The sequence below is a fragment of the Pseudoalteromonas sp. DY56-GL79 genome, assembly GCF_041414765.1.
In the GTDB taxonomy this organism is placed as follows: domain Bacteria; phylum Pseudomonadota; class Gammaproteobacteria; order Enterobacterales; family Alteromonadaceae; genus Pseudoalteromonas; species Pseudoalteromonas piscicida.
Genome location: NZ_JANHZS010000030.1, coordinates 1 through 57,671 on the forward strand (window position 1 = coordinate 1; position 57,671 = coordinate 57,671).

Sequence of the window (57,671 nt, forward strand, 5' to 3'; positions counted from 1 at the left end):
GAGCCCGGATATAAGCACGCAATCACACTAATAATGCTAAAAGTGGCTTGTACAATTGGAGGAGTCCATATAAGGCGCTTTACGCGGCGAGCTTGATAAAAAAGCTCGCGATGTAAAATCGCTCCTACAAATAAGGTAACATCTGTGTGGGAGCCGCTTTACGCGGCGAGCTTGATAAAAAATATCGCGATATAAAATCACTCCTACAAATCAGCTATACAAATTTTGCGGTACTTTAAGCACATTAATATGTACCGTGACTTCCTCACGGTCATGATATAGGTGCTTTGCTTGGATCTCATAATCCACATTGTACTTTTGCAGCTCTTCATGGATAAGCGTAAGACATTCATACACACTGTCGAAGCGTTTTTTCATCGGTAGCTTTAAGTTAAAGATCAGCTCTCGAGCAAACGCATTCACCACCCAGTCCACCATCAGATCAGCAACACGCGTTGGCTTTTCGACCATATCACACACTAGCCAATCAATATTGCGCTTTTCAGGGCGATATTTGAATCCATCTTCACGATAGTGCTTCACTTGTCCCGTTTCCATCAGGTCATCATTCATCGGGCCATTATCGATTGAGGCGACAAACATGCCACGGCGTACGAGTTGGTATGTCCAACCCCCAGGACAAGCACCTAAATCAACGGCTCGCATCCCCGCACGCACACGTGTTTCTTGCTGATCTTTAGGCACAAAGACATGGAATGCCTCGTCTAATTTTAGCGTCGAGCGGCTTGGTGCGTCCGACGGCATTCTCAGACGCGGGATCCCCATAAAAAATGGCGAATTGTTATCACTAAACGAATAACCGACATAAGCGGTGTTATTGGCAAGAAACAATACGTGTAATACAGGCTTAGTAGGTTTTAGCTCACGAGTCAGCTTGTTTTGCTTCTCGAGTGCCTTAGACAAAGGCGTTGAAAACTTTTTGCAGAATTTAGAAAGTTCCTTTCCTTCGTTAGTATCTGGCGTTTCAACGCGCAGCTCACCACACAAAGGAAAGCCTTCCACTGCCGCTTTTATCACGCTCACTCTGTCTTCAATCGGCATATGGGTATGCAAAGTACCAACAAACCACTGCCTTGCAAACACCAGTTTCTTAAAGTCGATTTTTTTCGCTAAGGTCTCAGCATCATTTGGCGAAAAACACTCAAATGTTACAAAAGCAGTATTCGGCTTAGCTTTTACGTAGCCAGCAATTCCATGCTTTGCAGCATAATGATTAATCTCGGCTGCGGCGTCACTTTCAAAACCACCGCGACAATAGATAACGATACTCGACATTAGATTCTCTAGATTAAAAGGAAGATTTAGCAGCTTGAACTATCAATAAAATCCAAGCAATTAAAAAACAGGTACCACCGATTGGGGTGATTGGCCCTAGCCATTTCATACCTGTTAAGGCAAGTAAGTACAAACTACCACTAAATAGCAATACACCAGCAATAAAGAAACCACCAGCAACTTGCACCTTAAGGCCCCATTTGATTAAAAACGCAGTGGCAATAATGGCAAGGCCGTGAGTCATTTGGTATTGCGCCGCCGTATTAAAAATACCAATGGCATAGTCGCTCAAACGTCCTTTGAGACCGTGAGCGGCAAACGCGCCCAGAGCCACAGACAATAAACAAAACACGCTGCCAACAATCAAGTAGAGCTTAGCCATGGCAGCGCTCCTTAATAAAATTTGCCGCTATTACGGCAGCATTCGCGCGGCTCTCTGATTCGCTTACACCACTCACTTTACGTGGCTTGAGTGAATGGTCGCCATCTTTGAGCCATTTCACCATGACTTGCTCTGGAAAGCACATGGCATCAACCTCTGTGCGGTTGCCAAAGGTATCACGTTCGCCTTGCAAAATGAGCAGCGGGCATTTCAACTCAGGAAAATGGTCCACTCTGAGCCTTTCCGGCTTACCAGGCGGATGGAATGGATAGCCAAACGCAAGTACTCCAGCCGCCTTTACAGTGGCCTCACAGGCCAGCATAGATGCCATACGCCCGCCCATTGACTTACCACCAATAAAGAGCGGTAGACTTGGCTCTACTGCGGCCAATACCTGCTGAAAATACGCGAGTAGCTTAGGGGCACGCTCTGGTGGGCGTTTTTTCCCTTCTTGTTTGGCTTGCTGCATATATTCAAAATCAAAGAGCCCAACTTGAATTCCCTTAGAGGCAAGTAATTTAGCCATTTCTTGCATAAAATCGCTATCGCTTCCTGCACCTGCACCATGGGCAAAAATAAACTGTGCAACTGGGTTCTCAGCATAGTGCCATTCAATATTTACTGCGCTCATAAACTATTTAACTCTTGTTCGTGTTCTACCATACCGAGCATCCATTCTTTGAATGAAACTATTTTACCCAGCTCTGACTGCGACTCTCTAAATACCAAATAATAGGCATTTTTACTTTCGAGGTGGTGACTAAACGGAATAACCAGTCGCCCAGCATCTATATCCGGTCTTGCCAGTACGCTATTGCCCAGCGCCACGCCTTGGCCGTGAATTGCCGCCTGTAACACCATAGAAGAATGACTGAAGATAGGCCCGGTATTTACCGCCACATTTCTGACCCCTGCGGTTTTCATCCATGCCTTCCAAGCGCGACGCGTGGTGTCATGGAGTAAAGTATGCTGGGCCAAATCGCTTGGCTGATTAAGCGGTTTGGGGCCCGTTAATAAAAATGGGCTACACAATGGCACAAAGTACTCGGTATGTAGCTTATGGGTTTGCACCCCATTCCAGTTACCGCGACCGTAGTAAATCGCGACATCAACGTCATCCGTTAGCGAGTTATCGTCGTGATCTTGGGCTTTGATCCGTACGTCAATTTCAGGGTGTAACTCATTAAAGTTACTCAGCCTTGGTACCAACCATTGAATTGCAAAGCTCGGCGTCAAACTCACCGTTAACGACCCTTTTGCGCCTCGCGCTAGGAGCTTTTCAGTCGCATCGATTAATTGTGAAAAAATATCTTTGATATCGAGGTAATAACCCTGCCCTTCCTCAGTTAACAGTAAGGAGCGATTTTTTCGCAAAAACAGTTTTAAACCTAGATGTTCTTCTAAGATTTTAATTTGATGACTAACCGCAGCTTGAGTGACGTACAACTCCTCTGCTGCTTTGGTAAAGCTCAGGTGTCGTGCCGCCGCCTCAAAGGCTTTTAATGCATTTAATGGTGGAACTCGTCGTGACATTCATTCATGCCTATAAAAAACCCGCTAACCGCGGGCAAGTAAAATCCCCAAACAACATCTAATTATGAGGTCGCTTGGGTATAGATTATAAATCAGCTGCGCTGGTGTCCAGTGGCGCAAAACTCTTAACTAGCTCATCTACCGCTTTCATCTGTTGTAGGTAGCCTTCAAGTTTAGCCAATGGCAATGCACAAGGACCATCACACTTAGCTTCATTTGGATTCGGATGCGCTTCAATAAAAAGTCCAGCTAATCCAAGTGCCATACCGCTACGAGCAAGCTCAGCAGCCTGAGCACGGCGGCCATCGGCAGAGTCGCTACGACCACCAGGACGCTGCAGCGCATGAGTCGCATCAAAAATAACAGGAGCCATACGCTTCATGTCATCCATGCCGAGCATATCCACGATCAGGTTGTTATAACCAAAGCTACTGCCGCGTTCACAGAGGATAACTTTGTCATTACCCGCTTCATTGATCTTCTTAATGATATGACGCATTTCATGCGGCGCTAAAAACTGTGGTTTTTTCACGTTGATCACCGCGCCAGTTTCTGCCATAGCGACAACTAAGTCAGTTTGACGAGCAAGAAACGCCGGTAATTGGATCACATCAGCAACTTCTGCTACGGGTTTTGCTTGGAATGGCTCATGTACATCGGTGATCACCGGTACACTAAAGGTCTTTTTGATTTCTTCAAAAATCTTTAAGCCTTCTTCCATGCCTGGACCACGGTAAGAGTTAATTGACGAGCGATTGGCTTTATCAAATGACGCTTTAAATACGTATGGGATCCCAAGTTTACTTGTAACCTCAACGTAATGCTCTGCGATTTGCATTGCTAAGTCACGAGACTCAAGCACATTCATTCCACCGAACAGTACAAACGGCTTATCGTTTGCAACTTCTCGTCCCGCAACGTTAATAATATCTGTATTCATTTTTTATCCTTTAGCTGCCTATTACACGAAGCAATTGTCCGCATAACCAAGCCATATAAGTACCAAGGGCATAACCAAGCACCGCCAGTAACACACCGACCGGAGCAAGCGCTGGGTGGAAAGCCGAGGCCACCACCGGCGCAGATGCCGCACCACCAATGTTTGCTTTACTGCCAACGGCAACATAAAACACAGGTGCTTTAATTAATTTAGCAACGATAAATAACAAACCAACATGCACGGCCATCCAAATAACACCAATAACGACGTATTTAGGCGCCTCAACAATTTTGGTGATATCCATGTGTAGACCAATGGTTGCTACTAAAATATATAAAAAGCTCGAGCCAATTTTTGACGCGCCAACCGCTTCATATTGACGTGCTTTGGTAAACGAAAGTGCCAGACCTATGGTCGTAACGAGGACTATGATCCAAAACAGTTTGCTGTGAAGAGAGAACTTCTTCAGCTCTGGGTAGTTACTACTAAAAAATGGCACCAGTAAGTCCGCAGCAAAATGCGCAAGCCCCGTTGCACCAAAAGCAAAACCAACCAAGATCATCAAATCTTTGAGCTCGGGTTTTCTTGCGTGCTCTGCTTCAAATGCTTGTACTTTGTCAATTAGGCGATTGATTGAAGAAGTATCCGCCCCTGTTCGCGCATCAATTTCTTTATTGCGCGCCGCCATATAGAGCAAGCACGCCATCCACAAGTTTGCGACAACAATATCAACCGTTACCATGATGGTGAAAATTTCTCCACCTGCGCCGTAAATCTCTTTCATCGCCACCATATTGGCACCACCACCAATCCAGCTTCCTGCAAGCGCGGCCATACCACGCCATACAGCTTCAGGGCCAGTAACACCAAGTAGCTCAGGCATAAAGGTAGCAGTAAGTAAAAGCGCAATTGGGCCACCAATCACCACACCCACCGTTCCCGTTAGGAACATGATAATTGCCTTTTTACCCAAAGCCGCTATCGATTTTAGGTCAATACTTAGTGTCAATAGCACCAAACAAGCGGGTAACAGATAATACTTTGCTACCGTGTAAACATCGTTATTGTTGCCATCTACGATACCAAAGGTATTTAACAGCGATGGTAAGAAATAACACATCAACAGCGCTGGCACGTACTTGTAAAACTTTGCCCAAACTCCGCTTTTTTGACTCGATGTGTAAAAAACAAATCCCAGAATAACGGCCAATAGGCCCATAATTACCGCGTTATTGGTAACGAGCGCAGCGCTTTGCTCCATAAATCCTCGCTGTTATTATTTTTTATATAACTATTTTTAATGCAAAATATTATTATGATCGGCCAACTCTTTGATCTGATGCTGGATCACTTCAATGGTTGGGTCGTCCGGACATTCATCAACAAAAAATTGTAAGTCGTCTTTTGCCATCTTCGGACAATTTAATTGGTTGAGTAGATAACCTCTATCACGACGTTCATAAGGATCATCGCCTAAGATATCCATCAATTGCTCGACGCAACTTAACGCGTGACCAAACTTTTCTGCCGCAATAAACGCCCACTTTTGCTGAGACAAATAAAGCTTTAACGACTCTTCGTTAAAAATAAGCTCCATCGGCTCTTGGTCTTTTTCTTGCTCTTTGTCTTGATTGTTTTCGTTTTCTGGAATTATGTACCAACTTTGGTGGCCTGAACTTGGCTCAATGACATAACCTTCTTCTTCGCTAAAAGCGACGTGTACGACAATCTCCCCTTGGCTTAGGGCGAGACTGGCCTCTAATTTCGCTCGTTCAAGCAGATGCACTAAGACAAGACCCAGTGCGGTATTGGTACCACTGCGCATAGAAAGTGCGTAACAAACGCTATTGAGCTTATATTCAGGCACCTTTTGACTGCTACCACTGAATAGCCACAAGGTATAAAAAGCGTCTAAGATTTCATCCAAACATTTATGATTGTTTGTATGCTTATGGCGAATTTCATCCACGGCAAATTCAAGCTCAGCTAACTGACACAAAGTTTCATTGGTGTCAGCTTGTGCATCCCAACTTTGCTCAGCCTTGATACAACGGATCAACGGCGGATAGGAAAATGCATCTGAATTGTCATCGAGAGATAAGTCATTCTCATCTAACCAGATATCATTCTTCATAGAATTCGGTTTCTCTTGAATTGCTTTCATTTAGAACGACTAGTTTACCACTTTTTGTCATATTCCCAAGGGGGGAAATTTAGTAATACCAATCTATCGTTCGCTGAAATAGTAAAAATGTTTACTTATTATGGAGATATAGAAGCGCTCGGTGATAAGCCAAGCGCCAATTGAAATGGTTAAGCAAAGAAGCCTTGTTTGCTTACAGCGAGATGCGCGATGGCCATTAGTACCAATGTTGCAGCGCCTAACGCCAAATATTTGGTCTTTTTAACACTTGCTTTTGCAATTACAAAACCCAGCGCAATATAACCAAACACCAATACGATTTTTTGTAGTAGCCAAGGTTGTTGTGCAGGATTGAGCCCTGCCGTTACCGCTAAAATAACCGCTGTAACTAACAACAAAGTGTCTACACTGTGGCTGGTAATAAACACGCCTTTGTTTGCTGCTAATTTACCAGAGCCCAAACGCGAAAACGCGCGAGTGTAAAAAAGCACTATGCTCAACACCACAAATAGTAAGTGCGTATGTTTTAACGCCATGTAATCCATATTATTCTCTAATCAGGGAAACGTTGTAGGATCAATTCTAACTCATTAATACAACGGTTGAATACATCTACGAGTTTGGGGTCAAAGTGTTTTCCCTTTTGCGCAGTAATCTCTTTTTGCGCTTCTTCTTGGCTCCATGCCTCTTTGTAGCAACGTTTATGGCGTAATGCATCATACACATCAGCTAGTGCTACGATGCGACCATAAAGGTGTATTTCATCGCCTTTTTTGCCTTTCGGATAACCGCTGCCATCCCATTTTTCATGGTGGTCTCGAGCGATTAGTGCGCCCGCACTGACAATCTCACGGCGAGAGTCTTTTAACAACTCAAAGCCTTTGTCTGTATGGGTTTGCATGACCTTCCACTCTTCGTCATCCAGCCTGCTAGGCTTATTTAAAATCGCGTCAGGAATACCAACTTTACCCACGTCGTGCAGTGGTGACGCCATTTTCACCAGCTCAGCTTCTTTATCAGAAAGGCCCATTTCTTTGGCAAGCGTATGACAAAGATATGCAACGCGCTTAACATGATTGCCGGTATTGGTTGAATGAAGCTCAAGCGCTTCACTTAAACGGATCACCAGTTCTTGCTGGGTATCTTCAATCTCGGCTTGTAGCTGTACATTTTCGTACGCCAATTGCATATTCTGGGCAAAAATATCAATTAAATGACGCTGAGTTTCGGTTAAAAACTCAGGAATACCAGACACAAATAGCATTGAGGCGTGATTATAGTCACTGGAGCAATAGGCAAATAGGTAATTGTCTTTATATACAATGTCTTTATCTTGTAGTGCTTTTAAGCAGGCGTCCATTTGATCGCTGCTAAGCACTTCAGAAATCGGCTTACCTTCGCTACTTTCAAACTCTCCACGCCCTGCAAATACAACCAGTTGATCGTTCGTTTGACCAGGCTCTTTACCCGCCGCAAGTGACGTTGCATACATGGCTTGGTCGACCGTGCCTATCAGCGAAGTAAGTTGCTGTAACACGCCCTCGATAAAACTCTCTATTGAGTGAGTAGCAAAAATATCACGGGAGGCTTTAATGATTTTCTCAAGCCCTTGTCTTGATTGATCGATGGCGAGAATGTCACGATATGAACGTAAACTCGACATGACCACAGTAAAGAGCTTTTGCGCGGTGAGTTCTGTTTTTGACTTATAGTCGTTGATATCGTAGTTCACGATAACTTGGCGTTCAGGCGCTTGGCCTGGCTGACCAGTTCTTAAAATGATACGGATATGGTTGTTTTTGGCGGTTTCACGAATGTATTTTGCGACCTGCAAACCAGCATCGTCAGTTTCCATGACAACATCCAGCAACACCACTGCAGCATCGGGATTTGCATCGACGATTTTCTTTGCTTCTTCACCCGAATAAGCGCTAATAAATTCCAGACGCTTTTTTTGAAACTCAAAGTCACTCAGTGCTAATTTTGTCACTGCATGCACTTCGGGCTCATCATCGACAATAATAACCTTCCAAGTGCCTACTTTTTCAGGTTCAACTACGTCAGCGGGTTCGTCTGAAAACAAAAAATCATCCATATTGCGGATCCTATTGAAGCGCCTAACTTTCGTGTGAGTTCATGACTTTACGGCAACATTGCCAACGTCACTCTATCACACCCTGCCATATCTTTTATTGTAAGTATATTAATATACGCCATTTCTGCAAAAAACTGTTGGATCTTATCTGCTTGCTCAAAACCATGTTCAAGTAGCAAATATCCTCCCGAGTTCAGATGTAGCTTAGCCGTCCTGATGATATGAAAAATATCCGCATAGCCATGGTCATCCGCGACCAGCGCGCTGAGCGGTTCAAATCTCACATCCCCTTGCGATAAGTGGTGATCGGCTTCATCAATATAAGGTGGATTACTTACAATCAAATCAAACTGTTGTTCTGAAACCGCGCTAAACCAATCACTTTGCAAAATCGACACGTTTTTAAAGCCCAACTGAGATTGATTAGACTTTGCAAGCGCCACGGCATCTGCTGAAGCATCTACTGCGGTGATTTGCCAAGCTGGATATTCACTCGCCAATGCCAGTGCTATCGCGCCAGTACCTGTGCCTAAGTCTAGCACCTGAGCGTCATTTGGCATGCTAAGAGTTAAAACATGCTCAATCAAAGTCTCAGTATCAGGCCTTGGAATAAGCGTGCTGTTGTTGACTTTTAAAGGCAGGCTCCAGAATTCTCTTTGACCTGTGATGTGTGCCACGGGTTCTCCTGTAACACGGCGTGCGATACATTCTTCGAATCGCTGCTGCTCTAATGTAGAAAGCTCAGCTTCGGGCCAAGTAAAGAGATAAGTGCGGTTTTTATCGATAACATGGAGTAATAACACTTCGCTATCGAGCTTTGCTGACTCGGAGTGTGGTAGCAGCTCAGAGGTTGCCCAAGCAACGGCTTGGGCAATGTTAAGTGTTGGCATTAATCGCTTTCGCTCATTGCTGCTAGTAGATCAGCCTGGTATTCAATAACCAGTGGATCGATAACAGCACCCAGCTCACCGGAGATCACTTCATTAAGGCGATAAAGTGTCAGGTTGATACGGTGATCGGTAATACGGCCCTGCGGGAAGTTGTAAGTACGAATACGCTCAGAGCGGTCACCGCTACCTACTAGATTACGACGTTCAGAGGCTTCTGCCGCTGCACGTTTTTCATCTTCTGCTTGCTGTAAACGCGCACTTAGTACAGACAACGCTTTCGCTCTGTTTTTATGTTGTGAACGTTCGTCCTGACATTCAACCACAACGCCTGTCGGCAAGTGAGTGATACGAATAGCGGAATCAGTTTTGTTTACGTGCTGACCACCGGCACCTGATGCACGGAAAGTATCCACTTTTAGATCAGATGGATTAATTTCGATTGCTTCTGCCTCTGGGATCTCTGCCATCACAGCAACCGTACACGCAGAGGTGTGAACACGGCCTTGAGATTCGGTTTCAGGCACACGCTGTACACGGTGAGCGCCAGATTCAAACTTAAGTTTGCCATAAACACCGTCGCCACTAATGTTAGCGATAACTTCTTTATAGCCACCGTGCTCGCCTTCGTTCGCGCTCACGATTTCAACACGCCACTTTTGCGTTTCTGCGTAGCGGCTATACATACGGAATAAATCGCCAGCGAAAATCGCGGCTTCATCACCACCGGTTCCTGCACGCACTTCCAGGAATACGTTGTTATTGTCTTTTGGATCTTTTGGTAACATCAATACTTGAAGGTCATCTTCAAGCGCAGCAATGGCAGCTTTTGCTTCTTTATACTCTTCCTGTGCCATTTCACGCATGTCTGGATCTGAGTCTTTTAGCATTTCTTCAGCAGTTGCGACGTCTTCCTGAGCCTGTTGGTAGGCTGTAAACGCTTTAACTACGTCTTCCAATTCTGAAAACTCTTTTGACAAGGCGCGAAAGCGGTTCTGATCGCTAATCACCTCAGGCGAGCTTAGCATCGCTTGAACTTCTTCATAGCGCTCTACTAAGGTTTCTAACTTACGATATACAGACTCTTTCATTTACACGTTATTCCTGCTCAATACCTAATGTTTGCTTGAGTTGCGCTAACTTATCTATATCGCCTTCTTTCGCAGCCTCTTGAATGGCGCGTGTTGGTGCGTGTGTTAGTCGATTACTCAGCTTATTTGCTAATTCAATAATAATTTTATCTGCTTCTTTGCCCGATTGTAGCTGATTTAGTGCTTTGTCCACGAGCTCATTTTTAATTTCTTGCGCGCTTTGGCGATACTGCCTAATCACATCCACTGAATGCAGCGAACGTTGCCACTCGGAAAACTCTTGCGTGCGAACATCAATGATCTGCTGCGCTTCAATGGCCGCTTGTTCACGACTGGCCAAGTTTTCATTGACTATCGCCTGCAGGTCATCAACTGAATAAAGATAAGCAGCATCCAACTCTGACACTTGGCTTTCGATATCGCGAGGCACCGCGATATCGATAAATAACATTGGTTTATGGCGACGTTTTTTAAGCGCTTGCTCGACCACTCCCTTACCGATAATTGGTAAGGTGCTCGCAGTTGAACTAATAACAATGTCTGCACTTGGTAGCGCATCTGGCAACTGTGCCAGTGAAATAACACTGCCGCCAACTTCTTTCGCTAGGTTTTGTGCGCGCTCAATTGTGCGGTTCGCGACTGTGATTGACTTTGGATTATGCTGCGATAAGTGTTTAGCAACTAATTCAATTGTTTCACCGGCACCAATTAACAAGACCTGAGTTTTATCCAATTGACCGTAAATATGCTTTGCCAAATTAACAGCAGCATATGCCACTGAAACAGCACTTGCACCAATATCGGTCTCAGTGCGTACTTGCTTCGCCACCGAAAAAGTCTTTTGGAATAAGCGCTCAAATGTTGGCTGAATTGCATGGTGCTGTTTGGCTGTACTAAAAGCTTGTTTAATTTGCCCAAGAATTTGTGGCTCACCTAAAACCAATGAGTCAAGACCGCAGGCAACTCGCATTAAATGGTTCACCGCATCCTGATTCATATGCACATAGACATTTTCTGTTAAGTCTCGTTGCTCTATGTTATGAAAATCTGACAACCAACCGAGTAGTGCTTGGGGATCAGCAGACTCAAGGCTACAATAGATCTCGGTTCGATTGCAGGTCGACACAATCACAGATTCTTTAAACTGCGAAGAATGTTGGAGTTGGTGCAATGCTTCTGTAAGCTGTTCTGGAGAAAACGCCACTTTTTCACGTAATTCTACAGACGCGGTTTTGTGATTGATACCAAGTGCGATGATGGTCATAGATGCCAGTATTGCTCGAGCCCTGCTTTAAAGCCGGCAATTTTACCAAAAATCAATCGAATATGGAAAGTAAGGAAAGGCCTTTGAGACAACTTCATTTGATTTTACTCATATTTTTATTAATTTTAACGGGTTGTGCGCAACAATTACCTCAGCAAAACGTAGCACAAGACTGGCAATCTAGGCTAAAACAACAAAAAAATTGGCAAGCGAGAGGTAAACTTGCATTTATTGCCCCTGACAATCGTCAATCAGCTAACTTTAATTGGTATTTAAAAGAAAACAAACAAAATCTGATCTTAACCAGCTTTGTTGGCACCCGCATATTCGAGCTAGAAGAATTAGACACACATTCGGAGCTGACCTTTGAAGACAATGTCCATAAAGGCATGGACAGTAGCGATCTGGTTAAGCGTTTAAGTGGTCTTTCTCTTCCAGTCAATCAAGCCCCTCAGTGGCTAACGGGCTTAGTTGAAGCACCAGCCAGCGAACTTGATGACCTTGGCAGAATAAGCAATGCACAGTGGCAAAGCCCATCTGGTCGAGTGTGGCAAATCACCTATCAACAATATAAAATGCAAGATGGAATGTGGCTGCCTAGCCGCATGAAACTCTCATCGACCAATATTGAGGTCAAAGTATTAATCACTTCATGGCAGTTTAAATGAAGACATTGACGCTAAGCGCACCGGCAAAATTAAATCTTTTTTTGCATATCAATGGCCGTCGAGAAGACGGCTACCATGAATTAGAAACTTTATTTACTTTCTTAGATTTTGGTGATGAATTAGCATTTACGCTAACCAGTAACCAGCAAGAAATCGTCATTTGTGGTGACACCGCAGGTATTCCACTCGAAGATAACCTCATTTATAAAGCCGCCAAAATTCTTGAGCCCTATAAAAAAATTGCGGCTGGTGTCGACATTCACTTAAATAAACAGCTTCCCATGGGTGGAGGTGTTGGTGGTGGTTCATCCGATGCTGCCACGACTTTATTGGCACTCAATGCGCTGTGGCAATGTCAGCTTACTATCCCAGAACTTGCAAAACTTGGTCTCCAGCTAGGCGCCGATGTGCCTGTTTTTGTTGAAGGTAAAACAGCTGTAGCCCACGGCGTTGGCGAGCAACTTGAGCCAATTGACATTGCCCAAAAATGGTATTTGGTGGTTGCCCCACCCGTTCATGTCAGTACCGCGTTAGTCTTTACTCACCCAGATTTACCTCGCAATACGCCTAAGCTAAAAAGCGGTTGGAAACTCTCGGATACGGGCAACGACTGTCAAACTCTTGTCAAAAAGCTTTACCCCGAGGTTGAAAAGACCCTCGCGTGGTTGCTAAAATATGCACCAACCAAAATGACTGGTACTGGAGCTTGTTGTTTCGCGGAGTTTGAAAATCGTGAGGCAGCGCTGCGTGTGCTCGAAACTCTACCTTCATCTTGGCAGGGCTTTATTGCCCAAAATACAAGTGAGTCAATTTGTCATCGACAATTGCGCGCTTGGCAAAACTAGAAGTAAATTGTTTAAGTTAGCTTGTTTTGACTTTTTTATTTCATGGTCATTGCATGTTAGTCCAAAAAATTCAGTGCCTGAGGAACCCTACCGTGCCCGACATGAAGCTCTTCGCTGGTAACGCAACACCTGAGCTAGCTCAAAAAGTTGCAAAACGTTTGTTTATTGAGTTAGGTGATGCCGTTGTTGGCCGTTTTAGCGACGGTGAAATTAGCGTTCAAATCAACGAAAACGTTCGTGGTTCAGATGTATTCATCATCCAATCAACATGTGCTCCTACAAATGATAATTTAATGGAGTTAATCGTCATGGTTGATGCGCTACGTCGTGCATCTGCTGGTCGTATCACAGCCGTTATTCCTTATTTCGGTTACGCACGTCAAGACCGCCGTGTGCGCTCTGCTCGTGTTCCAATTACTGCTAAAGTTGTTGCAGACTTCCTTTCAAGCGTAGGTGTTGACCGTGTTCTTACCGTTGACCTACACGCAGAACAAATCCAAGGCTTCTTCGACGTACCTGTTGACAATGTATTCGGTAGCCCAGTGCTAATCGAAGACATGAAAGAGCGTAAGTTCGAAGATGTAGTAGTAGTTTCACCTGATATCGGTGGTGTGGTTCGTGCTCGTGCGATTGCAAAACTGTTAGATGATAAAGACCTAGCGATCATTGATAAGCGTCGTCCACAGGCTAACGTTTCTCAAGTTATGCACATCATTGGTGATGTTGCTGGTCGTGACTGTATCATTGTCGATGACATGATAGATACAGGCGGTACTTTATGTAAAGCAGCAGCGGCACTTAAAGAGCACGGTGCAAAACGCGTATTCGCTTACGCAACCCACCCAGTACTTTCGGGCAATGCTGCGGAAAATCTACGCAACTCAGTTATCGATGAAGTTATCGTGACTGATTCAATTCCACTTTCTGATGAATTGAAAGCGCTTGATAACATCAAAGTACTAACACTTGCGGATATGATGGCCGAAACTATACGCCGTATCAGCAACGAAGAGTCAATCTCTGCGATGTTTCAACACTAATCGGCACCAAAACTGATTAGCCAAAAAGCACCTCTGGTGCTTTTTTTGTTTTATAGGTTTCATTGCAAGTGCGTTAGTGGTATATTGGCGCGCCTTTTTTAGGCAGGGAGCTTGGTCGCGAGCTCTCTGACACATTAACTTAAATTATTTTGGAGACATCCATGTCTGTATATAAATTAGACGCTGAAGTACGTTCTGACCTAGGTACTGGTGCGAGCCGCCGCCTACGTCGCGCTGACAAAGTTCCTGCAATCCTATACGGTGCTGGTAAAGATGCAGTTTCACTAACTCTTGATCACAACAAAGTATTGAAAGCGCAAGAAGACGAAGGTTTCTACACTCACATCCTAACGCTAAACATTGGCGGTGAGTCTGTTGAAGCAATTCTTAAAGATATGCAACGTCACCCGTACAAGCCTAAGATCACTCACTTAGACTTCCAACGCGTTGATGCTTCTCAAAAGCTTCACACTAAAGTTCCTGTTCACTTCATCAACGAAGAGAAAGCAACGAAAGGTGGCAACACTATCGTTCACCAACTAACTGAAATTGAAATCACTTGTCTTCCAGCAAGACTTCCTGAGTTCATCGAAGTTGACGTAGCGACACTAGCTGTTGGCGCAACTCTACACCTATCTGATATCAAGCTTCCAGCTGGCGTTGTTTCAGTTGAACTTGCTAAAGGTGCAGATCACGACCAAGCGGTTGTTTCAGTAAACGCTCCTAAAGCAGCTCCTGCTGAAGAGTCTGCTGAAGACGCAGCTGAGTAATTGTTCAGGTGTTAACACCTTGAATAATATTCAAATGCTTGTGGGCCTGGCTAATCCAGGCCCCGAATACGCAAACACCCGTCATAACGCTGGCGCTTGGTTTATCGAAGAACTAGCCAGAAGATACAATTGCCTCCTAAAACCAGACGCTAAACATCACGGCCTCACCGGCAAAGTGCTCATCAATAATCAAGAGTTTAAATTGCTGATCCCTACGACTTATATGAACTTAAGTGGTAAAGCGGTCGCGAGTCTTGCCAATTTTTATAAAATCCCCGTCGAGAGTATTCTTGTTGCTCACGATGAAATGGATTTAGAACCCGGTATCGCTAAACTCAAAAAAGGTGGCGGTCACGGCGGTCACAATGGCTTAAAAGACATAATCGCTAAAATGGCAAATAACAAAGAATTTATGCGATTGCGCGTTGGTATTGGTCACCCAGGACACAGAGACAAAGTCACGGGATGGGTTTTAGGCAAAGCACCACAAGCTGATCAAGAGAAAATTGATGCTGCTGTGGATGAAGCAGTCCGATGTATGGAAATACTCGCAAAAGACGGTGTGTTAAAAGCGCAAAATCGACTACATTCATTTAAACCGTAACAGTTCACTGCTGCGATTGATTGAGTAATACCTAAGCTTCTCGTTCGCCATGATGCGTGCTTGAGATAATACGGTAGAAATTTAGGAATAAACACTATGGGTTTTAAATGTGGCATTGTTGGTTTACCTAACGTAGGTAAATCTACTTTATTTAATGCGTTGACTAAAGCGGGCATTGAGGCCGCAAACTTTCCTTTCTGTACTATCGAACCGAATACCGGTGTAGTACCAGTACCAGATGCTCGTCTTGACCAGCTAGCTGAAATTGTAAACCCTCAGCGTACTATCCCAACTTCAATGGAGTTTGTGGATATTGCCGGTTTGGTAAAAGGCGCATCGAAAGGTGAAGGTTTAGGTAACCAATTTTTGGCAAACATCCGTGAAACGGATGCTATCGGTCACGTAGTTCGCTGTTTTGAAAATGAAAATATTGTTCACGTTGCTGGTCAAATCGATCCTGCTGAAGACATTGATGTTATCAACACTGAGCTGGTACTTGCAGACATGGATACTGCTGATCGCGCGGTTTTACGTAACGCGAAGAAAGCGAAAGGAGGCGATAAAGACGCGAAATTTGAACTCGTTGTACTTGAAAAAGTAAAAGCGCACTTGGACGAAGGCTTAACGCTTCGCTCACTTGAGCTAAATAAAGAAGAAGCGGCAGCAATAAGCTACCTAAACTTTTTAACGATCAAGCCAACTATGTACATCGCCAATGTTAACGAAGATGGCTTTGAAAACAACCCATTCCTAGACAAAGTACGTGAAATTGCAGCAGCAGAAGACGCGGTTGTGATCCCTGTATGTGCAGCAATTGAGGCTGAGCTTTCTGAACTTGAAGAAGAAGATAAGAAAGAGTTTATGGATGACTTAGGCTTAGAAGAACCGGGCCTGAACCGCGTGATCCGTGGTGGTTATGAGTTGTTGAAACTGCAAACTTACTTTACAGCTGGCGTAAAAGAAGTACGTGCATGGACTATTCCTGTTGGCGCAACTGCACCTCAAGCTGCAGGTAAAATCCACACAGATTTTGAGCGTGGTTTTATTCGTGCGCAGACAATCGGCTTTGATGATTATATCGAGTTCCGTGGTGAATCTGGTGCAAAAGACGCAGGTAAAATGCGTCAAGAAGGTAAAGAATACATCGTAAAAGACGGCGATGTAATGAACTTCTTATTTAATGTGTAACCATAGTTACTACACGCTATTTAAATAAAAGGAGCTTCGGCTCCTTTTTAGTTTTATCAACTCTGCTTTTTAATCAAATAAGTACCTTGTTCTTAAGAGTAAGTTATAGACTCCAAAGGAATAAAAGTTCACAGGTTTTGTTAAAAATTTGCAATTGCCCCGCATGATTTGATATAAAAACAGGCCGTTTCGCTTAATTTATCTGCAAACAAACTGTGTTAGCAGATTTTTTGCAAAAAAGGTGTTGACGGCTTGGGGGCATATACGCATAATACGCCCCGCATCAGCGATGATGAGAAGTTAAAGAGATGGCTATGTAGCTCAGCTGGTTAGAGCACATCACTCATAATGATGGGGTCCCCTGTTCAAATCAGGGCATAGCCACCATGCTTTAACTACTACCAAGACTCATCGATTTGTTGTTGCAAAAAATTTGCATGAGTAGTGGAATTGGCAGTTGTCTTAATATAGACGCTGGATTTAGGTTCCAATAACTAATGCAAAAAGATGTGCGGAAGTGGCGGAATTGGTAGACGCGCTGGATTTAGGTTCCAGTATCTTCGGATGTGAGAGTTCAAGTCTCTCTTTCCGCACCATGTTCTTTTAAATCAGAACTCAAAAAGATTTTACTTCGTTGGAGTATCGCCAAGCGGTAAGGCAGAGAAGAGAGAGGTTTTGATCCCTCACTCATCCACCCCCAGATTCAAATCCTGGGTTCAACAGTTTAAGTTAGATTTGAGTTTCGTTGGAGTATCGCCAAGCGGTAAGGCAGCGGGTTTTGATCCCGCCATTCCCAGGTTCAAATCCTGGTACTCCAGCCAACTTTCTGAAGTTGAGGAATTAGCAGATGTCTTGAAATAGACGCTGAATTTAGATTCCAAATACTCCAGATAATATATGCGGAAGTGACGGAATTGGCTGTTGTCTTGATATAGACGCTGGATTTAGGTTTCAATAACTAATGCTAAAAGATGTGCGGAAGTGGCGGAATTGGTAGACGCGCTGGATTTAGGTTCCAGTATCTTCGGATGTGAGAGTTCAAGTCTCTCTTTCCGCACCATGTTCTTTTAAATCAGAACTCAAAAAGATTTTATTTCGTTGGAGTATCGCCAAGCGGTAAGGCAGCGGGTTTTGATCCCGCCATTCCCAGGTTCAAATCCTGGTACTCCAGCCAATGGCTATGTAGCTCAGCTGGTTAGAGCACATCACTCATAATGATGGGGTCCCCTGTTCAAATCAGGGCATAGCCACCATTTACAAATGCGGAAGTTTTGGAATTGCTCGATGTCTTGATATAGACGCTGGATTTAGGTTCCAATAACTAATGCCAAATGATATGCGGAAGTGGCGGAATTGGTAGACGCGCTGGATTTAGGTTCCAGTATCTTCGGATGTGAGAGTTCAAGTCTCTCTTTCCGCACCATGTTCTCGATTGGAACTAAAACAATCAAATTTTCGTTGGAGTATCGCCAAGCGGTAAGGCAGCGGGTTTTGATCCCGCCATTCCCAGGTTCAAATCCTGGTACTCCAGCCATCTCTTTTTGAGATGCTAGCTACAAATAAAATTTCTACTGTGCGGAAGTGGCGGAATTGGTAGACGCGCTGGATTTAGGTTCCAGTATCTTCGGATGTGAGAGTTCAAGTCTCTCTTTCCGCACCATGTTCTTTCAAGTAGAACTCAAACTCTTGAACTTACCTCTATTGCTGGGTATTGTCTCGACACGAAGTGGAAGCGGTAAGGTAGCCTAACTCAAATCTGGGCTAAATAAGATTTGAACTTACCTCTATTGCTGGGTATCGTCTCGACACGAAGTGTAAGCGGTAAGGTAGCCTAACTCAAATCTGGGCTAAATAAGGTTTGAACTTACCTCTATTGCTGGAGTATCGCCAAGCGGTAAGGCAGCGGGTTTTGATCCCGCCATTCCCAGGTTCAAATCCTGGTACTCCAGCCATCTCTTTTTGAGATGTTAGCTACAAATAAATATCTACTGTGCGGAAGTGGCGGAATTGGTAGACGCGCTGGATTTAGGTTCCAGTATCTTCGGATGTGAGAGTTCAAGTCTCTCTTTCCGCACCATTTAGTAACAATTTCTTTCCTCTTTATTCATTCCTAGCTCATTTTACTAATGCTACTTTCAAACTTTCTTCACATTAGGAAAGAAAGTGCTAAAGTTTTTATTTCTTTTATTCTCATTAATCATTTTAAGTATACCTAGCTTTGTAGAAGCAAAGGCTAGTTCAATTTGCTCTCCATCACACATAGAAATAGCACTTCAGCATTTTAGCTACTGTCAGCCCTCAGAGCAGGCAAATAAAGTTTCATTCCAAACTTTTACTAACGATACCTACTCAGTTGTGATTAACGACAACTCTTCTGAACTATCGTTAAGCTGGATAACTGGCGCTACCGCACTTGCTGGTCTACCTAACAAGTATGATTTAACACCTCTTGAGTTTATGACACGAGCTTTCAATGGCACGTTTGATATACAGAGTGAAGACATGCAGAAAGTCAGTGCTGAACTTGGCGTTATAGACGAAGCAAATGTATTTACCGCTACTCACGGAGCAAAACATATTTTTTCTTCTATCAGACCTTCAGGAGTTCAAACTGCTTACATTTTGCAGCCCAACAGTGATTGGTTATTAAGGCTAGATGGAAAATTTGATATTAATACATTGATGTATGTGGTCGATAAGCTAACACTGATGAGATAATCTCGGCACTAAATAATGAAGCGTGCAGTAATACCAATTTATCCTAATACTTGCTCCATCAAAAAGATCACTTAATTAAGTAAATTGGTGTAACACGCTCAGTGTAGAGAACAAAGATTAAAAACCAACTCCTCCCATGGCGTGCTTAAGCACTTCTTTTTTTAACGGCCCAGCTTTATTCGCCACATTCAGCGCCAGATTTCTCAAATGCTTTAACGGTGTTACTTGATTCGAAAAGCCAAAATAACACGCATCCATCATACTCATCATCAAGAGGTTGTCTTTCCTACGCTTTGACTCGTAATGATGTAGTGCGCTACTGTCACCAATATCTTCTTTTGACTCAATCGCTTTAGCAAGCGCCGCTACGTCTTTAAAGCCAAGGTTTACTCCCTGCCCTGCTAACGGATTAATGGTATGAGCTGCATCTCCTACTAATACCACTCGTTCGCTCACGTACTGGTTAGCATGTTGCCTTGCTAAAGGAAAAACCGCCACTTCTTCAATCTCAAAGTCACCGGGTAGCTCAAAAAATGCTGCTTTTACTTCTTGTTTTAGCGCCTGCTTATCTAGTTGCTTAAGTAAATTGAGTTTATTGCCGTTGTCATACCAAATCAGATTGGCATACGGATACTGCATAGGTAAAAAGGCAATGGGACCTGATGGCTTAAATTGCTGCCATGTTTTTTCTTGCTGCGGCGCATCGAGTTTAATAAGTAGCCCCATACAATGTTGCTCATATTGCCACCCCGTCACGCCTATGCCACTCATTTGTCTTACGATAGAACGGCCACCATCAGCTGCAATTAACAAATCGGCGGTAAAGGATGCTGCTTGATACTCAATCGTCACGGAATCATCATTATGAACAATGCGCTTTGGGATCCCCTCAGGTGAAACCACTTTGATATCAAATTCCTTAAACTGTTGCCACAAGGCAGCTTGAATGAGGTTATTCTCAATTAAGTGGCCTAAGTGCGAGGCGTTTAGCGCTTCACAATCAAATATCAACTGTCCAGGCTTATCCTCATAGGCTTCTAGCTGCTTGTAAACCGCAGCTCTGGCGCTTCTTAACACAGGCATAGCACCGAGTTCATCCAATAACTGCTCGGAAAAGCGATTGATAGCAGAAACGCGAATATCTACCTTATCACTTGCGAGTATTGCATCAGGTGAGATGGGAGAATGTTCAATAATGGTTACGTCAACACCTTGCTTCGCTAGCTTAACAGCACACGCCGCACCAACCATGCCACCACCGACTATCAGAGCCTTGTTTTTCATGCCATATTCCACTTAATTGAGTCTTTGCGCATTGTAACGCATATAAAAACAGATGTTTGCTTAAAACACCCTGTATTGATCCACATTTTGAAAGTTAAAATCTATACTTGGCTAGACAAGATAGGTCATATAAAATACGCGTCCTTTAGGCATAATGATATCAATTCAGCATCGCCTGCACGAGAAACGCGTAGTGCTAAACACCGAGTTGTAAACGAGGCAATATTTAAATGAGTAAAAAACTGCATATTAAAACCTGGGGTTGTCAGATGAACGAGTATGACTCCCAGAAAATGGCGGATCTTTTGGATTCAACAAATGGCTATCAGCTTACAGAAGAAGCTGAGCAAGCTGATGTGATCCTACTCAATACTTGCTCGATTCGTGAGAAGGCACAGGAAAAAGTATTCCACCAACTTGGTCGTTGGAAACTACTAAAAGACACAAACCCTGATCTTGTTATCGGTGTTGGTGGCTGCGTAGCATCACAAGAAGGCGACACCATTCGTCAGCGCGCTCCATTTGTTGATATCGTGTTTGGCCCACAAACATTGCACCGCCTACCAGAGATGATCAAGCAGGTGCAAAGCAAAGAAGGTGCTGTCGTTGATATTTCATTCCCTGAAATTGAAAAATTTGACCGTCTCCCTGAACCAAAGGCTGAAGGCCCGAGTGCATTTGTTTCAATTATGGAAGGTTGCTCTAAGTACTGTACGTTCTGTGTTGTACCGTACACGCGTGGCGAAGAAGTAAGCCGTCCTTTAGATGATGTGCTCCTTGAAGTTGCTCAGCTTGCGGAGCAAGGTGTACGTGAAGTGAACTTACTCGGTCAGAACGTAAATGCTTACCGTGGTGAAATGCACGATGGTGAAATTTGTTACTTCTCTGACTTAATTCGCTACGTTGCAGCAATTGACGGTATTGACCGTATTCGTTATACAACATCTCACCCGGTTGAATTTACACCAGATATCATTGAAGCCTATGCGGATGTGCCAGAGCTTGTTGACCATTTACACCTACCGGTACAAAGTGGTTCAGACCGTATTCTAAACCTTATGAAACGCGGTCATACTGCGCTTGAGTACAAGTCAACGATCCGCAAGCTACGTAAGATCCGTCCGAACCTAAGCATGTCTTCAGATTTCATCATTGGTTTTCCAGGCGAATCGAACGCAGACTTTGAAGCGACGATGAACCTGATTAATGATATCGGCTTTGATATGAGCTTTAGTTTCATCTACTCAGCGCGACCTGGTACGCCAGCAGCCGACTTACCTGATGATGTTGCAGAATCAGAAAAGAAAGAACGCCTGTATCTTCTACAGAACCGTATCAACCAAATGGCGCAGGATATCAGTCGCAAGATGCACGATACCGAGCAGCGTATTTTGGTTGAGGGCCCATCGAAGAAAAACCCAATGGAACTGCGTGGTAGAACCGAAAATAACCGCGTTGTAAACTTTGAAGGCCCACACTCAGTGATCGGCCAATTCGTCGATGTACGTATTACTGAGGCATTACCAAACTCGTTACGTGGTGAACTTATCCGTACTGAAGCAGAAATGGATTTACGTCGTGACGTAAAACCGTCGGATATCTTAAATAAAGCACCACAAGAACCTGAAATTAATGAATTAGGTGTTGGTACTTTTACCCCCTAGCATTTTTAAATTGTGCGCTAGCTTCGGCTAGCGTCATTTTTATAGGAAGACATTTTGAGTAATCAGATAAAGAATATAGAAATTTACTTAGAACCCGCAGATAACCACCGCCTTTCTTCACTTTGTGGTCCGTTCGACGAAAATCTAAAACAAATAGAACGTCGCCTTGGAGTTGAAATCGCGCACCGTGACAATTGGTTTAAAGTGACCGGACAAGCGGTAACGGCAAAAGCAGCTGTGGATATTCTAAAATCTCTATATGTTGATACTCAGCCTGTGAAAGGAAAAATGACAGAAATCGAACCGGATCAGGTTCATCTGGCTATCACAGAAGCGAACGTACTTGAACAAGACGCGCCAACCGTGTGGGACAAAGAAGTCTATATTAAGACTCGTCGCGGTGTGGTTAAGCCTCGTAACCCAAATCAGAGCCAATATGTCGCTAATATCTTAACTCACGATATTACCTTTGGTGTTGGTCCTGCGGGTACAGGTAAAACCTATCTTGCTGTTGCAGCAGCGGTTGATGCGCTAGAACGTCAAGAAATACGTCGCATCCTCCTCACTCGTCCAGCGGTTGAAGCTGGTGAAAAGCTGGGCTTCTTACCGGGTGATTTAACACAAAAAATCGACCCTTACCTTCGCCCTCTTTATGACGCCCTATTCGAGATGCTTGGTTTTGAAAAAGTTGAGCGCTTAATCGAAAAAAATGTCATCGAAGTTGCACCTTTGGCGTATATGCGCGGTCGAACACTCAATGACGCGTTTATTATCTTGGACGAGAGCCAAAATACCACGACTGAACAAATGAAGATGTTTCTAACGCGGATTGGCTTTAATTCAAAAGCGGTGATCACCGGTGATATCACGCAAATCGATTTACCTCGTGGTGCGCGCTCTGGACTTCGTCATGCGATAGAAGTGCTCAATGATGTAGAAGAGATTTCATTTAACTTCTTTAAATCTCACGATGTAGTTAGACACCCTGTGGTTGCTCGTATCGTCGAAGCATACGAGAAGAAAGAAGAACAAGAGCGTCTCGCTAAAGCTGAAAAGCATCAAGCGAAACAGCAACCTTCTGAGGAATAAACCATGGACTTAATGCTAGATTTGCAATTGGCTTGTGAGTTTGAAAACTTGCCATCCGAAGCACAATTTCAATTATGGGCAGAACATGCATTAACGCAATTTCGCGAAGAAGCGGAATTAACGATTCGCATCGCTGACGAGCACGAAAGCCAAGAGCTCAATAGCCAGTACAGGGGCAAAGACAAGCCAACCAACGTGTTGTCTTTCCCATTTGATGCGCCACCGGGGATTGAGTTGCCACTTATTGGTGATTTAATTATTTGTCCCCAAGTGGTATACCAAGAATCCATAGAGCAAGAAAAGACCTTTCATGACCACTTCGCCCATATGGTTATCCATGGTTGCTTGCATTTACTTGGATTTGACCATATAAATGAACAAGACGCGGTAGAAATGGAAACAATAGAGAAGCAAATTCTCGCTTCTTTGAATATCGCAGATCCTTACAGAGACGATTGTTAAATTAACGGAGCAGACACAACTAATGAGCGACGATAACTCGCAAAGTAGTCAGGGTTCTTCTAGCAAGACCTGGCTGGGACGCATCACACAGATGCTGCAAGGGGAACCCCAAAATAAAGAAGAACTGGCTGAAGTCATCGCTGATGCGCAAGAGCGCCAGCTGATTGACCCAGAAACCAAAGATATGATGGAAGGTGTACTCAGCGTTTCAGAGCTGAAAGTACGTGACATCATGATCCCACGTTCGCAAATGATTACACTTGATGTAGATGAGCCGCTCAGTGCTCAACTCCCTATGATGGTAGAATCTTCACACTCGCGTTTTCCTGTGATTTGTGAAGACAAAGACCACGTAGAAGGCATCTTACTTGCCAAAGATCTCTTACCTTTGATTTTGCGCGAAGAGAGCGATTTGCCAAGTATCCGCGAATATCTTCGTCCCGCCGTGGTCGTGCCTGAAAGTAAGCGTGTCGATACCCTGCTCAACGAATTCCGTCAAAAACGTTACCATATGGCTATCGTGATTGATGAATACGGCGGTGTATCTGGACTGGTTACTATCGAAGATATTCTCGAAACCATTGTTGGTGAAATCGAAGATGAACATGATGACGACGAAGAGCAACAAGATATTCGTCAGCTGTCTAAACATGTTTATACCGTACAAGCACTCACGCCCTTGGATGAATTCAACGAATTCTTCAAAACCAACTACGACACCCAAGAAGCCGATACCATTGGCGGTATTATTCTTCATGCATTTGGCCATATGCCAAGCCGTGGTGAAACTATAGACATAGATCCCCTTCAGTTTAAGGTAACTAACTCCGATAACCGGAGGATCTTACAAATTCAAGTAAGTGTACCTAAAACTGAACATGTTGAAGACTCTAGTATCTAACCTGAGTAACCTAGCAAAAGATAAGTTTGCATGGCTGGCACTCATTTCTGGCTGTGCGCTTACTTTTGCTTATTCTCCTTTTGGTTTTTGGCCTATCGCGTTTGTCAGCTTGATTATAGCGACTTGGCTTACCGATAAACCCAGTCCAAAGCTCGCGGCTAAATATGGCTTTTTATTTGGCTTTGGCTGGTTTGCCCTTGGCATAAGCTGGGTGCATGTCTCTATCGCTGAATTTGGTGGTTTACCCTTACCTGTCTCAGTGCTGTTGATGGCATTACTATGTGCTTATCTTGCCATCTACCCGACATTGGCATTTGCTTTTGCTAGCTACTTTACTCGCACACCTTGGCAACGGGTGCTGGCACTTGTTGCGGGGTTTGCCATTACCGAGTGGCTGCGAGGCCACATGCTCACGGGCTTCCCTTGGCTTAGCTTTGGTTATACGTTAACTGACTCGCCTCTGAGCAGTTTAGCCCCTTGGATCGGTGAATTTGGCTTAACATTGCTAGTTATTCTAGCGACAACAAGCCTTTACTATCTACTTAAACAACGTGCTATTTATCTCACCATAGTCAGCTTCGCTGGCATTGCCGGTCTATACAGTGTGCCAGTCATTCAAGGCCCACTGAAATACTCGGGAGATGAAATCACCACTTTACTTGTACAAGGTAATATCAAGCAGAGTCTGCGCTGGGAGCCTGAGCAATTTTGGCCTACCATGTCTAAATATCGAGATATGACCAGACCTAACTGGCAAGGCGTTGATTTAGTGGTGTGGCCGGAAGCCGCTATTCCTGAATTTGAAGATATCGCCTACCCATTTTTAGAAGGGCTGGACAAAGCCGCCGCGTTTAATGGCACTGCACTGATAACGGGCATTCCCGATTATCAGTTTGATACCAGAACCGCGTACAACACGCTGATCACGCTTGGTAAAAAGGAAAAAGAAGACAGCGAAGGGCAATATCACTACCTGCACAAAAACCGCTACCAGAAGCACCAATTGTTGCCTATTGGTGAGTTTGTACCGTTCGAAGACCTATTGCGTCCTATAGCCCCTCTTTTTAACTTAGCGATGTCGTCATTTACTCGAGGTGATGCGATACAACCGAACCTACTTGCGAACGGTTTGCATGTGTTACCCGCTATTTGCTACGAAATCGCGTTTAGCGAGCTTGTCAGAGGTAACTTTACCTCTGAGTCAGATATTCTTTTTACTGTGAGCAACGACGCTTGGTTTGGTGATTCCCACGGCCCACATCAGCATATGCAGATCGCTCGCATGCGTGCCTTAGAATTACAGCGCCCATTAATTCGAGTAACGAATAATGGTATCACTGGTGTTTACGATCCGCTTAGCAAAGTTCAGCATGCCATTCCACAATTCGAAGCCAATATACTGAAAAGTGATGTAAAACTCATTAGTGGAGTGAGCTGGTATGCAGAGCATGGTAATCACCCCATCTGGTTTATTGTCGCTTTTATTATGCTGATACTCACCGCTGCAAAGGTAAAGCCCATAGTACTTAAGCGATTTGAACGCAACTTTTTGTAGTTGCGGTGTTGTACCTATCGCGATGTGAAATCGCTCCTACACGTAATATATAACCTCTGGTGGGAGCCGCTTTACGCGGCGAGCTTTTACCATATCACAACGTAAAATCGCACTGAGTATTTAACCTTAGGTAAAAGCAGGTTTGTGTTATTACTCACAAGGTATAATAACACTCACTTTCAACCCACCTAATTCGCTATGCGCAACGGCAATGCTGCCACCGTGCAATTCAACCAGTTTTTGACAAATAGATAAACCTAAGCCGGAGCCACCAAGATCTCGGCTACGAGACTTATCACAGCGGAACAAACGTTCAAACAATCTCCCTAGAGCTTCATCGCCCACACCAGGACTTGAATCTTCAATAACACATTGGATCTGCTGGCTTTGATAGCTAATATCCACACAGACTTCTCCCGGCTTGTCGGTATAATTTACACTATTACGAGCCAAGTTATTGAATACCTGAGCTAGCCTAGTTACGTCAATGTCGATTTCCAGTTCATCTGGTAGTTCTATATTGGCATTAAATTCAAGCCCTTCATCCGTCACAAAGTCATCAATATCTTCAACAAGACCAATAAAGGCTTGTTTGGCATTGACGCGCTCTAACGCCAAGTTAAGGCTGCCGGTATCTGCCTGCGCGAGTTCGTAGATATCTTTAATTAATGTGTTAAGAGTATCAAGACGGCGGTTAAGCACTTTGTAGCTCTGCTGGGGATTTTCCACCAAATTATGTTCCAAAGATTCAATATGCAGCTTCAGTACGGTAAGCGGTGTTCTTAATTCATGAGAAATATCTGCAAGTAGTTGCTGCTTTAAATCCAAGGTTTTATTGAGAAGCTGCTTCTCAAGTTCCAGTGCGCGACGTTTGTTTCTCGCAAGTAATAAGAACGCGCTCAGTAAAACGACCAAAACTCCCACCACTGCTGCCGTTACTATTTGTTCTACGCGCTGTTCGGCCAGCTCTACATCACGCTGTGTTTTTAGACTTTGTAGCTCATATTGATTCTTCTGGTACTCGGTATCCATCTGATAGGCCAAGGCTTTTTGACTGGCTTCTTTTTTAAGCTGAGAAACTTTAGACTCCGCATATTGCAGGTGGTAGTTAAGCGCAGATTCAAAGTCACCTTTCGTGCTGTAGGCATCTTTCAACACCAGCAAAGCGGTAACTTTAAGGCCTGGCTGAACTTCATTTTGCGCTATAATTTGCTCCATATTTTTTATAAAGAAATCGGCTCGTTCAGGTAAAACAATTTGCGCATAGGTAGTCATCGTCTCTTGATAAAGCACTTTACTTTGTACCGGATCAATTAACTCTAGCGCTTGTTCAACATACTCTTTAGCCTTAGCTTTTTCATTTGCTTTTAATTTAACTTCAGCCAAATTGCTCAGCGCCCAGCCCTGATTTCTGGTGTGGTCATTCTCCTCGAAAATCGTAAATGCTTTTTCAAATGACGCTTGTGCATTTTTATATTGGTTGAGTTTCATTTGTTCACGGCCAATGCGGATCAAAGTATAGGCTGAGTAAACGACACTGCCCCCTTTGATGTCATAGTCATAAGCAGTTTGATAGGCTGCTAATGACTTTTCATGGTCGCCAATCACTTGGTGCGCGCCCCCCAAGTTATAGTAAAGCTGTCCAAGTAAAACGATATTTTCCTGTTTTTGGCTTTTTAGCACCGCGATTGATTGTTGTAATAGCTCAAGGGCTTTGTCAGGTAAGGATAACTCTGAATAGGTATCTGCAAGCTGAGTAATCGCCAATATTTGCAACTCAGGGAGCTCATGACTCCTTGCAATTTCAATCGACATCTCAAAGCTCTTTACACCGTTTTTATAATCACCGTTTTGAGTATATGCAGCGCCTAGAAAGCGATGTGCATGGCTAAGCAAGCGATACTTTTTTAGCTCAGAAAGCTGAGTAACCGCGACCTGTAAATGACTAATGGCATCGCTAAACCTTCCCTCATTAAGCATGAGGTCACCATACGTTAAAGAGTATTTAGCTTCATATTCGGGTAAATTATGCAAGAGTAATACCTGTTTAAAACGCTCCGCCCATTTATGTGCCTCTTCGAGCTGGAAACCGTTTTTTAATGCAACAGTGGTCTTATGGTGAACATCGGCAACTTCTTCCGGCGTTAAGCCCGACTCTAATACTTGGTCGACTTTTTGAAGTGCGCTATCACGTGTTTCTTGTTGCTGAATTTCTTTAATAAAAGCATCATATAAACGCTCATTAGCATGAACTAGCTGACTTAATAGTAGGCAACAAGTAAGCAGGATTATCTTAAAGTGCAACACGTTATCGTCTCTTTGTTATTATCGTTATAAATTGAGCAAAACAGCAGGCGAATAGGCTATCATATTGCGTGAGCATTAAATAATAAATTGTGGTTCTATGCATGTCGAATAATAGTCTAACTCAGTTTTTGCTAGCGTTAAAAAGCGCGGATATAGAAAAAATAAAAGCCGTGTACGCACACGCGACCAAAGACGAGCAGATTGAAGTCCTCAAGTTTCTTTTTCAAAGTGCGCAGGGTAACACTGCACTCTATGGCCACTATCAAGATATAGCGAGTATTTGCTTACAAGCAGCATGCTTTCCAGAAGCGATGATAGCTGCGATTAACTCCTTGGAGAAGTTTGCCTTTTTCTCAACACCTTTGATCCAAGCTGAGCAAATCAATAACCTTAACCCGCAAGGGAATAACATCCTACATATTCTTTTATCGCAAATGCCCGCGAAAGATAACGGTCTAAATTACCTTAGAACCTTATTGCACTTTGAAAGCAAAGAGCTACTTCAAAATGCACTGAGTCAGAGAAACGCAAAAAAGTTAACACCTCTAGAATGCTACTTAGCTTTTAATAGCCATACTGCGCCACTGAGTATTCAAGAATTAAGCGCTTTACTTGGCTTGATGGAAATCGAAAGGCGACATACAAGCGCAGTGGAAAACCACAACGCCAAAGTAATTGAATCACACCTCCTACAACAACATAGGCTCAGTGAATATAAACAATTTCTGCTAGCCACTTACTATCAAAGTAATGCCGGCTAACTTTCCTCAGGCTTTAAATTAAGAGGTTGGCAAACTGGCGATGTATTCACTTGCCGTCATGCGGTGATAGGTGACTTGTTCGTAAAGTAAGTGCGCAGGGTTTGGATCAACCACTTCTATCGGAATTGCTTTGTGCCTTGCTATTTCCAAGGCCATTTGAGTGATATTGACACTAAAGGAAGTGCCCATAAAAATCATTCGATCCGCGGCATACATTCGTGACTGTGCTTCGCTAATACGATACAGATCGGTGTAGTATTCGTCGAATAACAATACATATGGCTTAAGTGACACGCCTTTTTCAGGCCCTCGTTGAGCAATCTTGAAAAGTGCTAACAACGACTCGGCCAATCGACTTTCGTCTACCTCATCCCAAGGGGCAGTAAAGCACTCCGTGGGCTCACCTTGGGTATGAAAGGGTGTCACCTGATCAACACGTCCATGGATCGCAATAAAGTGGTTATTACCCGCTTTACCATCTAAACCGTCAATATTTTGCGTGATCACATTTTTATCACTAAGCCATTGATGAACTTGATTAGGACCGTGATTACGGTAAGTCACAAAACGATGGTAATACCATTTTAAGAATTCTGCCGGTTGCGATTTATACATTGCGCGCGTAGCCATTTCTTGAGGAGTGTAATTAGCCGAACCTATCGTCCAAAAGCCATCCTCTCCTCGAAAGGTTGGGATACCACTTTCGGCACTCACCCCAGCACCTGTGATATACAACGTTTGCAACATGACACAACCTCAACTCAAGTAAATTTGACTCACGATAACGTAAAGTAGATACCCAAGGCTAGCAACACAAGTACACCCGCAAGCCCAAACATAGGCAGCTTGCTACCACTAGATCCAGGCCTTTCGAGCACTTCAGAAGGTGATTCAGTCACTACCGTTTCTTCTTCCACCGGTTGTACATCCACTTTAGTCGACTCATTGGTCGCTGTTTGAGGTGAAGCCTGCGATGAAGCCTGAGCTTCCGCAGTCCCTTCAAAAGCCGTACAAGGGATCTGCCATTGATACCCTTTTCGTGAAAAGGTTTTGATAGCATCATCACCGAACAAAGCTCGTAAATGGCCAATATTTTGAAATACGACCTGATCTGTGACTTTTCGATCTGGCCATACTTTCTCTAAGATGTCTTCTTTACTGTGGATAGTTTGAGGAGCGGATAAAAATAACTCCAATATCTGAGCAGGTTTTTGTTTTAAATTTAGCTTTCTGTCGTCTTTATAAAGCTTTAGCTCTTTGCTATCAAACAAAAAATCCTTAAAAGCGAATTTCATTTCCCTAGTTCCCAACTTGGTCTTAATTACTATAATAATTATTGTTTTATTCGAATTTACTACGACATAACATTGCATTTATAGCGAAACATGCCGCGAAAATATAGGGCAATGTTACATCGGTTTACAAACTATTGATAAAATCGGCTTTTAGTATAGAGCGATCACTCAGAAAATCACTACCTAATCCTTAGAATAATTCGAATAGACTCAAAACCTAAGCGTATATAAACTGCGTTTTCCGTAATTGTTAGGCTGGCTCATGTTACTTGCTTTTGTCTACTCCATGGTGTTGATAAAAACCTCATTACTCGGGTTAGGAGTAGTCAGTATTGTGCTCTCGGTAGCCTTTATCGTCGCGTTACACCTCAACCTCCCAGCCCTGCCAGTCAATGCAAAAAGCAAATTTATTAAATCCTTTAAGTTTGTTCTCTTCGCGCACCTGCTCGGTTACTCGCTGCTAGTGAGTAAACTTTTGTTAATTGATGGTTGGCAAGACGTGCCTATGTTCATTGCAAGTCATTTGATCATGCATCACATATGGAGTGGGCTTATTGCTGCGATTTTGACATTGACGACCATACTAAAATACCAAACGTTCATTGCAAAACCTAAGACAGTTAAAAGCACTTAGCAAGTGCAACTATTTATATTTGTAAAATAAAGCAAACTGAATTCGACGCCTTCTTACACTTTATGACAGCCCCCCAACAGACCTTGACACCAACGCTATTTATACTGTCCTCAAGTTAACCACAACGGACATTGATTATGAAAATTAAAGCGCTTTTATCTCTTGCATTACTCACAACAAGTTTATCGTCTTTTGCAGAACAAAATAACGAGACGCATCGCGTTGGTTTAGACATCTCTGGCGGTGGCGCTTCTTATAAAAGCTCAAGTAAAGATGGTGATGGTGTAGGCCAAGCCTACCTGTATTACAACTATCACTTTACGCCAATTTTGGCGCTGGAATTAGGTTATAACAGCGGTGAAGACTTAGATGATTGGAAGTGTGAAGATGAAAATGATCGCAAGTTTACCTGCACACAAAATAACAAAACTTTGTTTGGTCTTGGTGCTAATAACTTAGAATTTGATAACTTTGTTGTTGCGGCAAAAGGCTACTATCAAATTTCCGACAACAGCTACTTTTACGGCAAACTAGGTGCAAACTATTACGATTACGAAATCACTCGTGGCCGCACTAAATTAATTACCGACGATGGTATCGGCTTTGTTGCTGAAGCCGGTTGGCAATATGACTGGGATAACGGTATGGCAGTTAACCTTGGCTACAAGTACCTTGATATGGGTGACTTGGATACATCGAGCCTATCTCTAGGTGTCAGCTACCGCTTCTAAAGCGGCCTACCCAACCAATAAAAAAGCATGTGGTCTATACATGCTTTTTTATTCTTTAAAGCCGACGTTTTAGCCCTAGGCTTTAATCAAACGCTTTTGTAAGATCTGAACTTGATCGCGCGCTTGAGCTGCTTTTTCAAACTCAAGCTCTTTAGCAAACTTCATCATTTGTGCTTCAAGTCGGTCTATTTCTTTGGCGATCTCTTTCGCATCCATTGCAGGCATACCTGGTTTAAACTTGGCATCGATATCCACCACTTTGTCATCAGCCACTTCCTCACCGAGATCCATTACATCCGTGATCTTCTTATTGAGCGCCGTTGGTGTAATGCCATTAGCCTCATTATACGCCTCTTGCTTTTCTCTACGTCTTTGCGTTTCATCTATAGCTTGGCGCATCGAGTTGGTCACCCTATCACCATATAAAATAGCTTTACCATGTAAGTGACGTGCCGCGCGGCCAATTGTCTGAATAAGAGAGCGCGTCGAGCGTAAGAAGCCTTCTTTATCTGCATCAAGTATGGCAACCAATGAAACCTCAGGCATATCCAAGCCTTCTCGTAACAAGTTGATGCCGACTAGTACATCAAAAACGCCTTTGCGTAGGTCTCGAATGATCTCCATACGCTCAACGGTATCGATGTCAGAGTGTAAGTAACGCACCTTAACGTTATGATCGTTAAGATAATCGGTCAGATCTTCTGACATGCGTTTTGTTAGCGTAGTAACCAGCACACGCTCATTCACTTCCACCCGTTTGTAGATCTCAGAGAGCAAATCGTCAACTTGAGTTGCAACTGGACGCACTTCTACTTCTGGATCTAATAGCCCTGTTGGGCGAATCACTTGCTCAGCAACATCACCCGCTGATTTATTCAATTCATAATCACCGGGTGTCGCCGAAACATAAATGGTCTGCGGCGAAATCGCTTCGAACTCTTCAAACTTTAGTGGTCTATTATCTAGCGCAGACGGTAATCTGAAGCCATATTCAACTAAGTTTTCTTTACGACTGCGATCGCCTTTGTACATTGCCCCCACCTGCGAAACGGTAACGTGAGACTCGTCGATGATCATAAGCGCATCATCCGGCAAGTAATCTAACAAAGTTGGTGGTGGCTCGCCTGGTGCGCGTCCCGATAAATATCGACTGTAATTTTCAATACCAGAGCAATAGCCAAGCTCGGTCATCATTTCAATGTCGTACTGTGTACGTTGAGCGATGCGCTGCTCTTCGACTAAGCGATTTTTATCCAATAATTGATTACGACGCTCTTTGAGTTCCACCTTAATGCGCTCAATGGCATCAAGGATCTTTTCTCTTGGCGTTACATAGTGAGTTTTTGGATAAATAGTCGCGCGAACCAGGTGTTTTTCAACGGCGCCAGTCAAGGGATCAAATAAACTGATCCGCTCTATTTCATCGTCAAACATCTCAACCCGTACCGCAATGGTTTCCGATTCCGCAGGAAAAATATCAATAACTTCACCGCGAACTCGGTAGGTACCACGACTAAAGTCCATATCATTACGCGTGTATTGTAGTTCTGCCAAGCGCCTTAACATGTCGCGCTGATCAATGGTTTCACCGACTTTCAATAACAGCATCATTTTCATGTAAGAGTCGGGATCACCAAGGCCATAAATCGCTGAAACAGAGGCGACGATGATAGTGTCTCTGCGCTCAAGCAACGCTTTGGTCGCAGATAAACGCATTTGTTCTATGTGATCGTTGATAGACGCGTCTTTCTCAATAAAAGTGTCGCTGGCAACGACATAGGCTTCGGGTTGATAATAGTCATAATAAGAGACGAAATACTCAACCGCATTATGAGGAAAGAACTCTTTCATTTCGCCATACAATTGCGCCGCCAGCGTTTTGTTATGCGCCATAATAATCGTTGGGCGGTTAAGGTTATTAATGATGTTGGCCATGGTAAAGGTTTTACCCGTCCCTGTAGCCCCCAGCAAGGTTTGATGTGCAAGGCCTGATTCTAAACCATCGCACAGCTGAGCAATCGCTGTTGGTTGATCACCGTTTGGCTGAAACTCAGAAACTAGCTGAAACTTATCTTCCATTACGCCTCCTTTTGAACCTCGCTTGCTGCAATTTCATTGATCACTTTCTTAAACCAATTGTAAGCAATGGCTGCGGTAAATAAATTCCCCAAAGCAGCGCCTGCAAATAGCCCTGGCAACCCAGCCAACTGTGAGCCTATATAAGCAATGGGTACATAAAATATGAACAGTCGGATCACACTTAGAATGAGCGCATTCATCGGTTTATGCAACGCATTAAATGATGAATTGGTTAATATGATCACGCCTTGAAGGCCGTATCCTAGCGGCATGATATAAATAAATAGCTGTATGGTTTCAACAACAGCAGGCTCATTACCAAAAGTATGACTGATGTAGTAAGCGCTCAATACCAGTAATAGATAGACCGCAAATTGAAAACCAAGCACAAATTTAAGTGTTTGGGTATAGGCATCAGACACACGCTGGTATTGTTTTGCACCAAAGTTCTGACTTACAAAAGGAGGCAAAGTCATAGAAAGCGCCAAAACCACGAGACTTGCGATAGACTCGATACGACTCCCAACGCCAAATGCGGCCACAGCTTCTGGTCCATAACTGGCAATAAGTGCGGTCATTACCGCCATTGCCAACGGCGTCAGCATATTTGCGCCAGCTGCAGGCAGGCCGATGGTGAGAATTTTTTTTGCCGCATTTGTGAAGCTGGTGTATTTTGCAGACAGTGAGATAAGACGTTTTTTAACTATCAGCAAATATAAAATAATAGTTACCCCAAGACTCCAAGATAACACACTGGCCACTGCAGCCCCTTTTACACCCATTGCATCAATTGGCCCAAATCCGAAGATTAATATCGGGTCCAGCACCGCATTTACTAACCCCCCGAGTCCCATGACTAAACTTGGCGTTTTGGTATCACCACTGGCGCGCAGCACTGAATTACCAATCATCGGCGTTATCAATAAAATCGAGCCAATGAACCACACCGACATATAGTCGTGGATAAATGGCATAACCGCTTCACCAGCACCGAGGAGAATAAAGATCTCATCGACAAAAATGAAACCAAGAATAGACAGTAATGAAACGAATATCGCAGAGATAATAATAGCTACTGCGGCATCAAATTTGGCTTCATCGAGCAAATTGCTACCCAAGGCCTTCGCGATAACGGCGGATGTGCCAATACCTAACCCGATGGCTAAGCTAATTACAGTAAAGGTAACAGGAAAGGTGAAGCTGATTGCAGCGAGCGGCTCGGTGCCAAGCATACTAATAAAGAAAGTATCAACGAGATTAAACATCATCAGCGTGATCATCCCGAATATCATGGGGATCGTCATTCGCTTTAAAGTCGCCCCAATATCACCAAAAAGGATATCGTTGCCATTGGAATTTGACTTAGCTTGAGTCATAACAACCTATTTCTGATACTTTAAGCGGCTCATTGTATGCTATTCAAGATGTTGACGCTATGCGGTAAACGTTAAGAGTCGTTATAAAGTCTAAATTAGCAACAGTTACCTATAAAAAGCTTGTATTACGCTACAGGATTAAGGTTTAGTGTTGAAAATAACGATTCAGTATGTTTTGACAAAAAAGTTACAATCCAGCTTGCAAAGTAGCATGTTTTTTGCACAGCCTAAATGGTAAAAAGTTCATAAAAGCTTCACACTGAACAACAAATAAACAAAAATAACCAACCAAATATAAACCATTGATATTATTGAGATTAAATATTTATCGAATTTTACTTGAAACGGCTGCAGCGCCCTAATTTCATAGTCTTGCAATACTTCTCAAATAATAATAAACAATGTTATCCACAGATTCCGTGGATAAGTCGCTCCAAGCCAATAGAATAAAGGTTTTCAGCTTGGAGTAATTTTGATCAATAGCGTGTTTAGTGTGATCATTCTTAAAACAACAACTGGATCAATTTAGATCTCTAGACTAACCTTGCTTCTGGAAGTAAAAAGCATCTAACGACTAAAAATAACAAGGAACACATACCCAACTGTTTTAATTCAACTTTTTATTAAATCATTGATTATCGCTTTAATGATAGTAACTACTTACTGTTTGTCACGCCGCGTTTAAATAGAGATTATCAATACCACACTATTTATGCTCATTGATCTCATTCACGTGATAATTGCAATGATTTAAAGATCTCAAGAAAACATCATAAAATGAGCAGTTAGGGATATAATTCAAACAAAACGTTCAAAAAATACATTAAGCAGAATATAGCACTGTATAGATAAACAGTAAATACTGTATATGTTAATTTTATTCGACATCCCTACACGATGATTTAGGTATTTTATACAGCAGCCCTATCTTTCATATTTTGCAGATCTTCATCATGTAGGCATATTGAAATCAAAACTCACTAAGAGTCATTATATGAACGATGGATAAATTACGTATTGCTCAACTTTTGCTTAGATTACTAGGCGGCAAGTCGAGCGCCGCGATCAAAACCCACTCAGGGGAACCAAAATCAAACAGCAAAGGTCAACAGGCCCTATATCAAGAATTCAAAACTAGCTAAAAAGCCAACAAATAGCGCATTAATTCATCGCTTAGTAGAGTTTTTTACGTTTCTGTGATTTTAGTGGTTGACACCTTGCAATGTCGTCATTAATATTTCGCCCCGTTGAGAGATACGCTTCCCCCTTAGCTCAGTTGGTTAGAGCGACGGACTGTTAATCCGCAGGTCCCCCGTTCGAGTCGGGGAGGGGGAGCCAAATTCTCACACTTGACTATTCCCCCTTAGCTCAGTTGGTTAGAGCGACGGACTGTTAATCCGCAGGTCCCCCGTTCGAGTCGGGGAGGGGGAGCCAAATTCTCACACTTGACTATTCCCCCTTAGCTCAGTTGGTTAGAGCGACGGACTGTTAATCCGCAGGTCCCCCGTTCGAGTCGGGGAGGGGGAGCCAATCAATAAGATATTGCTCAAAAGAGCATTCCCAAAGTTCCAAATTGTTCCCCCTTAGCTCAGTTGGTTAGAGCGACGGACTGTTAATCCGCAGGTCCCCCGTTCGAGTCGGGGAGGGGGAGCCAAAGTCAGCATCTTATTGTAGTTCCCCCTTAGCTCAGTTGGTTAGAGCGACGGACTGTTAATCCGCAGGTCCCCCGTTCGAGTCGGGGAGGGGGAGCCAATTCCACGAAAGCATTAGACTTTTTCCAGCATTTACACTACTCTACAAGCAATATTCTCACTGCATTTGCTCAAATAACAACCATCTCTGTAATTTATCGACCAGACAAAATCAAACCGATGAATTTGATAAAGAAATTGGCAATGCACCCGATACTATGGAATAACCCTCTTTAAGAAGCGTACTATGGCTGGTTTTAAAAAACTTATCGTACTCCAAGTCACCTCTTGGCTATTATTCTCCTTGATTGGTAGCTTTTTTTTCGCAACAAGTTTTGACTCTGCAATCAACAAAGCACAGCAAAGTGCCCATACCATGGTGACAGAGTATATAAAGGATAAGAAACTCACTGAAGTTACTCCTGAACATATCCGCCAAGCCTTAAATAGCGGAGATGTTTTCTCAACTTTTATTGTTCGAGACTTTGACGGTCAAACCGTTTTGCAAGTCAATACACCGAGCAACCTCCCCTTTATCGCCGAACTCATAGAATCAAATATCAATGCTATTCGCCCCCAATTTGCTGTTAACGATACCAAAGACATCAAAATCGAATTCTTGATCAATGCACAAAGTCAGGCGCAATTACTACAACAAGCCCTACTGCTACTTATCATTATTTCAGCGTTAGTGGCTTTTATTCCTGTTTTCTTTATGCAAGGCGTCTATAAAAAGCTCAATCGCAACGTTAGTATGACAGTTGCCAATGCTGTAGATTCATATATCACGCAAAATCAAGTTACCGACAATATTGAATTTGACTTTAACGATGGCAAAGTTGCAGAACTCGGCCAAGATTTAATCCCCTCTTTTAAACGCTTAGCTAGCTTTTTAAAGTCAAAGCAAGAAGACATTAAAAATGCCGCCCATTCTATCAAGCAAGAAGCGTATAAAGATGTAGTTACTGATCTTGGCAACCGTAATATGTTTGTTGAGTACTACGAGCAATATATCGAGTCGTCTGCCAAAAAGGCATTTGGCTCACTGGCGATGATCCGTTGCTCTGAATTACAGGTCATTAACCAAACCCGTGGCTATCAAAAAGGCGATGAATACATTAAGTCAGTATCGGATATCATCAAGCACGTTACAGGTACTTATGCCGGCAGCCAGGTATTCCGTTTAAATAGCTCGGATTTTGCAGTGATCTTACCCAATGTGCCAAGTAAAGAAGCGGAAGAGTTTGGTGAAACACTGCAAGCGCGCTTTACTCAGTTCCAGCAAAACCAAGAACTATCATCGGTTGCAAACACTGGGATCGTGCCTTACGAGAACGGTAAACCACTTGGAGAACTGCTGTCGGTTGTCGATAATGCGATGAGTATGGCGCAAAGCAAGCAAGCCAATGCTTGGCATATTCAACGTGAGTCTGACTTAGTGAATAATGTCAGTGCTGGATTTGGCAACCAAAACTGGCGTCGCGTGATCCGCGATGTGATCAACAGCAAGCGTGTTAGCTTGATGATGCAAAATATCATGCCAATTGGTAAAAATTCTAAAGCCTACGCAGAGATCCAATCCCGCTTCAAAACTGAAGAAGGACAGATGCTGCCAACGGCCTCTTTCCTTGCCATGGCAGAAAAGCTAGAAATGGCCATCGAGATTGATCAGCTGATCATCGACACCTCGCTAGAACTTATCAAAACGCGTAACTTTAATGAAAAGTATTTTGGGATCAATGTTACCGCATCGAGCGCTCATAACGATCAATTTGTGATCTGGTTAGAGCGTCGTTTGTTAAAAGAAACCAATCTAGCCTCTAAACTGGTATTTGAAGTTAGCGAGTTTGGCTTACAGCAAAATATTAAAGCCAGTAAGCGCTTTATTGATATGGTGCACCGTGCCGGCGCTCGTATCACCGTTGAGCGTTTTGGTGTGGGTTTAACGTCGTTTAAGTTCTTTAGAGACTTAAAACCTGACTATATCAAAATGGATGCAAGCTATACTCGGGGTCTTGAAGAAGACAAGAATAATCAATACTTTATGCGATTAATGGTTGACCTTGCACACCGTATCGGTGTCAACGTATTTGCCGAAGGTATCGAGAGCCAAGAAGAGAAACACATCGTCGAAACGCTTTGTTTGGACGGTGTACAAGGCTATTACATCGAAAAGCCGAAGGAAATTTAGGAAGCCGGAGCTTGGATAACTTACCTCTTATCCAAGTTCAACGAAAGTTCCAAGGGCAACTTGTGTGCCCTTCCCTTGATCCCCTGCCGTCGCGCTGACTTTCGCACACTATCATTTGCCACACTAGTTACAATCTGTGTTACTATTGGCAGGAATTATCATTCAAATTTATCCATGTGTATTAAGAAGTTCACAAAGATAAGCTTGAAGATTATTTCGGCACTAGCGGTAATCCAAGATCTAGCAGTAAAATCATTCTATCACCATGATTTTATTGCTAAAAGCTCATTTATTTAGCCTGATAAGCAAACTCTGAATTAGGATTACTTGCTAATAACTGAATGAAAACTGTCAGCATTATATGACAAGCTACAGCCTCACACTATTTGAGACGCTAGCTAAAATGATAGCAGGCACATGTTTTCACTTAAAAAATTCAAAGCGGAACGGTGCTATCGGTTTAATTCTACTAAAAAGTATTTTTAGCAAAATTAAATCCATTCAAAACTTGCACCTAGTAAGTTCTTTAATACAGTTAACTATCACCTCGATTTGACGGGAAAAACCCGCATAAAGTGAATAAGTTATAGAGGCAGGAATGACCGAATACATTTTGTTGCTCATTGGCACAGTGCTGGTGAATAACTTCGTTTTAGTCCAATTTTTGGGCTTATGTCCATTTATGGGGGTATCTGGAAAATTGGATACCGCAGTGGGAATGTCGTTAGCGACCACCTTTGTTCTCACGCTAGCCTCAGTTACCAGCTATTTGGTCAATCAGTATATTTTATTGCCGCTCGACCTCACTTTTTTAAGAACAATGAGCTTTATTTTGGTTATCGCGGTAGTTGTACAATTTACGGAAATGGTGGTGCGTAAAACCAGTCCAACCTTGTATCGGTTACTGGGGATTTTCTTACCTTTGATCACCACCAACTGCGCTGTACTAGGCGTCGCACTACTTAATATCAAAAAAGACCACACCTTTTTAGAGTCTGCTGTCTATGGCTTTGGCGCTGCGGTTGGCTTTTCTATGGTTTTGGTGCTATTTGCCGCTTTGCGTGAGCGTTTAGCTGTCGCTGACGTGCCGACACCGTTTAAAGGTGCATCGATAGCAATGATCACCGCAGGACTTATGTCGCTTGCGTTTATGGGCTTTTCTGGATTGGTTAAGTTTTAGATATGACATTACTTTACGCATTACTTGCGCTGGGTGCGCTGGCGCTTATTTTTGGTATTGTGCTTGGCTATGCAGCAGTGAAATACCGAGTTGAAAGCAACCCAATTGTTGAACAGATAGACGCCATTCTGCCACAAACTCAATGCGGCCAGTGTGGCTATCCCGGCTGTCGACCGTACGCTGAAGCGATTGCAAATGGCGATGACGTAAATAAATGCCCTCCAGGCGGTGAAGCAACAGTGAAAAAACTGGCGGACTTAATGGGCGTAGAAGCAAAGCCACTGGCTGGCGGAGAAGACGCAGAGCCGGTCAAGAAGGTGGCTTACATTCGTGAAGACGAATGTATTGGCTGTACCAAATGCATTCAAGCTTGTCCCGTTGATGCCATCGTTGGTGCAACCAGACAAATGCACACCGTGCTCATCGACGAGTGCACAGGCTGCGATCTGTGTGTCGAGCCCTGCCCGGTCGATTGTATTGATATGATCCCGGTTGCACAGACCAAGCAAACGTGGAAGTGGCAGCTAGACGCCATTCCTGTGACACAGATTGATTAAGAGGTTTAAGTGGAAACATTACTTGAACAAATAGAAAGCGGAAAACTGTGGCAGTTCCCAGGTGGCATCCATCCACCAGAGCAAAAGACATTATCTAACCAACAACCGATTGCTCGTTTACCTTTGCCTGATAAACTAATCCTGCCACTAAAGCAGCACATTGGTGCCAATGGTAGCCTGTTAGTTAACTCTGGCGATCACGTCCTTAAAGGGCAAGCATTGACGGCTCCCGGCACGAACTGGTCGCTGCCCATTCATGCCCCCACATCTGGCACCATTGAAGCGATAAAGCCGATGCCGTCGGCGCATCCATCCGCGCTACCTGAGCTCAGTATTATTTTGCGCCCAGACGGTGAAGATAAGTGGACACCACTGAATCCAATTAGCGGCATTAGCACGCTTGATAACAAACAGCTTATCGATATTATCCACCAAGCTGGTATTGCCGGTATGGGCGGTGCGGGATTCCCAACCTATGTCAAAGCAGACAGCCCAAAGCCCATTGAGTTTTTAGTCGTCAATGGCATTGAGTGCGAACCATATATTACAGCCGATGATCGTTTGATGCGTGAGCACGCCAAAGAAATCATCGCAGGCGTCGAAGTGCTACAAGGCATATTGAAGCCACAAAAAGTATTATTTGGCATTGAAGATAATAAACCAGAAGCCATTGCGGCTATCACCGCAGCAGCTCAGCATAATCAGGATATCTTAGTCCGTAGTGTGCCAACCAAATACCCCTCTGGTGGTGAAAAGCAACTGGTAAAGCTATTAACTTCCAAAGAAGTACCAAGTGCTGGAATACCAGCAGATATCGGCGTTCTAGTGCAGAACGTTGGAACACTGTTCGCAATTTGGCAAGCCATTTTTGAGGGTAAACCCCTTATTGAGCGCGTAGTTACCGTAACCGGTAATACCATTACTCAGCCAAGCAATGTGTGGGCTTTACTCGGCACTGAAATAAAGCACTTGCTAGACTCACAAGGCTTTTCGCCAGTAGAGGCGCAGCGTGTCGTCATGGGTGGTCCAATGATGGGCTTTACCTTGCCATCGGTTAGGATCCCTGTGATCAAAACCACCAACTGTATACTCGCGCCAGACAACCAAGAACTTGCGATCCCGGGTGATGAAAAGGCATGCATTCGCTGTAGTGCCTGTGCAGATGCCTGCCCTCAAAGCTTATTACCACAGCAGTTACAATGGTTTGCTAAAGGCAAAGAGTACCAAAAGTTAGAGGAATACAACCTCTTTGACTGTATCGAATGTGGTGCGTGCTCTTATGTTTGCCCGAGCGAAATCCCCTTGGTGCAATACTATCGTGTAGCCAAAGCCGACATTCGCGAACAAAAGCTTGAACAAGTCAAAGCAGAGCGTGCTAAAGAGCGTTTTGAGGCAAGAAAAGAGCGCTTAGAGCGCGAACAAGAAGAACGCCAAAATAAACATAAACGCCGTTCGGCAGGCGCTGCACCAAAAGCCGCAGATAAAGAAAAAGTGCAAGAAGCACTCTCACGCGTTAAAGATAAGCAGTCAGATAAATCCGCTGTCCAAGCTGCGATTGCACGTGCCAAAGCCAAACGAGGTGAGAACGGCGAATTAGAGCCGGATAACAGCGCCATTGCTGAAGAGCGTGCAAAACGCAAAGCCCAGGCGCGTAAATATAAAGAAGAAAAAACTGATCAGCCTGAAAGCACAGATAAAAAAGATGCAGTAGCCGCCGCCATTGCTCGCGCTAAGGCGAAAAAAGCCGCGGCCCAAACTGCGCCTGAATCTGAACCAGCCGCAGCAGATGATAAAAAGGCAGCCGTAGCTGCTGCAATCGCCCGGGCCAAAGCCAAAAAAGCAGCCGCAGAAGAAACAGCAGAACCTGAAGCCAATGCAGCGCCAAGCGATAAAAAGGCAGCGGTTGCAGCCGCAATTGCCAGGGCTAAAGCCAAGAAAGCTGCAAAAGAAGCTGGCGAGAGCACAGGCGAGCAAGCAGAGGCTGTTCAAAGCGCTCAAACCGATAACGCTGAGGAAGATCCACGTAAAGCCGCCGTTGCTGCAGCAATTGCCAGAGCTAAGGCTAAGAAAGCTGCTAAAGAGGCTGAAGGAGCAGGCGCAAGCGTGAGCGAACAAGCAGAAGCCGCTCCAACACAAAGCGCTGAGGAAGATCCACGTAAAGCCGCCGTTGCCGCCGCAATTGTCAGAGCTAAGGCCAAGAAAGCTGCTAAAGAGGCTGGCGAGAACACAGGCGAGCAAGCAGAAGCCGCTCCAACACAAAGCGCGGAGGAAGATCCACGTAAAGCCGCCGTTGCCGCTGCAATCGCCAGAGCTAAAGCCAAGAAAGCTGCTAAAGAGGCGGAAGAAGCAGGTGAAAGCGAGAGCGAGCAAGCTGAAACTACTCAAACAGAAAGCACCGAGGAAGATCCACGTAAAGCCGCTGTTGCCGCAGCAATCGCTAGAGCTAAGGCCAAGAAAGCCGCTAAACAGGCGGAAGAAGCAGGTGAAAGCGAGCAAGCCGAAGCTACTCAAACCCAAAGCCTGAGTGAGCAAAGCAAAGAAGTAAATGAGCCAACGGCGGGATCAGAAACAGACTCCAGCCGTACAGAGCAAGATGCTGAGGGCACATCTGAGCAGCAACAAGCACTTAGCCCTGAAGCACGTAAAAAAGCCGCCGTTAAAGCCGCAATTGCAAGAGCAAAAGCGAAGAAGCAAGCGAAAGAACAAGAAGGAAATGAACCGTCATGAAACTAACCATGGCCTCATCCCCGCACAATCATAGCCATAAGTCGGTCAACAAAATCATGATGACCGTCATGGCAGCCTGTATTCCCGGGATCTTAGTCCAAACCTACTATTTTGGTTTTGGTGTATTGATCCAGTTGGCTTTGGCGCTTATTACCGCAAGCCTTGCTGAAGCGCTAGTGCTAAAGCTAAGACGTCGAGCGATATGGTCCAGCCTCAGCGACGGCAGTGCTTGGCTCACCGCTGTGCTGCTGGCCATCAGTATTCCGCCGCTAGCCCCTTGGTGGATAACCGTCATTGGTGCATTTTTTGCCATCGCAATTGTAAAACAGCTATACGGAGGCCTAGGCTTTAACCTTTTCAACCCAGCCATGGCGGCCTATGTATTATTGCTGATCTCCTTCCCTGTACAAATGACCTCGTGGTCACCCATTCAAGCGCTCACGTTAGAGTCGCTAAGCTTTGTCGACCAACTCGCGATGATCTTTACCGAGTCCACCAGTCAAGGGGTTACACTTGACGTTTGGCGTGCAGGCGTGATTGACGGCGCGACTGGTGCAACGCCATTAGACTCGGTAAAAACCGCTGTCTCACAAGGCTTAACCGTGAATGAGGCGATGAGTAAGCAGGGTTTTGGAGCGCTTGCAGGACTTGGTTGGCAATATGTTAACTTGGCCTTTTTGCTAGGTGGTCTTTATCTGCTAAAAGCCAAAGTGATCAACTGGCATATTCCTGTGGCCTTTATTGCCAGTCTTGGCCTTGCTAGCGCAATTGGCTATATCATTGCCCCTGAGTCAGAGCCGGGCACCCTATTCCACTTGTTAAGTGGCGGCGCTATGCTTGGTGCCTTTTTTATTGCCACCGATCCGGTGTCGGCCTCCACCACTAACTTAGGTCGTCTGATTTACGGTGCGGCAATCGGCTTTACCGTCTATGTTATTCGCCAATTTGGTGGTTACCCAGACGCGGTTGCCTTTGCCGTTGTGATCATGAATATGGCCGTACCACTTATCGATCATTACACTCAGCCTCGTACTTATGGTCATGGAGCAAAATCATGATAATTCAATCGATGCAGAAAAATGGCCTCATCCTCGCAGCATTTGCACTGGCAACAACAGGAGCGGTCGCACTGATTAATGACCTCACCAAAGATAAAATTGCCAGCCAAGAGCAGCAACACCTAATGCAATTACTTTCTCAGGTTATTGCAGCAGATAAGTACGACAATACACTGTATTTGGATTGCACCACCAGCAACGCCTTAGAACTCGGCCCAGGCGGCCCACACACAATTTACAGAGCCAGACTCAATGGCGAACCCTCAGCCCTGTTAGTGAGACATATCACCCCAAAAGGCTACAGTGGCAATATTGATGTCTTAACCGCTGTCGATAGGCAAGGTTTGATCTCAGGCGTGCGTGTAACGCGCCATGAAGAAACCCCAGGACTTGGTGATAAGGTAGAGCTGGCAAAATCGGCTTGGGTAACGACTTTCAACGGCGTTCAAGTTGAAGGTGAAGCAGACCCTAAAATGAATGTGAAAAAAGACGGCGGTCAATTTGATTCATTTACCGGCGCAACCATAACCCCACGCGCTGTAGTAACCTCGGTAAATCAGGCCGCATGGTTTGCCAAAACTCATTTTGATGCGCTATTTAACGCGCCTAATACTTGCGAGGTGTCGCAATGAGTCAGTTAAAATCGCTCTTTCAAGAAGGTACATGGCAAAATAACCCTGCACTGGTACAGCTTTTAGGTCTGTGTCCACTCCTTGCGGTGACTTCAACGGTAACCAATGCGTTAGGGCTTGGTATTGCCACTTTACTGGTACTGGTTGGCTCTAACTTTACCGTATCCGTTGTGAGAAATTGGGTGCCAAAAGACATTCGTATTCCCGTGTTTGTGATGATCATCGCCGCCTTTGTTACGGTTATTCAACTACTCATGAACGCTTATACCTTTGGTCTGTATCAATCCCTTGGCATATTTATACCGTTGATCGTGACCAACTGCGCCATTATTGGTCGTGCCGAGGCATTCGCTTCGAAGAATAGTCCGTTGTTATCGGTTTGGGATGGTTTAATGATGGGGCTGGGTTTTGCACTGGTGCTATTTGTACTGGGTGCAATGCGCGAACTCATTGGTCAAGGAACACTATTTGATGGTGCCGAGCTACTCCTTGGCAACTGGGCAAGTGTATTGCGTGTTGAGATCTTCTCATTCGATCATCAATTTTTAGTTGCAATCCTGCCACCTGGCGCCTTTTTGGGCCTTGGTTTTTTGATTGCCGCTAAAAACATTATCGACGCTCAGCTCAAAGCCAAAACAGCGCCAACAGCCGAAGAAGTAAAAGGCCCAAGAGCACGGGTCACTAACTTAAACTAATGTGGTAATAATAAAGCCAGTTTGCAGCGATACCGTCACTATCGCTGCTTAATGAAAATAACCGCATGCTACCGTCATTGAATTTAGCAAGTAAATCTTATGAATAAACAAAAACGTATAGAAATACTCACGCGACTCAGGGACGAAAATCCGCACCCTGAAACCGAACTAGAATACTCGTCACCATTCGAGCTTTTAGTTGCCGTTACCCTCTCAGCACAAGCCACTGATGTTGGAGTGAACAAAGCAACGCGCAAACTCTTCCCTGTTGCCAACACGCCTGAGAAAATTCTGGAGCTTGGCCTTGAAGGCTTAAGAGACTATATCAAAACCATTGGTTTATTTAATTCAAAAGCCAATAACGTCTATAAAATGTGTCAGATCCTCGTCGACAAACACGGCTCCGAAGTTCCTGAAAACCGTGAAGCACTAGAGGCACTACCAGGCGTGGGTCGCAAAACCGCCAACGTGGTACTAAACTGCGCCTTTGGCTGGCCGACTATTGCTGTTGATACGCATATTTTCCGCGTTTCCAATCGCACCAAATTTGCCATGGGTAAAGATGTAGTAGCAGTCGAACAAAAGCTAGAAAAGGTTGTACCAAAAGAGTTTAAAGTGGATGTCCACCACTGGCTCATTCTCCATGGCCGCTATGTGTGTACTGCGCGTAAGCCAAAGTGCGGCAGCTGTATTATTGAAGACTTATGTGAGTTTAAAGAGAAGACTGATAGTTAATCTTTGTTTTAGCATATGCACAACTTTTATTTATGGAGATTGTTGCTACTTTTTTGTTTCGTTGAATTATCTGAAAACACAGATCGCTGCGTAAAGCAGCTCCTACTTCACGCCACATTCGTATCGACGTGATAGCCAGCCTAAGGTAATACCACTGCTGAATACCCTATTCCATCTGGTCCGTTACCAGTAGGGAGTTCAAATAAGGTTTTGCCAGATACAATATCTATAACAAGGACCTTATTTTTTTGGTAAGCGGATAAAAATAAAGTGCGATCGTCTGGATGGAGGATCACGCCTTTTGGTCCAGTTCCCAGCTCAAACTTTATTTGACGCAGCTTTTCTTTGTGCATTGCATCGATCACATCAAGGGTGTGATTCCTATAGTCTGGGATCACAGCAAGCTGCTCATCGCGGGTAAGTAACACACGGTATGGAAAGCTATAGCCTTTCCATTGCTTAATTATACGCTCATTTGCTACATCAAACACGGTAACTAAGCCATCATCGTTGCTACCAACCCAGAGCTCTGAGCCACTTTTATTTATGGTGATAGCCTCTGGTACTTTTGGCATTGAAATTTTGCGAAGTAAGGCACCTGACTTTACATCTAATTCAGACACTGAATCTGCGCGCATATTTGTGGTGTAAACACGCTCGCTAGACGCCGGCAGCGCCACCATATGAGAGCCTCTTTGCTCTGTTGCAATTACTTTATCAATTTTCCCCGACTCTATATCAACGATTACCACACTGTCGGAGCCTTCAGACGATACTGCAACGCGTTTTTGGTCCTTTAAAAACAACACGCCATGTGGGCTTGGGTAACGAGATAAATCAATGGTTTTTACCTTTTTTGCTTGTCGAACGTCAAAAACACTTAAACTATTGCCACCTGCATAATTAGTGACGACAGCCGTGTACCCGTCGGCACTCATTGCCAATTCATGTGGACCTCCGCCAGTTGCGAGCGTCAGCTTAATTTTTCGGCTGCTAAGATCGATGAAATCAACCGAGTCCCCCTTTTTATTTACAACAACCAATGTTCCCGACAAGTTATTTGTATCAGCCCATGAAGGGAAGCTGATTAAACACCCAAATAAGAACACATACACAACATAATTAACCAATCTCATTTTGACTCCTTTTGATCTGTTAGCTAGTACTATTGTTTTTATAACTACCGACTGTATTTATCATTGAAAAGCAATCGTAATACAGCTTTCAAAAACACCCTATCCCAAATTTAACTCAGACACGCCTGATACTCGAAACCTTCCTGTTTCCTATGTTGAATAGCACACTTTCCATCACTCGCAACAACTTCCTCGCCTACATCCGTTTTACAATTTCTGGAACATTTGCAAAGTATTGATTTCACAAATCACTGCGCTTTCTTTATGCTAATGAAAGTCTTTAAATTTTAATGCGAATATCATTATGCTACCTGTCCTTCGTATCTTGTTAATAGAACAAGAGCCAGCTGTATTGCAAGCGCTCTCAAGCAATCTGTCAAAAACGATCCCTAACTTTGAGCGAGAGGATGTTCAAATCGATATTATTGAATGTCTCGAACTTTCAAAAGCCTTGGAGCATGTCACTGAAGATGGTGATATTCAAGCCGTCGTGCTGAGTTGGGATGTGCACAACAAAAGTGGCGAACAAACCTATAGTCGCTTTATCGAGCAATTAAAAAGTATTCGTCTAGAATTACCGGTTTACGTTATTGGTGATGACACTAAAGGGCTTGAGATAGTCAACGAATCCGAGGAAATCGAGTCTTTCTTCTTTAAAGATGAAGTTATCTCAGATCCTGAAGCCATTTTAGGATATATGATCAACGACTTTGATGACAGAGCCGAGACGCCATTTTGGACGGCGTATCGCAGCTATGTCGGCGAAGCGAACGACTCTTGGCATACTCCAGGTCACAGCGGCGGTTCGAGCTTTAGAAACTCTCCTTATATCAAAGATTTTTATCAATTTTATGGCCGTAATGTCTTTGTCGGAGACTTGTCTGTATCGGTTGATTCGTTAGGTTCACTGTCAGACAGCACCAATACCATTGGCCGCGCTCAGGAGTCCGCAGCGGCAACGTTTGAGGTTAAACGCACCTACTTCGTGACCAACGGTTCGTCCACCTCGAATAAAATTATTTTGCAAACCCTCCTTCGCAAGGGCGATAAGGTGATCATCGACCGCAACTGTCATAAGTCTGTGCACTATGGCATTTTGCAATCGGCCAGTTTCCCAATCTATTTGTCGAGTATCTTAAATCCAAAATATGGCATATTTGCACCGCCTTCACTGGCCGATATTAAGCAAGCGATTGAACAAAATACCGATGCAAAACTACTGGTGCTCACAGGCTGTACCTATGATGGTTTGCTGAGCGACCTGAAACAAGTCGTAGAATTTGCCCATCAGCATGGCATCAAAGTCTTTATTGATGAAGCTTGGTTTGCTTACTCGCTATTTCACCCTAGCTTGCGCCATTACTCCGCCATTCATGCAGGTGCCGATTATGTCACTCATTCGGCGCATAAAGTCGTATCGGCATTTTCGCAGGCATCTTATATCCATATTAACGACCCTGATTTTGATGCTGACTTCTTCCGTGAGATTTACAGTATCTACGCCAGCACCTCACCCAAATACCAGCTTATTGCGTCTTTGGATGTGTGCCAAAAGCAGCTAGAGATGGAAGGCTATAAGTTACTCAATGCACTGCTGAACCATGTTGCAGAGTTCAAACAGCAGATGGCCTCGCTCAAGCATATTAAAGTGCTTGATAAGCAAGACTTTATGAATATATTCCCACATTTTAGTGGCGATAATATGGGGCATGATCCACTTAAAATCCTCATCGATATTAGTGAGCTGCCATACTCATTAAAGGATATTCATAAGTTTCTGCTGGACGAAATTGGGCTGGAGATTGAGAAATATACACACAGTACCATCTTAGTCTTACTAACCTTGGGTGGTACACGCTCAAAGATCATTCGTTTATACAATGCCTTAAAGAAACTTGATGGCGGCAAGGTAAAACTATCGAAGTCAACGCGACGCTCACGCTTACCTGAGAATTTGCCCGCTATTGACCTTGCTTGTATCCCTAGCGATGCCTTCTACGGCGAGCGTGAATCTGTACCTATTAGCAAGAGCAACAACCGTATTTGTGCAGGTTTAGTCACCCCGTATCCTCCGGGTATTCCGCTTTTGGTGCCAGGTCAACATATTACCCAAGAGCATATTGAATATCTCAAGGAACTGGCAGGCCAAGGATTGACCATTCAAGGTAGTTTCGATGGTGAGATCTACGTGCTTAAAGAGGACAAATAACGCGAGCTAATACCAGTTATCTTAATTAAGTGGTCTATTTTGAGGCGAGAAAATCTTGTCGATAACAAGGCAAAAATTTTGCTATTTAGTTGTTCTAAATAAAAAAGTTTTAGCGCTGTTAGCGTCAGGTTTACTCCTTCAAATTGAGCAAGTATTAAGGTTAATTGGTATAGTATCATTATCCAGTACTAGGCAGCCTGCCGTAAGATATCGCTGCCTAGAATAAACAACTTAAAGCACTTTATTTTTCTTTCCATATCCCAAATACTGATTTAATGTTAACCACCCACTAATTTAAGCGCTATTTTGGCACAGCTATTGCTTATCAAATCACAGATGTCATTTTTTTGATTTGGAGTTTTGTATGGAATTTGCGTTGCTTGCTATTTTGGCTCTAGTGGTCGTTGCTTCCATTGTCGCTTCTAAGTACACCGATGTAGGTGGCAATCCTTATCCGTTTAATCGTAAAGAATCTGTTTTTACCACCGTTGAAGCCTCGTTTCTACATTTATTAGAACGTGCTGTTGGCGATAGATATAAAATCGTTAGCCGCATTAAACTCATTGATGTAATTGAGTGCAAACCGGGGATCTCTCCAAAAGCACGTCGTGCCGCGGTAACTAAAGCTAAGAATAAACAGTTGGATTATGTTTTGGTAGACAAAGAGACACTGAAAATTGTTGCCGCTGTAGACTTAGTCAATAATTCCAATAAAAATGGCCATAAGGCGCAAAAAGATTGGTTTGTCAGTGGCGCTCTGGAATCTGCGGGTATTCCACACATTCGTATGAAAATCAAAAGTGGCTACCAAAGCGCTGAGGTTCGTGCGGCAATCTTATTCAAGCTTGGCCAAAAAGTGGAGATGCCAAAGAAAACCAGAAACCGCACCTACAAACCTGCGGTACTGTCCCCTTCACAGGCAAAAGCACAGTCAACTCAGTTGGCAGAAATCTAGCAAAACGGGCGTCAGCCCGTTTTTTGTTTTACCTATCAAAACCCCTTTCGTATAATAAAAGCAATTTTGACACTGGGGCGTTCCCCACCACAAATTAGGAATCTTTTGATGAAAGTAGGCATTATCGGCGCAATGGAGCAAGAAGTTACCATTTTGCGTAACACCATGGAAAACCCGCAAACATTGACCAAAGGTGGCTTTACTTTTTATACCGGCAAACTGGCTGGTCTTGATGTAACGCTTGTACAGTCTGGCATTGGTAAAGTGGCAGCAACAGTTGCGACAACTTTGCTGATCGACAACTTTGCGCCAGATTGCGTGATCAACACGGGTTCTGCAGGTGGTTTTGAACCATCACTAAACGTCGGCGATGTGGTTATTTCAAATGAAGTACGTCATCACGATGTTGATGTTACTGCATTTGGCTATGAAATTGGTCAAGTTCCACAAATGCCTGCTGCGTTCACTTCGCATGCAAAATTAGTTGAAGCTGCAGAGCAAAGCGTACATGAGCTTGAAGGCATTCAAACTATGGTTGGTTTGATCTGTACGGGTGACTCATTTATGTGCGACCCAGTACGCATCGACAAGGCGCGTGCAGACTTCCCTACGATGTTAGCAGTCGAAATGGAAGGTGCGGCAATTGCGCAGGCTTGTCATTCTTTAAACACGCCATTTGTTGTGATCCGCTCGCTATCTGATATCGCCGGCAAAGAATCACCGCAATCATTCGAAGAGTATCTAGAAGTTGCTTCTGTAAACTCTTCTAAGATGGTGATGGCACTACTTAATAAGCTGGATAAGGTTACGCTTTAGTGCTCGACAGCTTGCTTCAGGCCCATGAGGGCCTGATCATTTTCTTACTGGCGATTTTTGCCAGCCTAGGGGTAAGGTTATCAACACTTTATCACCCTAATCTTATTCTTAGCCTTGTTTTTAAAGCCATTGCCGAAAGAGTTTATCGCCCCAAAGCGGCTTCTAGTTATCAACTTTTATCCGGCACACTCGGCTTCCTCCTACCAATATTAACTATCACTGTATTAACTCATGCGATTATTAGCTTTGCTTTTTATCCTAATTGGCTCGGTGGGCTGGTGTTGTTTTTATGCTTAGATATTAGCCATGAAAGCCGTGCTAAGCGTATTTCCGCATTGATAAAATCAAAGCAAAAAGTAACCGCAAGAGCCGTGTTGCAAGGAATGGTAGCAAGAGATGTAGAGAAGCTAACAGAGCTTGGTATTTGTAAAGCCGCCATAGATAGCACCGCATTAAATACCTTGCGCCATTTTTTTGTCATTGCTTTACTGTATCTAGCAGCAGGTCCCTATCTCGCGCTATTTTATAAACTATTACTACTGTGTGACCACGCTTGGCGGCAAGTAATGCTCCCCTCAAGCCGTTTTATGGCAAGTCTTTCCCGCATGATTTGGCTCGTTGAGTTTGTGCCTATTCGATTATTAATTACCTGCTTTTCGTTGCTACTTAGACCAAAGCAAACTTGGCACTACATTAAATACTACGGCCGTCACTTTAGCCAAACGAATACTGGATGGGCACTGAGCTTTTTTGCAGCAAATTTACATACACAACTCGCAGGGCCGCGTTTTTATTTTGGTGAACGTTTTGACGTGATGCGGGTAGGTGCAAAAGCGCAACCCTCATCTGAACATATTCAGCATTTACTCGGACTACTCAACCAAATGCGCTGGCTATTTATTGCCACTTCCGCCTTACTACTTGTAATTATTAATTTTCTCAGGCTGATGGCTTAGGATACTTAGAAAAATAAGCTCTCCCACTTAGCCAAAAACAAAAAACCCAGCACAAGGCTGGGTTTTTAAAAGCTCAGAAAAACTTACTTTTTCTTCACTGCTTTTTTATTTGGAAGGTCAGTGATTGAACCTTCGAAGATTTCAGCAGCTAGACCGATTGACTCGTTCAGCGTTGGGTGAGCGTGGATAGTAAGCGCTAGGTCTTCACCGTCAGCACCCATCTCTACTGCTAGACCGATTTCACCAAGCATTTCACCTGCATTGATACCAACCATAGCACCACCGATCACACGGCCTGACTCTTTATCAAAGATAAGCTTAGTAGAACCTTCAGTACGTGCAGAAGCGATTGCACGACCAGAAGCAGCCCACGGGAATACCGCAGTTTCAATGCTTAGACCTTGCTCTTTTGCTTCTTTCTCAGTCACACCAACCCAAGCGATTTCTGGATCTGTATATGCAATTGAAGGAATACACTTAGGATCGAAGTAATGCTTCTTACCAGAGATAACTTCAGCAGCAACGTGACCTTCATGAACCGCTTTGTGTGCAAGCATAGGTTGACCTACGATGTCACCGATAGCGAAGATGTGATCAACGTTGGTTTTCATTTGCTTGTCAGTGCTGATAAAGCCACGCTCATCAACATTTACGCCCGCTTTGTCAGCGTCGATTAGCTTACCATTTGGTGTACGACCAACAGCAACTAGTACTTTGTCATAACGAACTTGGCCTTCTGGTGCTTGCTTGCCTTCGAAAGATACGTAGATACCGTCTTCTTTCGCTTCAACAGCAACAACTTTAGTAGAAAGCATTACGTTAAACTTGTCTTTAACGTACTTTTGGTAAATCTTGATAACGTCTTTGTCTGCCGCTGGTACTAGTTGATCAGCAAACTCAACTACGTCAATCGCTGAACCTAGTGAACGGTAAACAGTACCCATCTCGAGACCGATGATACCACCACCTAGTACAAGTAGCTTTTCAGGCACGTCTTTAAGCTCAAGTGCACCTGTAGAGTCGATGATACGCTCGTCTTCAGGAATGAAAGGTAGGCTTACAGGCTGAGAACCCGCTGCAATGATTGCGTTTTCAAAGGTCACTGTTTTCGCACCATCAGCACCTTCAACTGCGATAGTGTTAGAACCTGTGAACTTACCGTAGCCATTAACTACAGTTACTTTACGCATCTTAGCCATTCCGCCAAGACCACCAGTAAGTTGACCGATAACAGACTCTTTCCATGAACGGATTTTGTCTAGATCAATTTGTGGAGCACCGAAAGAAACACCGTGAGAAGCCATTTCAGCTGCATCGTCAATTACCTTTGCAACGTGAAGAAGGGCTTTTGAAGGGATACAACCAACGTTCAAGCACACACCACCTAGCGTGTCGCGAGATTCGATTAGTGTAACGTCTAAACCTAAGTCTGCTGCACGGAATGCTGCAGAGTAACCACCAGGACCACCGCCTAGTACAACAACTTGAGTTTTGATTTCGTTGCTCATGTTATTACCTTAACTGTTATTTGAACGGGTTTACTCGTCGAGAGTAGCCGACCCAAAGTGCCTGCCAAACACCCGATTCGGGGCACAGGGCAGAGAGAGTTATTATTGCTCGAAAGTGTATCATTCACACTCTCTGTTGTCCCGCCTAATTATCAAGCGGAACAATAAAATACAAGAAAACCGCATCACCTAAATCATGCGGTTTCTATTCTTACATTACTAGCTGGCGAATATCGCTTAGGTAGTTTGCAAGTGTCACAGTAAAGCGAGCTGCTAGCGCGCCGTCAATGACACGATGGTCGTATGAACAGCTTAGCGGCACCATTAGGCGCGGCTCAAACTCTTTACCATTCCATTTCGGTTTGAAGTCTGACTTAGAAACACCCAAAATCGCAACTTCAGGAGCATTAACGATTGGCGTAAACGCCGTACCGCCGATACCGCCTAGGCTTGAAATAGTGAAACAGCCGCCCTGCATATCAGCAGACGTCAGTTTACCATCACGTGCTTTCTTAGAAATTTCCATCAACTCGCGTGATATCTCAATGATGCCTTTCTTGTTCACGTCGCGAACAACAGGAACCACTAGACCATTTGGTGTATCAACCGCGATACCGATGTGAACATATTTCTTCAAGATTAAGCTCTCACCATCTTCAGATAGTGAAGAGTTAAACGTTGGGAACTCTTCAAGTGCTTTTGCAGCCGCTTTCATCACGAATACTAATGGCGTGATCTTCACACCCATTTTCTTCTTCTCAGCTAGCACGTTCTGTTCTTTACGGAACGCTTCAAGCTCTGTGATATCAGCTTCGTCAAACTGCGTAACATGTGGGATTTGTACCCAGTTACGGTGAAGGTTTGCACCCGATAGCTTGTTGATGCGAGAAAGTTTCTTCTCTTCAATTTCACCAAACTTGCTGAAATCTACTTTTGGCCAAGGAATAAGACCAAGCTCACCGCCGCCAGTGTTGCCACCTTTTGCGATTTGACCAGACTCAACTTGCTTAACCAGCTCTTTCACGTAGTTTTGTACGTCTTCTTTTAGTACACGGTTTTTACGACCTGTACCTTTAACGCGAGCTAGGTTAACTCCAAACTCACGCGCTAAACGACGTACCACAGGTGATGCGTGGGCATACTGATCATTGGCCACAAAGTCATCTTTTTGTGCAGAAGCTTTTGGTGCTTCAGCTTTTGCCGCGGGAGCCGCTGATTGAGCTGGTTTTGCTTCAGTTTTAGCTGCTGCCTGAGGTGCAGGTGCCGCGCCCTTTACTTCGAATACGAAGATTAAAGAGCCCGTTGATACTTTGTCGCCCGCATTGACTTTGATCTCTTTAATCGTACCTGCAAACGGTGCTGGTACTTCCATTGAGGCTTTGTCGCCTTCAACCGTGATAAGAGATTGTTCGTCTTCAACGCTGTCGCCAACAGCAACCATGATTTCAGTGACTTCAACTTCGTCGCCACCGATATCTGGTACATGCACTTCTTTTTCAGCTGATGCAGCTGGTGCTTGCTCTGCAGCTGGCGCTTCTGCAGCTTCAGTAGTCGCAGGCGCATCACCGCTACCTGCCACTTCGAAGATGAAGATCAATGAACCGGTTGACACTTTGTCACCTGCGTTGATTTTCACTTCTTTAATAGTACCTGCAAATGGTGCTGGTACTTCCATTGAAGCCTTGTCGCCTTCAACCGTGATAAGCGATTGCTCTTCTTCAACAACATCGCCCGCAGCCACTAAGATTTCAGTTACTTCAACTTCATCGCCACCAATATCTGGTACGTGAACTTCTTTCACTTCTGTCTTGCCAGAGGCGCTTGCTTCTGGCTTAGCTTCTTCTGCTGGTTGCTCTGCCGGTGCTTCTTCACCTGCCGCTTCAAAAACCATAATCAAAGAGCCAGTCGATACTTTATCGCCTTCCGCTATTTTGATTTCTTTAACTGTACCCGCCACTGAGGCAGGTACTTCCATTGATGCTTTGTCGCCTTCAACAGTGATAAGCGATTGCTCTTCTGCAACCGTGTCACCTACGCTTACTAGGATCTCGGTTACTTCAACCTCATCGGCACCAATATCTGGAACATGAATTTCGATTGCCATCACTCGTCCTCTTATGCGTAAAGTGGGTTAGTTTTGGTGGTGTCGATATCAAATTTCTTGATAGCGTCAGTCACTACTGATTTTTCAACTTTGCCTTGCTTAACTAGCTCGCCAAGTGCAGCAACTACCACGTAACCGGCGTTCACTTCAAAGTGACGACGTAGGTTTTCACGGCTGTCTGAACGACCGTAGCCGTCTGTACCAAGTACTTTGTAAGATGCACTTGGCATAAATGCACGTACTTGATCAGCATAGTTTTTCATGTAATCCGTAGCAGCAATTGCTGGCGCATCACCAAGCACGCTGGTGATGTAAGCTACTTTTTGCTCTGCTTCTGGGTTAAGCATGTTGAAACGCTCTGCATCTTGACCGTCACGAGCAAGTTCGTTAAATGACGTTACAGAGAATACGTCTGAACCGATACCGTAGTCGTCGCTTAGAATTTGCGCCGCTTTACGTACTTCGTTCAGGATAGTACCCGAGCCCATTAGCTGAACCTGTGCTTTGTCGCCAGTGTAGCTTTCAAGCTTGTAAATACCCTTACGAATACCTTCTTCAGCGCCTTCAGGCATTGCTGGCATATGGTAGTTTTCGTTCATTAGCGTTAGGTAGTAGAACACGTTCTCTTGCTCTGGACCGTACATACGACGGATACCATCTTGCAGAATAACCGCTACTTCAAATGCAAACGTTGGGTCGTAAGAAATACAGTTAGGCACTGTACCTGCTTGAATGTGTGAGTGACCGTCTTCGTGCTGTAGACCTTCACCATTTAGCGTTGTACGACCGGCAGTTGCCCCTAATAGGAAGCCACGCGCTTGTTGGTCGCCCGCCATCCACGCCATATCACCTACACGTTGGAAACCAAACATTGAGTAGTAGATATAGAACGGGATCATTGGTAGGTCGTTGGTGCTGT

At 44.1% G+C, this 57,671-nt stretch carries 49 protein-coding genes and 16 tRNA genes (1 of these 65 running past the window's edge); 43 read left to right on the top strand and 22 right to left on the bottom strand.

What is annotated here, in order from left to right; translation table 11 throughout:
- Positions 1–210 precede the first annotated feature (210 nt).
- The 12 genes from rlmM to hemA form a co-directional block, all read right to left on the bottom strand.
- Complete coding sequence (rlmM, locus tag NO992_RS19485) at positions 211–1,296, bottom strand: 23S rRNA (cytidine(2498)-2'-O)-methyltransferase RlmM (RefSeq protein ID WP_010607344.1); 1,086 nt, start codon at positions 1,294–1,296, stop codon at positions 211–213.
- A gap of 13 nt (positions 1,297–1,309) precedes the next feature.
- On the bottom strand, positions 1,310–1,678 hold the full coding sequence (locus tag NO992_RS19490) for a DUF423 domain-containing protein (protein ID WP_010370484.1): 369 nt from the start codon (positions 1,676–1,678) through the stop codon (positions 1,310–1,312).
- Complete coding sequence (locus tag NO992_RS19495) at positions 1,671–2,309, bottom strand: alpha/beta family hydrolase (protein ID WP_371379999.1); 639 nt, start codon at positions 2,307–2,309, stop codon at positions 1,671–1,673. Before NO992_RS19495 ends, NO992_RS19490 begins: the two co-directional genes overlap by 8 nt.
- A complete protein-coding gene (locus tag NO992_RS19500) occupies positions 2,306–3,211 on the bottom strand; it encodes a transcriptional regulator GcvA (protein WP_010370478.1) in 906 nt (301 codons plus the stop codon). The genes NO992_RS19495 and NO992_RS19500 overlap by 4 nt, the downstream gene beginning before the upstream one ends.
- Positions 3,212–3,296: 85 nt before the next feature.
- Positions 3,297–4,151, bottom strand: a complete 855-nt coding sequence (gene kdsA / locus NO992_RS19505) for a 3-deoxy-8-phosphooctulonate synthase (protein ID WP_371380001.1) — start codon at positions 4,149–4,151, stop codon at positions 3,297–3,299.
- Between the two features lie 10 nt (positions 4,152–4,161).
- Complete coding sequence (locus tag NO992_RS19510; RefSeq protein WP_010607347.1) at positions 4,162–5,412, bottom strand: DUF819 domain-containing protein; 1,251 nt, start codon at positions 5,410–5,412, stop codon at positions 4,162–4,164.
- A 36-nt stretch (positions 5,413–5,448) separates the two neighbouring features.
- Positions 5,449–6,285 (bottom strand): tetratricopeptide repeat protein, encoded by an 837-nt coding sequence (locus tag NO992_RS19515; RefSeq protein ID WP_010607348.1) that lies wholly within the window; start codon positions 6,283–6,285, stop codon positions 5,449–5,451.
- A 179-nt stretch (positions 6,286–6,464) separates the two neighbouring features.
- The gene (locus NO992_RS19520) at positions 6,465–6,839 is read right to left on the bottom strand and encodes a SirB2 family protein (protein ID WP_017217936.1); all 375 of its coding nucleotides are present in this window, start codon (positions 6,837–6,839) and stop codon (positions 6,465–6,467) included.
- A gap of 8 nt (positions 6,840–6,847) precedes the next feature.
- Positions 6,848–8,389, bottom strand: coding sequence for a DUF3369 domain-containing protein (locus NO992_RS19525; RefSeq protein WP_371380004.1), 1,542 nt, complete (start codon positions 8,387–8,389; stop codon positions 6,848–6,850).
- Between the two features lie 47 nt (positions 8,390–8,436).
- Positions 8,437–9,279, bottom strand: coding sequence for a peptide chain release factor N(5)-glutamine methyltransferase (gene prmC, locus NO992_RS19530; protein WP_017217938.1), 843 nt, complete (start codon positions 9,277–9,279; stop codon positions 8,437–8,439).
- On the bottom strand, positions 9,279–10,367 hold the full coding sequence (gene prfA / locus NO992_RS19535; RefSeq protein WP_010607352.1) for a peptide chain release factor 1: 1,089 nt from the start codon (positions 10,365–10,367) through the stop codon (positions 9,279–9,281). Before prfA ends, prmC begins: the two co-directional genes overlap by 1 nt.
- Before the next feature lie 7 nt (positions 10,368–10,374).
- The gene (gene hemA / locus NO992_RS19540; protein ID WP_010370453.1) at positions 10,375–11,631 is read right to left on the bottom strand and encodes a glutamyl-tRNA reductase; all 1,257 of its coding nucleotides are present in this window, start codon (positions 11,629–11,631) and stop codon (positions 10,375–10,377) included.
- A gap of 83 nt (positions 11,632–11,714) precedes the next feature.
- On the opposite strand from hemA, the gene lolB reads away from it, so the two are divergent.
- From lolB to NO992_RS19630, 18 genes are all read left to right on the top strand, one after another.
- Positions 11,715–12,299 carry a lipoprotein insertase outer membrane protein LolB gene (gene lolB / locus NO992_RS19545; RefSeq protein WP_371380006.1) on the top strand — a complete coding sequence of 195 codons (585 nt, stop codon included), beginning with the start codon at positions 11,715–11,717 and terminating at the stop codon, positions 12,297–12,299.
- Positions 12,296–13,144: a 4-(cytidine 5'-diphospho)-2-C-methyl-D-erythritol kinase gene (gene ispE, locus NO992_RS19550; protein ID WP_010370447.1), complete on the top strand. Its 849-nt coding sequence runs from the start codon at positions 12,296–12,298 to the stop codon at positions 13,142–13,144. The genes lolB and ispE overlap by 4 nt, the downstream gene beginning before the upstream one ends.
- A gap of 92 nt (positions 13,145–13,236) precedes the next feature.
- Positions 13,237–14,184 (top strand): ribose-phosphate pyrophosphokinase, encoded by a 948-nt coding sequence (locus tag NO992_RS19555; protein WP_010370444.1) that lies wholly within the window; start codon positions 13,237–13,239, stop codon positions 14,182–14,184.
- A 161-nt stretch (positions 14,185–14,345) separates the two neighbouring features.
- Entirely contained in the window at positions 14,346–14,954 is a 609-nt protein-coding gene (locus NO992_RS19560; RefSeq protein WP_017217941.1) for a 50S ribosomal protein L25/general stress protein Ctc, read from the top strand.
- A 19-nt stretch (positions 14,955–14,973) separates the two neighbouring features.
- On the top strand, positions 14,974–15,558 hold the full coding sequence (pth, locus tag NO992_RS19565) for an aminoacyl-tRNA hydrolase (protein ID WP_010607356.1): 585 nt from the start codon (positions 14,974–14,976) through the stop codon (positions 15,556–15,558).
- Positions 15,559–15,654: 96 nt separating this feature from the next.
- Complete coding sequence (gene ychF / locus NO992_RS19570) at positions 15,655–16,746, top strand: redox-regulated ATPase YchF (RefSeq protein WP_010370435.1); 1,092 nt, start codon at positions 15,655–15,657, stop codon at positions 16,744–16,746.
- Positions 16,747–17,056: 310 nt separating this feature from the next.
- Positions 17,057–17,133, top strand: a tRNA-Met gene (locus NO992_RS19575).
- A 124-nt stretch (positions 17,134–17,257) separates the two neighbouring features.
- A tRNA-Leu gene (locus NO992_RS19580) sits at positions 17,258–17,342 on the top strand.
- A gap of 150 nt (positions 17,343–17,492) precedes the next feature.
- Positions 17,493–17,567 (top strand) — tRNA-Gln (locus NO992_RS19585).
- A gap of 154 nt (positions 17,568–17,721) precedes the next feature.
- A tRNA-Leu gene (locus NO992_RS19590) sits at positions 17,722–17,806 on the top strand.
- A 39-nt stretch (positions 17,807–17,845) separates the two neighbouring features.
- Positions 17,846–17,920: transfer RNA gene (locus NO992_RS19595), tRNA-Gln, on the top strand.
- 2 nt (positions 17,921–17,922) lie between these two features.
- Positions 17,923–17,999: transfer RNA gene (locus NO992_RS19600), tRNA-Met, on the top strand.
- Positions 18,000–18,084: 85 nt separating this feature from the next.
- Positions 18,085–18,169: transfer RNA gene (locus NO992_RS19605), tRNA-Leu, on the top strand.
- 36 nt (positions 18,170–18,205) lie between these two features.
- Positions 18,206–18,280 (top strand) — tRNA-Gln (locus NO992_RS19610).
- Positions 18,281–18,321: 41 nt separating this feature from the next.
- Positions 18,322–18,406, top strand: a tRNA-Leu gene (locus NO992_RS19615).
- 217 nt (positions 18,407–18,623) lie between these two features.
- Positions 18,624–18,698 (top strand) — tRNA-Gln (locus NO992_RS19620).
- Between the two features lie 40 nt (positions 18,699–18,738).
- A tRNA-Leu gene (locus tag NO992_RS19625) sits at positions 18,739–18,823 on the top strand.
- A gap of 86 nt (positions 18,824–18,909) precedes the next feature.
- Positions 18,910–19,464 (top strand): hypothetical protein, encoded by a 555-nt coding sequence (locus NO992_RS19630; protein WP_222242579.1) that lies wholly within the window; start codon positions 18,910–18,912, stop codon positions 19,462–19,464.
- Between the two features lie 117 nt (positions 19,465–19,581).
- Here the strand turns inward: NO992_RS19630 and NO992_RS19635 are convergent, their stop codons facing one another.
- Complete coding sequence (locus NO992_RS19635; RefSeq protein WP_222242578.1) at positions 19,582–20,748, bottom strand: FAD-dependent oxidoreductase; 1,167 nt, start codon at positions 20,746–20,748, stop codon at positions 19,582–19,584.
- A gap of 230 nt (positions 20,749–20,978) precedes the next feature.
- Here NO992_RS19635 and miaB point away from each other — a divergent pair, with 230 nt between their 5' ends.
- From miaB to lnt, 5 genes are read left to right on the top strand one after another with little or no spacing between them, the layout of a single operon-like run.
- The gene (gene miaB / locus NO992_RS19640; RefSeq protein ID WP_222242577.1) at positions 20,979–22,412 is read left to right on the top strand and encodes a tRNA (N6-isopentenyl adenosine(37)-C2)-methylthiotransferase MiaB; all 1,434 of its coding nucleotides are present in this window, start codon (positions 20,979–20,981) and stop codon (positions 22,410–22,412) included.
- 54 nt (positions 22,413–22,466) lie between these two features.
- On the top strand, positions 22,467–23,501 hold the full coding sequence (locus tag NO992_RS19645; protein WP_010370423.1) for a PhoH family protein: 1,035 nt from the start codon (positions 22,467–22,469) through the stop codon (positions 23,499–23,501).
- A 3-nt stretch (positions 23,502–23,504) separates the two neighbouring features.
- Positions 23,505–23,963, top strand: coding sequence for an rRNA maturation RNase YbeY (gene ybeY, locus NO992_RS19650; protein WP_010370421.1), 459 nt, complete (start codon positions 23,505–23,507; stop codon positions 23,961–23,963).
- Between the two features lie 22 nt (positions 23,964–23,985).
- Positions 23,986–24,864, top strand: coding sequence for a CNNM family magnesium/cobalt transport protein CorC (gene corC, locus NO992_RS19655; protein WP_222242576.1), 879 nt, complete (start codon positions 23,986–23,988; stop codon positions 24,862–24,864).
- Positions 24,842–26,419 (top strand): apolipoprotein N-acyltransferase, encoded by a 1,578-nt coding sequence (gene lnt / locus NO992_RS19660; protein WP_045989653.1) that lies wholly within the window; start codon positions 24,842–24,844, stop codon positions 26,417–26,419. Before corC ends, lnt begins: the two co-directional genes overlap by 23 nt.
- Positions 26,420–26,569: 150 nt before the next feature.
- Here the strand turns inward: lnt and NO992_RS19665 are convergent, their stop codons facing one another.
- The gene (locus NO992_RS19665; RefSeq protein ID WP_371380011.1) at positions 26,570–28,726 is read right to left on the bottom strand and encodes a tetratricopeptide repeat protein; all 2,157 of its coding nucleotides are present in this window, start codon (positions 28,724–28,726) and stop codon (positions 26,570–26,572) included.
- Between the two features lie 101 nt (positions 28,727–28,827).
- Here NO992_RS19665 and NO992_RS19670 point away from each other — a divergent pair, with 101 nt between their 5' ends.
- Positions 28,828–29,487: a hypothetical protein gene (locus tag NO992_RS19670; protein WP_371380013.1), complete on the top strand. Its 660-nt coding sequence runs from the start codon at positions 28,828–28,830 to the stop codon at positions 29,485–29,487.
- A gap of 18 nt (positions 29,488–29,505) precedes the next feature.
- Here NO992_RS19670 and NO992_RS19675 read toward each other — a convergent pair whose 3' ends face one another.
- Together NO992_RS19675 and NO992_RS19680 are read right to left on the bottom strand one after the other, a co-directional pair.
- On the bottom strand, positions 29,506–30,234 hold the full coding sequence (locus NO992_RS19675; RefSeq protein ID WP_017217950.1) for a Sir2 family NAD-dependent protein deacetylase: 729 nt from the start codon (positions 30,232–30,234) through the stop codon (positions 29,506–29,508).
- Positions 30,235–30,263: 29 nt separating this feature from the next.
- Complete coding sequence (locus NO992_RS19680) at positions 30,264–30,782, bottom strand: winged helix-turn-helix domain-containing protein (RefSeq protein ID WP_017217951.1); 519 nt, start codon at positions 30,780–30,782, stop codon at positions 30,264–30,266.
- 262 nt (positions 30,783–31,044) lie between these two features.
- On the opposite strand from NO992_RS19680, the gene NO992_RS19685 reads away from it, so the two are divergent.
- Positions 31,045–31,416 carry a hypothetical protein gene (locus tag NO992_RS19685; protein WP_371380015.1) on the top strand — a complete coding sequence of 124 codons (372 nt, stop codon included), beginning with the start codon at positions 31,045–31,047 and terminating at the stop codon, positions 31,414–31,416.
- Positions 31,417–31,553: 137 nt separating this feature from the next.
- Positions 31,554–32,147: a porin family protein gene (locus tag NO992_RS19690; protein ID WP_010370395.1), complete on the top strand. Its 594-nt coding sequence runs from the start codon at positions 31,554–31,556 to the stop codon at positions 32,145–32,147.
- Positions 32,148–32,222: 75 nt separating this feature from the next.
- Here NO992_RS19690 and uvrB read toward each other — a convergent pair whose 3' ends face one another.
- Together uvrB and NO992_RS19700 are read right to left on the bottom strand one after the other, a co-directional pair.
- On the bottom strand, positions 32,223–34,226 hold the full coding sequence (gene uvrB, locus NO992_RS19695; RefSeq protein ID WP_039491921.1) for an excinuclease ABC subunit UvrB: 2,004 nt from the start codon (positions 34,224–34,226) through the stop codon (positions 32,223–32,225).
- Positions 34,226–35,602, bottom strand: coding sequence for an MATE family efflux transporter (locus NO992_RS19700; protein ID WP_045965927.1), 1,377 nt, complete (start codon positions 35,600–35,602; stop codon positions 34,226–34,228). Before NO992_RS19700 ends, uvrB begins: the two co-directional genes overlap by 1 nt.
- A 1,261-nt stretch (positions 35,603–36,863) precedes the next feature.
- On the opposite strand from NO992_RS19700, the gene NO992_RS19705 reads away from it, so the two are divergent.
- From NO992_RS19705 to nth, 13 genes are all read left to right on the top strand, one after another.
- Positions 36,864–36,940 (top strand) — tRNA-Asn (locus NO992_RS19705).
- A 19-nt stretch (positions 36,941–36,959) separates the two neighbouring features.
- Positions 36,960–37,036, top strand: a tRNA-Asn gene (locus NO992_RS19710).
- 19 nt (positions 37,037–37,055) lie between these two features.
- A tRNA-Asn gene (locus tag NO992_RS19715) sits at positions 37,056–37,132 on the top strand.
- A gap of 47 nt (positions 37,133–37,179) precedes the next feature.
- Positions 37,180–37,256: transfer RNA gene (locus NO992_RS19720), tRNA-Asn, on the top strand.
- Between the two features lie 21 nt (positions 37,257–37,277).
- Positions 37,278–37,354, top strand: a tRNA-Asn gene (locus tag NO992_RS19725).
- 186 nt (positions 37,355–37,540) lie between these two features.
- The gene (locus tag NO992_RS19730; protein ID WP_253106722.1) at positions 37,541–39,484 is read left to right on the top strand and encodes an EAL domain-containing protein; all 1,944 of its coding nucleotides are present in this window, start codon (positions 37,541–37,543) and stop codon (positions 39,482–39,484) included.
- 598 nt (positions 39,485–40,082) lie between these two features.
- On the top strand, positions 40,083–40,664 hold the full coding sequence (gene rsxA, locus NO992_RS19735; protein WP_010370383.1) for an electron transport complex subunit RsxA: 582 nt from the start codon (positions 40,083–40,085) through the stop codon (positions 40,662–40,664).
- A 2-nt stretch (positions 40,665–40,666) separates the two neighbouring features.
- The gene (rsxB, locus tag NO992_RS19740; RefSeq protein ID WP_010370380.1) at positions 40,667–41,221 is read left to right on the top strand and encodes an electron transport complex subunit RsxB; all 555 of its coding nucleotides are present in this window, start codon (positions 40,667–40,669) and stop codon (positions 41,219–41,221) included.
- 9 nt (positions 41,222–41,230) lie between these two features.
- A complete protein-coding gene (gene rsxC / locus NO992_RS19745; RefSeq protein WP_371380019.1) occupies positions 41,231–43,948 on the top strand; it encodes an electron transport complex subunit RsxC in 2,718 nt (905 codons plus the stop codon).
- Positions 43,945–45,006 carry an electron transport complex subunit RsxD gene (rsxD, locus tag NO992_RS19750; protein WP_253106719.1) on the top strand — a complete coding sequence of 354 codons (1,062 nt, stop codon included), beginning with the start codon at positions 43,945–43,947 and terminating at the stop codon, positions 45,004–45,006. The genes rsxC and rsxD overlap by 4 nt, the downstream gene beginning before the upstream one ends.
- The gene (gene rsxG, locus NO992_RS19755; protein ID WP_128726759.1) at positions 45,003–45,638 is read left to right on the top strand and encodes an electron transport complex subunit RsxG; all 636 of its coding nucleotides are present in this window, start codon (positions 45,003–45,005) and stop codon (positions 45,636–45,638) included. The genes rsxD and rsxG overlap by 4 nt, the downstream gene beginning before the upstream one ends.
- Positions 45,635–46,333: an electron transport complex subunit E gene (locus tag NO992_RS19760; RefSeq protein ID WP_371380022.1), complete on the top strand. Its 699-nt coding sequence runs from the start codon at positions 45,635–45,637 to the stop codon at positions 46,331–46,333. The genes rsxG and NO992_RS19760 overlap by 4 nt, the downstream gene beginning before the upstream one ends.
- 99 nt (positions 46,334–46,432) lie before the next feature.
- Positions 46,433–47,068: an endonuclease III gene (gene nth / locus NO992_RS19765; protein ID WP_069022907.1), complete on the top strand. Its 636-nt coding sequence runs from the start codon at positions 46,433–46,435 to the stop codon at positions 47,066–47,068.
- A gap of 140 nt (positions 47,069–47,208) precedes the next feature.
- Here the strand turns inward: nth and NO992_RS19770 are convergent, their stop codons facing one another.
- Positions 47,209–48,204 (bottom strand): YncE family protein, encoded by a 996-nt coding sequence (locus tag NO992_RS19770; protein ID WP_371380025.1) that lies wholly within the window; start codon positions 48,202–48,204, stop codon positions 47,209–47,211.
- Positions 48,205–48,508: 304 nt separating this feature from the next.
- On the opposite strand from NO992_RS19770, the gene NO992_RS19775 reads away from it, so the two are divergent.
- The 4 genes from NO992_RS19775 to NO992_RS19790 all read left to right on the top strand — a co-directional run bounded on the left by NO992_RS19775 (position 48,509) and on the right by NO992_RS19790 (position 53,140).
- A complete protein-coding gene (locus tag NO992_RS19775) occupies positions 48,509–50,413 on the top strand; it encodes an aminotransferase class V-fold PLP-dependent enzyme (protein ID WP_017217967.1) in 1,905 nt (634 codons plus the stop codon).
- Between the two features lie 364 nt (positions 50,414–50,777).
- A complete protein-coding gene (locus NO992_RS19780; protein WP_017217968.1) occupies positions 50,778–51,368 on the top strand; it encodes a DUF2726 domain-containing protein in 591 nt (196 codons plus the stop codon).
- 108 nt (positions 51,369–51,476) lie between these two features.
- Positions 51,477–52,184 (top strand): 5'-methylthioadenosine/S-adenosylhomocysteine nucleosidase, encoded by a 708-nt coding sequence (gene mtnN, locus NO992_RS19785; protein WP_017217969.1) that lies wholly within the window; start codon positions 51,477–51,479, stop codon positions 52,182–52,184.
- The gene (locus tag NO992_RS19790; protein ID WP_371380028.1) at positions 52,184–53,140 is read left to right on the top strand and encodes a cobalamin biosynthesis protein; all 957 of its coding nucleotides are present in this window, start codon (positions 52,184–52,186) and stop codon (positions 53,138–53,140) included. Before mtnN ends, NO992_RS19790 begins: the two co-directional genes overlap by 1 nt.
- Before the next feature lie 83 nt (positions 53,141–53,223).
- Here the strand turns inward: NO992_RS19790 and lpdA are convergent, their stop codons facing one another.
- The 3 genes from lpdA to aceE form a co-directional block, all read right to left on the bottom strand.
- Entirely contained in the window at positions 53,224–54,648 is a 1,425-nt protein-coding gene (gene lpdA / locus NO992_RS19795) for a dihydrolipoyl dehydrogenase (RefSeq protein WP_010370334.1), read from the bottom strand.
- 211 nt (positions 54,649–54,859) lie between these two features.
- Positions 54,860–56,752, bottom strand: coding sequence for a pyruvate dehydrogenase complex dihydrolipoyllysine-residue acetyltransferase (gene aceF, locus NO992_RS19800; protein ID WP_371380030.1), 1,893 nt, complete (start codon positions 56,750–56,752; stop codon positions 54,860–54,862).
- An 11-nt stretch (positions 56,753–56,763) separates the two neighbouring features.
- Positions 56,764–57,671 carry the end of a pyruvate dehydrogenase (acetyl-transferring), homodimeric type gene (gene aceE, locus NO992_RS19805; RefSeq protein WP_010370326.1) on the bottom strand. 1,759 nt of this gene lie beyond the right edge of the window, so 908 of the gene's 2,667 nt are visible here — the last part of the coding sequence; the start codon falls outside the window, past its right edge; its stop codon occupies positions 56,764–56,766.

Excerpts from the sequence above, each read along its gene's own strand:
- NO992_RS19635 (WP_222242578.1), bottom strand. The coding sequence starts at position 20,748 with ATGAAAAACAAGGCTCTGATAGTCGGTGGTGGCATGGTTGGTGCGGCG.
- uvrB (WP_039491921.1), bottom strand. The coding sequence starts at position 34,226 with ATGGAAGATAAGTTTCAGCTAGTTTCTGAGTTTCAGCCAAACGGTGAT.
- rsxB (WP_010370380.1), top strand. The coding sequence starts at position 40,667 with ATGACATTACTTTACGCATTACTTGCGCTGGGTGCGCTGGCGCTTATT.
- NO992_RS19560 (WP_017217941.1), top strand. The coding sequence starts at position 14,346 with ATGTCTGTATATAAATTAGACGCTGAAGTACGTTCTGACCTAGGTACT.
- NO992_RS19500 (WP_010370478.1), bottom strand. The coding sequence starts at position 3,211 with ATGTCACGACGAGTTCCACCATTAAATGCATTAAAAGCCTTTGAGGCG.
- NO992_RS19700 (WP_045965927.1), bottom strand. The coding sequence starts at position 35,602 with ATGACTCAAGCTAAGTCAAATTCCAATGGCAACGATATCCTTTTTGGT.
- rlmM (WP_010607344.1), bottom strand. The coding sequence starts at position 1,296 with ATGTCGAGTATCGTTATCTATTGTCGCGGTGGTTTTGAAAGTGACGCC.
- aceF (WP_371380030.1), bottom strand. The coding sequence starts at position 56,752 with ATGGCAATCGAAATTCATGTTCCAGATATTGGTGCCGATGAGGTTGAA.
- NO992_RS19730 (WP_253106722.1), top strand. The coding sequence starts at position 37,541 with ATGGCTGGTTTTAAAAAACTTATCGTACTCCAAGTCACCTCTTGGCTA.
- rsxA (WP_010370383.1), top strand. The coding sequence starts at position 40,083 with ATGACCGAATACATTTTGTTGCTCATTGGCACAGTGCTGGTGAATAAC.
- lnt (WP_045989653.1), top strand. The coding sequence starts at position 24,842 with ATGTTGAAGACTCTAGTATCTAACCTGAGTAACCTAGCAAAAGATAAG.
- prmC (WP_017217938.1), bottom strand. The coding sequence starts at position 9,279 with ATGCCAACACTTAACATTGCCCAAGCCGTTGCTTGGGCAACCTCTGAG.
- NO992_RS19490 (WP_010370484.1), bottom strand. The coding sequence starts at position 1,678 with ATGGCTAAGCTCTACTTGATTGTTGGCAGCGTGTTTTGTTTATTGTCT.
- ybeY (WP_010370421.1), top strand. The coding sequence starts at position 23,505 with ATGGACTTAATGCTAGATTTGCAATTGGCTTGTGAGTTTGAAAACTTG.
- rsxG (WP_128726759.1), top strand. The coding sequence starts at position 45,003 with ATGATAATTCAATCGATGCAGAAAAATGGCCTCATCCTCGCAGCATTT.
- ispE (WP_010370447.1), top strand. The coding sequence starts at position 12,296 with ATGAAGACATTGACGCTAAGCGCACCGGCAAAATTAAATCTTTTTTTG.
- NO992_RS19680 (WP_017217951.1), bottom strand. The coding sequence starts at position 30,782 with ATGAAATTCGCTTTTAAGGATTTTTTGTTTGATAGCAAAGAGCTAAAG.
- prfA (WP_010607352.1), bottom strand. The coding sequence starts at position 10,367 with ATGAAAGAGTCTGTATATCGTAAGTTAGAAACCTTAGTAGAGCGCTAT.
- corC (WP_222242576.1), top strand. The coding sequence starts at position 23,986 with ATGAGCGACGATAACTCGCAAAGTAGTCAGGGTTCTTCTAGCAAGACC.
- nth (WP_069022907.1), top strand. The coding sequence starts at position 46,433 with ATGAATAAACAAAAACGTATAGAAATACTCACGCGACTCAGGGACGAA.
- NO992_RS19510 (WP_010607347.1), bottom strand. The coding sequence starts at position 5,412 with ATGGAGCAAAGCGCTGCGCTCGTTACCAATAACGCGGTAATTATGGGC.
- NO992_RS19685 (WP_371380015.1), top strand. The coding sequence starts at position 31,045 with ATGTTACTTGCTTTTGTCTACTCCATGGTGTTGATAAAAACCTCATTA.
- miaB (WP_222242577.1), top strand. The coding sequence starts at position 20,979 with ATGAGTAAAAAACTGCATATTAAAACCTGGGGTTGTCAGATGAACGAG.
- NO992_RS19775 (WP_017217967.1), top strand. The coding sequence starts at position 48,509 with ATGCTACCTGTCCTTCGTATCTTGTTAATAGAACAAGAGCCAGCTGTA.
- NO992_RS19690 (WP_010370395.1), top strand. The coding sequence starts at position 31,554 with ATGAAAATTAAAGCGCTTTTATCTCTTGCATTACTCACAACAAGTTTA.
- NO992_RS19515 (WP_010607348.1), bottom strand. The coding sequence starts at position 6,285 with ATGAAGAATGATATCTGGTTAGATGAGAATGACTTATCTCTCGATGAC.
- NO992_RS19675 (WP_017217950.1), bottom strand. The coding sequence starts at position 30,234 with ATGTTGCAAACGTTGTATATCACAGGTGCTGGGGTGAGTGCCGAAAGT.
- lpdA (WP_010370334.1), bottom strand. The coding sequence starts at position 54,648 with ATGAGCAACGAAATCAAAACTCAAGTTGTTGTACTAGGCGGTGGTCCT.
- NO992_RS19780 (WP_017217968.1), top strand. The coding sequence starts at position 50,778 with ATGGAATTTGCGTTGCTTGCTATTTTGGCTCTAGTGGTCGTTGCTTCC.
- NO992_RS19520 (WP_017217936.1), bottom strand. The coding sequence starts at position 6,839 with ATGGATTACATGGCGTTAAAACATACGCACTTACTATTTGTGGTGTTG.
- NO992_RS19670 (WP_371380013.1), top strand. The coding sequence starts at position 28,828 with ATGTCGAATAATAGTCTAACTCAGTTTTTGCTAGCGTTAAAAAGCGCG.
- NO992_RS19495 (WP_371379999.1), bottom strand. The coding sequence starts at position 2,309 with ATGAGCGCAGTAAATATTGAATGGCACTATGCTGAGAACCCAGTTGCA.
- NO992_RS19770 (WP_371380025.1), bottom strand. The coding sequence starts at position 48,204 with ATGAGATTGGTTAATTATGTTGTGTATGTGTTCTTATTTGGGTGTTTA.
- hemA (WP_010370453.1), bottom strand. The coding sequence starts at position 11,631 with ATGACCATCATCGCACTTGGTATCAATCACAAAACCGCGTCTGTAGAA.
- kdsA (WP_371380001.1), bottom strand. The coding sequence starts at position 4,151 with ATGAATACAGATATTATTAACGTTGCGGGACGAGAAGTTGCAAACGAT.
- ychF (WP_010370435.1), top strand. The coding sequence starts at position 15,655 with ATGGGTTTTAAATGTGGCATTGTTGGTTTACCTAACGTAGGTAAATCT.
- NO992_RS19525 (WP_371380004.1), bottom strand. The coding sequence starts at position 8,389 with ATGGATGATTTTTTGTTTTCAGACGAACCCGCTGACGTAGTTGAACCT.
- rsxD (WP_253106719.1), top strand. The coding sequence starts at position 43,945 with ATGAAACTAACCATGGCCTCATCCCCGCACAATCATAGCCATAAGTCG.
- mtnN (WP_017217969.1), top strand. The coding sequence starts at position 51,477 with ATGAAAGTAGGCATTATCGGCGCAATGGAGCAAGAAGTTACCATTTTG.
- NO992_RS19760 (WP_371380022.1), top strand. The coding sequence starts at position 45,635 with ATGAGTCAGTTAAAATCGCTCTTTCAAGAAGGTACATGGCAAAATAAC.